Below are 57,671 nucleotides of genomic sequence, written 5' to 3'. Positions count from 1 at the left end.
GCACGAGATCCTCTCCGTCCAGGCTATAGTCGGTCCAGAGGGTGCAGCCGAAGAACGAGACGCCGTCGATCTCGACGGTGTCGTTTTCCAGGAAGTCGATGCCCAGGTTCCGGGCTGCGGCTCGGCCCAACCGAAGCTCGTCGTCATTGGCCGTGTGGTAGAATTCGTGGTTACCTGCCGTGAACACCACTCGCATGTGCGGGCGCACCACGGCAGCAAGCCACCCGATGCTGTCGACAAGTCCCTCTCCTACGTCGCCGGCCACGATGGCGACATCAGCAACCGGGATCGAGGACGGCGTCCAGGGTAGCCCGACATCACGGTGGAGGTCAGAAAAGATCCAGCACCTCATGGCGCCTCCAAGGTTCCAGGGATCGGCGTCTAGGGTGTCTTGAGCGAAGCCGGCCGTGGGCGAGCCGCAGGCATGCCCCAGCCCATTAGGGCTTGCCCACGCGAGGATTATGTATTGCGAGGTTCGGACGTCGGATCCATCAATGGATCTCGTGCCGCGAAGGGCCGTCTATTGCAGGCGGCCAGGACCACCGGCAGCAGCCGGGATGCGCAGCGCGTAAAAACGGCTCAGGGTTCGAGCCCAGGTGGCGTTATCTGTCATGATAACCTGGCTGGTGCGCACAGGCCGGCCCATCGGGATGTTCGGGTGTTCGGAGACCGAGCCTGTCAAGCAAGGCACGACCGTGATTTCGGAATTCCAGTTGTCGAGGATGGGAGCGCCGGCGAGGTCCGCCGGGGTCGGTCCGTGCCCGGCCTCGATCGCGTCGAGGTCATCGGCGAGTTCGCGCAGCCGCTCGGGGAATGAGCGCTCATCAACACACGCCGATACTCGTTCAGTCTCCGACAGTGCATCTGTCGCGGGGCCCGACACGCTGGTGGCGAACGGGTCCGCTGCAACCTTCCGCAACACAGCCAGAAGGTGGTGGCCGGTTCGCAGGGCGCGTGACCTCGGATGCCTTGTAGTGAGCGCGGTCGCTTCTGAGCGGCTGAGTGCTCCCTGTACGACAGGCAGGACGCGGGTTGTTTGGCCGCAGCGCGCCATCGCGGCAGCGAATGACGCGGCGGCTGGTCCGCCGCCGGAGCGGCGACACCCGAGGTACCATGCTGGCGCGGCCGGTACGAGGTGAGCATCATCCGCCCCAAGTGCCGCTGCGGCGCTCTCGTCCAGAGCATACGGACCGACGGTGATGACCCGAACGTCGATCCCGCACCGGATCGCGGGGGAACGGAAGTCAGCGGAGGCGAGGTCTAGCACGATGTGCCGCGCAGGTGCCTGAGCGCCTGAGACAGTGGCCGACAAGTCGACGAGGGTGGCCCCTTCGGCCACCTCTAGGCCGGAACCTTCGAGCTCGGTAACGGACAGCGGGCTCAGCTCGGCGGAACGGATCACGATGACAGGTTCGCCTGCCGCCGAGAGTGCATGGGCGAGGATCAGCGCGGCGTGAGTGGCATCGGTGTGAGTACCGGAACCGGTGAAGGCGATAATCAAGCGGGTCACCTCTCGCAGTCACGAACGGCCACTCGCCCCACCAGGAATGAACTGGTCAGGCGAGAGTAATTTGCCGAATTTTGGGTGAGCGTGAATTATATGCTGGAGATTGCAGCCTTGTCCAGCATGGATAGCCCCCTCAAGCTGGTGAGCGAACGTCGATGGTTAACAGCGTCGGCTATTTGTACTTAGGTACATCCCGCTAGTGGTCGAAATCTAACGGTTGGTACCGTCCGCTTCCGACCCTTAGCAGTCCCTGGGAAGGTTCGCTCTCAGGCTGCTTGTTGAAACAGAGACTACAACAGGTTCGGGCGGCTTTCCGCCCGTCCGCTTTCTGACGAGTCTTCTGCAAAGCGTATGCTGACAGTCGCGCGATCACAAATTCAAGCAGTCCCACACTTCGCGCCGAATGAATGATCGGTCGCGAGTGGTTTCCAGATATTAAATTATCATACAGCGTTTTCGGGCACCGGGGCTCCGAGCTAGCTCATCGAACGATACCCAGTCGATCTGTCAGGATTTCGGTCTTTTTCCGCTTCTGCGCACAGGCGTTTTGGCAACGGCATTGAAAGCTATTGAACATGAAAATATCGCCCGTGTCTTCCTGTGCCAGATATCAGCCAAGGTAGTTGAGCCAGCTTTTTATTCGCAAAAGGATGCGCCGAACAACCGCCACCGGCGCGAGGTGCTCTGTGTAGATGGCAACCTGTGCTGTAGATCCTGCAGGAAGTTGGTAGTCCGAGAGATTATCGGCGATATCGATCCGTCACTGGTCGCTCCTCGGTGCGGGCGGGAAGAGGGTCGTCCAATCCCGCTTCATATCGACCACGGTCCAACCGCGTTGCGCTGCCTCGTCCAGGGCCTCGTCGAGGCGTCCGACATGGGACTGGCGGTCGTACGCGTACTCGCGCTCGCCATCGGTGTGATGGACCAGCCCGAGGAAGCGCGGTCCCGCCCCGCCGGCCGTCCATTCCAGCATCTGCTGGTCGCCGTCCGAGTTGCCGAAGGCAAGGATCGGCCGGCGCCCGATGAAGCGGTTGATGCCGGCGGGCTTGCCGGGCCCGTCATCGACGAACTCGATCCTCGGCTCCTTGATGAGCTCCGGCGTACCGTCCTGCGCGAGCCGGAACCTGGTCAGCCCGGACGATCCGACGACCTGCTCCGGCGGTATGCCGTAGGCCCGTTCGGCGAAGACCCGCATGAACTCGACGCCGCCGCCGGAGACGATGAAGGTCTTGAAGCCGTTGGCGCGCAGATATGCCAGGAGCTCCAGCATGGGTTGGTAGACCAGGCTGTCGAAGGGGCGGTCGAAGCGCGGATGGCGTGCGGTTCGGAGCCAGTCCGCGACCGTCTGGTTGAACGCCTCGGTCGTCATGCCGGAATGGGTCGCCTCCACGATCTCGACGAGGCCCCTCTCCCCGGAGGCTGCGACCGCCTTCGGGTCGCCCTCAAGGATGCCCTTGAAGGGCTGCGTGTCCTTCCATTCGGGATGCCGGGGCGCGAGGGCCTTCACCCGGTCGAAGGCGAAGGCGCCCTGGAAGTAGAAGGGTTGCTCGACCCAGAGGGTGCCGTCGTTGTCGAAGGTCGCGATGCGCTCGGCGGGAGGGACGTGATCGGGGCCGCCCTGGTTGGTGACGCGTCCGACGAAATCCGTGATGGACCGCTTGGCGACTCCCTCGTTCCAGGAGGGCAGCGGATCGTCCTGCGCCTCGGCGCCCGAAGGGCGAAAGACAGCCAGGACGAGAACCGCCATGGCCCCTCCCATCAAAATGGTCCGGCGTCCGACGGTCCTTCCTCGACGTGGCATGGCATGCTCCATGAAGCGGGCACGATGGGCGGTACGGACGCGATGCGGCCCCTGGACCGTGCGTCACCGCCTCGACGGGGACGCGCTCGGCGACGGCGAGCTGGGCGAAGACACGACGTCTCAGCGGATGCCGGGTGATCCGCTAGACGGCTGCGCCCGCCCCCTGACGGAGCGAGCGAACCGCTATCCTCAGTTGGAGCCGGAAGACCTCAGTTGTTCCTCGATCTTGCTGAGGTTGAACGAGCCTGGGGATTGGCTGGGCGGGTAGTCCTTCATGGTCGCCAGAAACTTGGCAGCCAGCGCCTGGATTGGCACGGCGACGAAGGCGCGCTCCATGAACCAATCGTTGTAGGTGTTCGAGTTATGCTGCGACTTCTCGAACGGGTCGCGGCGAAGGTTGAACAGCAACGGGGCGCGGAGTTCGACGAAGGGCTCGCGCCAGACCTCGAAGGCGTGCCCGCGATTTTCCAGGAACACCACCTTCCAGTCCTGCCAGCGGGCGGCGACGATCTGGCCGTCGTCGTTGACGTACCAGAACTCATTGCGTGGGGATTCCTTCGCCTTCCCGCTGAGATAGTCGATCATGTTGTAGCCGTCGGGATGTGCCCGGTATCTCCGGCCTGCGAAGGTATCGCCCTTCATCAGCCGTTCCTTGACGTCCGGCATGCCGGCGAGTGTCAGGAACGTGACCATCCAATCCTCGTGCGCCACGATGCCGTTGAGCGTGCTGCCGGCGGGAAAGTGGCCCGGCCAGCGCACGAAGGCCGGGACGCGATAGGCGCCCTCCCAGTTGGAGTTCTTCTCGCTTCGAAACGGAGTGGTGCCGGCATCCGGCCAAGCATTGTAATGCGGACCGTTGTCGGTCGAATAATACACAATCGTATTGTCCGCGATCCCGAGATCGTCGAGCTTCTTGAGGAACAGCCCGACATGCGCGTCGTGCTCGACCATCCCGTCCGAGTATTCGTCCTGACCTGAGGTGCCGCGGTGCTCGGCCTTGACGTGCGTCCGATAATGCATGCGCGTCGAGTTGAACCAGCAGAAGAACGGGGCGGCCCCCTTCGCCTGCCGCTCGATGAATTCGAGCGCGGCGGCGGAGGTCTCGTCGTCGATGGTCTCCATGCGTTTCTTGGTCAGCGGACCGGTATCCTCGATGGTCTGCCCACCCTTCCCGTCAGCCTTGGTCCTGAGGACGCCGCGCGGACCGAATTTCTTCAGGAACTCGGGGTTCTTCGGGTAATCGAAATTCTCCGGCTCCTCGGATGCGTTCAAGTGGTAGAGGCTGCCGAAATACTCGTCGAAGCCGTGCATGGTCGGCAGGTGGGCGTCCTGGTCGCCGAAGTGGTTCTTGCCGAACTGACCGGTGGCGTAGCCCTTGTCCTTCAGCAGTGCGGCGATGGTCGGATCGCTCGCCTGCCAACCCTGCTTGGCACCGGGAAGGCCGACCTTGGTCATGCCGGTGCGCACCGGCACGGTGCCCCCGAGGAAGGCCGCCCGGCCGGCGGTGCAGCTCTGCTGGCCGTAATAATCGGTGAAGGACACGCCCTCCCTAGCGATGCGGTCGATGTTCGGCGTCCGGTAGCCCATCATGCCGCGGCTGTTGTGGCTGATGTTCCAGGTGCCGATGTCGTCGCCCCAGATCACCAGGATATTCGGCGGCCGGCCGGAGGAGGCCGTGGGTTGCTGCCCTTGCGCGACGGCCGGCACGGTCCTGGCAGCAGTGGCGGCGAGCGCGGTCCCGCCGAGAAGGATCATCCGCCGGCTGAGGTCCGAACAGCTCCCGCCACCCTGCTTCTCACCCGTCGGCACCGTGTGATTGCTCATATGATCCTCCTCGTCACGCATTGGGGTTCGAGAGGGTCGGTGAGGCGATGACCGGATGCCGGGCCGCCGGGCGGTCGCCTCGCCGCGGGCTTACTCCGCCGGGGCGGGTGGCGTCAGGCCGGTGACTTCGGCCGAGGGCGTCTCGCTGATCCAGCGATACAGGATGCCGCCCAGGGCCCCCCCGAGGACCGGGGCGACCCAGAACAGCCAGAGCTGCGCGATGGCCCATCCCCCCACGAACAGGGCGGGCCCCGTGCTGCGGGCCGGGTTGACCGAGAGGTTGGTGACCGGAATGCCGACGAGGTGGACCAGGGTCAGGCAGAGCCCGATGGCCAGCGGCGCGAAGCCGACCGGCGCCTTGCCGTGGGTCGCCCCCATGATGACGAACAGGAACATCATGGTCAGGACGACCTCGGCCAAGAGGCAGGAGACCAGCCCGTAGCTCCCGGGCGAGTGCTCTCCGTAGCCGTTGGCCGCGAAGCCCTTCGCCAGGTCGAAGCCCGGGGCCCCACTGGCGATGGTGTAGAGCACCGCCGCGCCGATGACGGCCCCGACGACCTGAGAGGCGATGTAGGGGCCGATGTCCTTGGAGGGGAACCGGCCGCCCGCCGCGAGCCCGACCGTGACCGCTGGGTTGAGGTGGCAGCCCGAGACGTGACCGATGGCGTAGGCCATGGTGACCACGGTCAGCCCGAAGGCGAGGGAAACACCGACGAGGCCGATGCCGACCTGTGGGAAGGCGGCCGCGATCACGGCGCTGCCGCAGCCCGCGAAGGTGAGCCAGAAGGTGCCGATGGCCTCGGCGGCGCACTTACGGATGTCCATGGAAGCCTCCTATGCCTAGGCAGGGCAGCGGTCCCAGAAGCCCTGCGTCCGCGAGGAATCGGTGTAGAACCAGCAGTAGCCAGGCGCCGGGGGGGCGCCGGCCCAGGCCGCAGCCGTCGCCGCGCCGACGAAGCCGATGGCGGCCCCCGCCGCGAGGGCGCCGCCTGCGGGCCACCAGGCACCGCGGGGCCGGTAGACGCCACCGACCACGACGTTCCGGCGCACCACGGCCCCGCCCCGCCGGGCATATCCGCCTGCCATGCCGCGGCGCTGCACGCCGCCCCCGGCGAAGCCGGGACGCTCGACGCGTCCGTAGCCGCCCATCCGACGGCCGGCGAAACCGCCCCGGACCCCGCCCCGAAACGCATGGCGCCGGGCAACGAGCTCGACCGTGCTGTCCGGGAGGGAGCCGAAGATAGCCCCTGAGCCAAGGGGAACCGCCTGGACCGGCTCTTGCACCCCCGGCAGAAGGAACACGACGGCCGCAAGGCACAGTGCACGGTACCGAACCCGCATCGCCACCTCCCTGGAGAATAGGCGCCCGGCGAAGTCAGTCCCGCCTGCCGCGAAAGCTTCGAACCTTAACTTGGCGCAACCCTAGAAGATGATTTGCGGCAGGACCATCGGGCGAAACCCTAAGCGGCTCTTGAAAATTACCTGAGACGGGCCGGGAATTACCCCTAGGGCTCCACCAGCTTGTTGCGCACGGCGTAGCGGACCAGGGCGGCCGTCGATTCCAGGCCGAGCTTGTGCATGGCGGAGGCCCGATGGCTCTCGACCGTCTTCAGGGTGACTTCGAGGGCGACGCTGACTTGCTTGCTTGAGTTGCCCTCGGCGATGAGCTGGACCACCTCGCGCTCCCGGCAGGTCAAGGTGTCGAGTTGAGAGCTCTCGCCCGGATGGGCGAGATAGTGGGCGAGCAGCGCCTCGTTTACGCGCTCCGTGAAGTAGGGCTGGTGGCGGGCAAGCGCGTCGACGGCGGCGATGAGGTGCTGGTCGGCATCCGACTTGAGGAGGTAGCCGCGCGCCCCGGCACCCAGCACGTCACGCACCAGGGCGTCGCTCTCGTGCATGGTGTACACGAGGACCTCGGTGTGCGGACTGGCTTCCCGGATCCGTCGGGCCAGTTGGGACCCGTTCATGGCCGGCATCGAGTAGTCGATGACCGCCACGTCTGGCTTGTGCGCTGCGGCGAGTTCGATGGCCTCGGCCCCGGTGCCCGCCTCGGCTAGGACCTCGAAGCCGTCGCGTCCTTCCAGGATGGCTCGGACGCCGCGTCGGACGGCACTATGGTCGTCGACGATCAGGATGCTCACAGTCACGAGATGACGACCTCCCGCGTGGCTCCCGGGCATGCCGAACGCCCGTCGCCCCGGGATGGGCGGCGGGCCTGTGTCCTTGCGCCATCGGGCGCCTTCCGCTCGCGATCCGCAAGCCTTGGTGCCCCAGCTACGATCACCCACCTGAAGGGTCGCAGGTTCCCTTCAGGACTTCGTTACCAGCGACCTGGGCTCCGCTGCCGCCTTCGGCGGTGCAACCCAGAGCGGAAACGAGACCTCGAAGAAGCCGATGGTGCCCTGGAAGCGGTTCTCCACCTCAACTTCGCGCAAGACCTTCAGGCGGGCGGTAACCGGGATCTTGCCGAGCTCACCCGTGACGGCGATGGTCCCGCCCACCGCCGTCACCCGGCCCTTGAACGGGCCGAGCCGGGCGCCAGGTCCGCTATCGCCGGTGAACTGCTGGTAGTGCGAGGCGATGACGCCGACCGAGACTTCCTTGGATAGGTACTTCGAGGCCGACACGTCGACGTGGAACTCGTCGCCCGTGTTGTAGCGCGTCGCCGGGTTGGTGCCGTTGAGTGTGAACCCGGCCGCGGCGGAGAGCTCGATGCCGAGGGCCGGATCGAGGTAGGTGGCGCCGGCCGAGATGTCGCCGATGTAGCGGTTCAGCGCGACGTTGGAGAGCTGCCCCGGCTCGTAGCCGCCGGCCGGGATGCTGAGCACCCCGGCCAGCTTCCAGTGCCAGTTGCCGGAATGCCATCCGAGGCTGGCCGACACGATGGGATCACCCGGATTGAAGGTGCTGTCACCCACCGATGCTCCAATCGGGCGGCCGAACGCCTGGTTGATGAGGGGGCCGTTGAGGAGGACGCCCGCACGGACGGCAGGCTCGCCGAAGGGCATGACGAAGGCGAAGGCGAGGTCACCGCCAAGGATCTGGACCGGAGTGACCCACAGCGCCGTCGCGAAGTCGGCCACGAGGTTCACATTGACGTTGGCGACCACGTTGCCGCCGATCTGGGTCTGCCGGTTCGCCCCGACCTTGCCGCTGTAGAAGTAGGTCGTGCTGTCGAAGTAGAGGCCAGGCGGGGGAACGATGCCGCCGAGCGGCACAGCCTGCCCCTCGATGTAGAAGCTGAGCCCGCCCTCCGCCGCTTGCGCCGCGGGAGCGAGCGAGGCCGCGGTCGCCAGGACCATGCCGCCGACGAGGTGACGCGTGAGGGGCCACATGTCTGCCTCCGGGTTGTGGCTCGGGCTCCAGGGTCTCCGACCGGCCTGTGGGCGGCAATTGGGGGAAACCCTCAGTCGCCACAGTAAAAACCCTGAGAAGCTGTTATTGTGTGGGTCGATGTATTCCGGAGACAGTGTCAGCAAGGGCTATTGGTGACTGCCATCGATGGCGGCTCACAACCGCGCGTTTAGGCGCAAGTTTATGAATGCCGAAGACGTTTTGGTGCTCCTGCTTCGATAGGGAACTTACGGACGACTGACAGAGGCCAGCCGGCATACCGGGGCGAGGGTCACCAGGACGGGGCGTGGCGGTGCCGGCGCGGAGGGAAATCCTTGGAACCGAATCCGGGCGGACAGGATGGTGGCGCCGCCTCGGCTAAGCGGATCGGGCATGCAAGCGGCTGGCTGCGTAAGGCGGGGTGGTCGCGCCAGGCGACCACGGTCGCATTCCTCTGGACGGGGTGGGCAGCCTGCGCGACGGCCCTCGTCGCCCCCGACAATCCTGTGGGCTCATGGGGGCCGCGACGCCGCGCTTTCCGCGGCGCGTGACGACGCCTCAAGTGCGGCGGCGTTCGCAGCCAACTCGGTCGGCAGCCGCCTCCGCGGTGCTGACCCCGATCCTACCCTGGTCGAGAGATCCTGCCGCCAGCCAGGCACCGAGCGCCAGGACAGCGAGCATCGTGCCTGCCCTTCGCCGTTTGGAAAGCCTTCCCAGATGCAAGGCGTCGAGTGGGACCGGTGTTCCGGCCGGCGGGGCCACGATGCCGCCTTCCTCCGACGGTGCGCGGATCGTCTCGGCCGGTGCCTACGTGCCAGTGCATGGGGCCGATCCCGTGAACTCTCGCGGCTTCGGCGTCCTGGGCGCTAGGCTGGTCGGCGCCCTCTCGGACGGCACCACTTGGCCGATTGGGTGGGTCATCGCCCTTGGAGGGCTCGGTCGTGCCGCCCGTGCGTTTGCCGTCGGACGGAGCCGCATCCCCATGAGTGGAGGATAGCAGTGATGTTTCGCTTTCCTGCCGGAGGGACCTCAAGGGATGCATCCCATGTCGCGACTGAGAGCGTCGCTCCGAGCGGCATATGCGTGCAGGATCCAACCCTTCAGGTCACCGGACTGAGGTTGCCGTCGACGTTGATCGAGGTTCCGGTCACGTAGCCGGCGAGGTCGGACGCCAGGAAGCACGCCACGTTGGCAAACTCCTGGGGCGTGCCGACACGGCCGAGGGGGATGCTGCGCGCCATCTCGGCCAGGAAGGCCGCGTAGGGCTGGCCGTCGTCCGTGTCGGCGTGGCGGCGGACCCACTGGTCGCTGTCGATCAACCCGACATGCAGGGCGTTCACGAGGATGCCGTGCGGCGCGCCTTCACCCGCCAGCACCTTGGTGAGTGCCAGCCCGGCCGCGCGCGAGACCGACGTCGGGGCCGAGCCGGCCTTGGGCGCCTTGGCCGCGGTGTTGAGCACGTTGATGATCCGTCCCCAACGACGCTCCACCATCCCGGGCCAAGCCAGTCGCGCGAGGCGGATCGCGGCGAACAGCTTAAGATCAAGGTCTGCCTGCCAGACGGCGTCCGTGATCGATGTGAAGGCGCCAGTCTGGGAGACGCCCGCGTTGTTCACCAGGATATCCACCCGGCCGAGCGCCTGCAGCACGTCATCGTAGGCTCCCTCCAACTCCTCCGCCCGTGAGACGTCGCAGGCGACGGTATGGACCCGCCCACGTGCGGTGGGCTCCACGAGCCGCCGTGCGGCCGCGAGCCCGTCTGGGTTGCGCGCCAGCATCACGACATCCGCACCGCTGGCGGCCATCCGGGTCGCGATGGCGAGACCAAGCCCCTTGCTGCCGCCCGTGACCACGGCAACGCGGCCGTCCAGCCTCACATCCATCGAACCTCTCCAGTGGTCCCCGCAGCCTACGTCGGGATAGCGTTATCGAGGATAGGGCTTGAAGTGCCAGGACGTGAAACGGCTGAGGGCCGCGCACGTCACGAAGCCGCAGGAAGTCAAGGTCGCTGCCGCGCGGGTCGCTGTCATTTGGTCCCGGAGGCCGCTTTCGGCCGTTCAGACGGTCACCACGATCTTTCCGACCTGCTCGTTGCTCTCCATGAAGCGGGTCGCCTCCACGATCTCGTCGAGCTTGAAGGTCTTGGCGATGACGGGCTTCAGCGCACCGGATGCCAGGCCACCGACGATGAACGCCTTGGCTTGCTCAAGCCGCGCCGGGTCCGTCGTGACCTCGAACAGCTGATAGCCCCGAAGGGTCAGGTTCTTGCCAAGCAGCGACAGGACCGGCACCGGCACGGCGCTGAAGTCGAGCGCACCGTACTGGAAAAAGATGCCGAGGAACGACAGCGCTTCGAGGATCTTCGGCACTTCCGGCCCACCCACGGGGTCGAAGGCGATGCGCGCGCCCTTGCCGCCGGTGATCGACTTAACCTCGGCAACGAGGTCCTGCTCCGCTGTCGCGATGACGTGCCGGGCGCCGGCCGCGAGCAGCGCGTCCCGCTTCGCGCCGCCCCGTGTCAACGCGACGGAGGCGCCGCCCAACATGTTGACGATCTGGATGGCGGCCAGGCCGACGCTGGACGAGGCGGCCCGGATCAGCACCACGTCGCCCGCCTGCATCTTGGCGATGTCGACCAGCGCTCCGTAGGCGGTGACGAACATCATCCAGGTGGCGGCTGCCTCTTCCCAGGACAGGTTGTCAGGGTGTCTCACCACGCCGAAGGCGGGTGCGTTCACCAGTTCGCCGTGCAGGCCGTACTCGCCGAGCATGAAGCACGGCACGACGCTGACCTTGTCGCTGACCGTGAGGCCCTCAACGCCGGGGCCGACCGTCTCGATGGTCCCGGCGGCCTCGTAGCCGGTGATGGCGGGAAAGGTCGGCTGGGTCACGTACTGGCCGGTCCGGAACATGACCTCGGCACGGTTTAGGCCCATCGCCTTTACGCGGATCTGGACCTCTCCGGCCTTGGGCGCCGGTACCTGGATGTCCTCGACCTTGAGGACTTCGGGGCTGCCGATCTCATGGAATCGTACGACACGCGACATGGATGTTCCTCGCTCTGTCATTGGGGGAACGACCCTTCAGGCGGCCTTGATCCAGGCCGGTGCCGCGGAGGTGCCCCAGCCGAGGAAGAACCCGAAGTGGATGTTGATCTCGCCGACCGGCTCCAGGTACCGGGCGTTGCTCAGCGGGCCGGCATCGACAGGCGCGAACCCGGCGGAGGAGACCACCCCCGAGACGGCCTCCTTCGCGGCCTCGTCGTCACCTGCGAGGAAAACCTGAACCTCCCGACCCCCGCGGGCCTCCGACGGCAGCAGTTGGGAGAAGATGGTGTTGAACGCCTTCACGACCCTCGCGCCCGGGACGAGCTTCTGGATCTCCTCGGCGGCGGAGGTGGTGTGCCCGACGGTGAGTGCCTTGTAGTCCGGCGTGATCGGGTTCGAGATGTCGACGACGATCTTGCCGGTGAGATCGCCTGCGCCCTTCAGGGCCTCCTCTGCCGAGCCGTAGTTCACCGCCAGGATGACGATGTCGGCGAGCTTCGCGGCCGCTTCGGAGCCGCCTCCCTGGGCACGGGGGCCGATCTCGGCGGCCAACGCGGCGGCCTTGGCCGGGTCGCGGTGGCCGATGGCCACGTCGATGCCCTTCGAAGCGAGAAGCCTGGCGAGGCCGCTTCCCATGTTGCCGGTACCGATGATCGCGATGGTCATGGTCGTAACTCCCCGGATGCCTTGCCCTGCGGCGTGGTGGGAGTTGTGGGCCTTCACTGATGAGGGATAAATCGCAATCGAGCGCACACACCTGAAACAACGGGTTTCAAATCATGGACCGTATCGCGAGCATGGCCGTCTTCGCCAAGGCCGTGGAAGCAGGGTCTTTCTCGGCCGCCGCCGACGCGCTCTCGATGTCGTCGCAGATGGTCGGCAAGCACGTGCGGACCCTTGAGGATCACCTCGGGGTCAAGCTCATCAATCGCACCACCCGTCGCCAGAGCGTCACCGAGTTGGGGCGTGCCTTCCACGACCGGGTCCGGACCATCCTGGCCGAGGTCGAGGCGGCGGAGGCATTGGCGGCTGAGAGCCGTGCGGTCCCGCGCGGGCGGATACGGGTGAACGCCCCGGTCACGTTCGGCGCCCACGAGCTCGCCCGGGTGCTGCCCGGGTACCTGGAGGCCAACCCCGAGGTCGACGTCGAACTGACGCTGGCGGACCGAACTGTCGACCTTGTCGACGAGGGTTACGACGCGGTTTTCCGCGTCGGCTCACTCAGCGACAGCGGCCTGATCGCCCGGGCACTGAGACCTTTGGAAATGCTTCTCTGCGCGGCCCCCGCTTACGTTGAGGCGCACGGCGCGCCAGCGACGCCCGACGAACTGCGCGCGCATGAGTGCCTCGGCTTCGCCTATGGCACGACGCGCAACCGATGGTCCTTCTCCGGGCCGGGGGGGCCGGTCACCGTCGACGTCCCCTGCCGGCACGTCGCCAACAACGGGCAGGCATTGCTGACTTTGGCATTGGCAGGAATGGGCATCTTCCTTCAGCCGGTGGCGTTGGTGCGGGACGACCTCGCGTCTGGACGGCTGGTGCACCTGCTTCCGGACTTCGTGCCCCCGACCCATCCCATGCACGTCCTCTACGCGCCAGACCGCCGGATCACGCCGAAGCTGCGCTCCTTCGTCGATTTTGCGGTCGCCCAATTCGGATGACGGTCCGTCATGGGTATTGCTCCGATGGACCACCCGACGTGGGTTTGATGGCTCATGGCGCCATGAGCCATGAGCCATGCGCCATGAGCCGGGTCGACGCCTTCGATGGCCCGTTGAACCCGCAGCCGTGCTCGGTGCCGCCTAAGGGCTTTCCCCCGGGTGCCCTCAGGGTTTTCCCAACAGGCCGGAAGGCCATCGTGACTTAGCCTTGCCGGAATTCAATCCGAGAGGTCATCGCCATGAGGCTATAGGGTTCGGCGTGGTGATCCGAACGGGAGCCCGACCAGCCGCCAACTCTCGCCTAAGATCCGCACCTTCGTGGACTTCCTGGCGGAGCACCTCGACGTCGAAGGCAGGTGTCCGGTGCCCGCTGGCGCCCACGGCTCGGTCCCGCCAGCTTCGGCTGCATAACCGAGCCTTGGGCGCCGGGCCTTGTCACATATGAACCCAGACTGCCAGCATTGCTCCTCAGGCCTCGGCGTTGCGCACCCACGTCACACTGCCTGCCGCGACCACCGAGTATTTCCAATTTTCTTGTGATGACAGGCTTCCTTCGGTAGCGCCTGCCTGCGGGTGGTTTCGCTTGCCAGCTCCTTGGCCGTGAGGCACCGAATCCGTCCATATGAAATATTTTCATCCGGGCTCGACAGCCCTTAGGGCGACGGCGTGAACAGCATCTCCCCACCAGATACGACGCCTTCGGCCAGGGCGGACACCGTTCGACGCGATACCCATCGCATCCTCTCGGAGGTCGCCGGTGGAGACGGGCTCACCGATCCGTTCGCGGCGGCCGTGCGTGCCACGCGCATGCCGATGATCATCACGGACCCCCGGCAGGACGACAATCCGATCATCTTCGCCAACGGCGCATTCTGCCGCCTGACCGGCTATGTCTTGGAGGAGATCCTCGGCCACAACTGCCGCTTCCTGCAGGGACCGGAGACCGATCCGCGAGACGTAGCGCGCATCCGGGCCGCCGTCACTGAGCAACGCGGCATAGAGCTGCCGATCCTGAACTATCGCAAGGACGGAACCACTTTCTGGAACCAGCTGCTGCTGGCGCCTGTCGAGGACGCCCGGGGCGAGGTCGCGTACTTCTTCGCGAGCCAGTACGATGTCACCGCCGACACGAGGCAGTTGACCGCCCTGAGGGGCGAGAACGATCTCCTGACGGCGGAACAGGCCGCCAGCGCCGACCGCCTGCAATTCAGCGAGACGGTCCTGCGCCTCGCCACCGAGGCGGCCGAGATCGGGACCTGGGACCTCGATGTCACGACCGGCACCTTGATCTGGTCGCCGCGGACGAAGCCGATGTTCGGCCTCTCGCCGGATGCCGCCTATAACCTCGCCACCTTCGTGGAAACGCTACACCCCGAGGATCGGGAGGCGACGATGGCTGCGCTCGCCGCCATGATCGACCCTGTACTGAGGGCTCCCCTGGACGTCGAGTATCGCATCGTCGGTCATGAAGACGAGGTCGTGCGCTGGCTCGCCTCCAAGGGGCGGGGCCTCTTCGACGAGGCGGGGCGATGCGTTCGGGCCATCGGCGTCGTGCGCGAGGTGACTAAACGGGCCGAGACCGATCTCGCCCGTCGCGAGGAGGAGAAGCGGCGCACGACGCTCCTCGAACTCAACGACCGGTTGCGCGACATCCAGGACCCCGACGAACTCGCCTACACGGCCTGCGAGGTTCTCGGAACGGTTCTCGGCGTCAGCCGGGTGGGATACGGCGTCATCGACAAGGTGGCCGAGACCATCACCATCCAGCGCGACTGGAACGCCCCAGGCATCGAGAGCCTCGCGGGCGTGCTGCATTTTCGCGATTACGGCTCCTACGTCGAGGACTTGAAGCGAGGCGAGACCGCCATCGTTTCCGATGCGACGCTCGACCCGCGCACCCGGGACAACGCTATTGCCTTGGAAGGCATCAGCGCCCTGTCGTTCGTGAACATGCCCTTGGTCGAGCACGGCTCGTCGGTCGCGCTCCTGTACGTGAACCATGCGGTCGCTCGTTCATGGGGCGAGACAGAGGTCGCGCTGATGCGCGAGGTCGCCGAGCGGGTCCGGCTGGCGACGGAGCGCCTGCGTTCGGAGCGGGCCCTTCGCGCCAGCGAGGAGCAGTTCCGCGTCCTGACCCAGGCCATCCCGAACCAGGTCTGGGCGGCCCGGCCCGACGGCTATCTCTACTGGTTCAACGAGCAGGCCTATGCCTACGCGGGGACCCAGCCCGGTTCGATGGACGGCACCACGGAATGGGGCCGCATCGTCCATCCCGACGACCTTCCTTCGGCCGGAGGGGCCTGGGCCCGTTCGCTGGCGACCGGCGCGGTCTACGAGACCGAGTTCCGCATCCGCCGCAGCGACGGCGTTTTCCGCTGGTTCCTGGTTCGGGCCGAGCCCGTCAGGTCGCCGGACGGCGCTATCCTCCAATGGGTCGGTACCAACACCGACATCGACGAGCGCCGGTCGCAAGCCGCTGAACTCGCGGAACTGAACGCCTCGCTGGAGCGCCGCGTCGAGGAACGAACCCGCGAGCGCGACCGCACCTGGAGCGTCTCCCAGGACCTGATGGTCGTCATCGACGCTACCGGAGCCTTCCAGGCGTTGAGCCTGGCGGCGACGCGCATCCTAGGCTGGCAGCCGGACGAGATGATCGGCCGGACCGTCTTCGAGTTCATCCATCCCGACGATGTCGCCCTGACCGTCGCCGCCCTCAATGAGGCCATCGGGGCCGAACTTGCGCGGGTCGAGAACCGGTACCGCCACAGGGACGGAAGCTATCGCTGGCTGTCCTGGACGGCAGCACCGGAAGGCGACCTCATCTACGCCACGGGACGCAACGTCACCGCAGAGAAGGAGCAGGCCGAGGCCCTGCTCCGGGCAGAGGAGCAACTCCGGCAATCGCAGAAGATGGAGGCGGTCGGTCAGTTGACCGGGGGCCTTGCCCACGACTTCAACAACCTGCTGGCCGGCATCTCGGGCTCCTTGGAGCTGATGCAGACGCGCATGAGCCAGGGCCGGCTCAAGGACATCGACCGCTACATGTCGGCCGCCCAGGGCGCCTCGAAGCGCGCCGCCGCCCTGACACACCGCCTGCTCGCCTTCTCGCGCCGGCAGACGCTCGATCCCAAGCCTACCGACGTGAACGCACTCGTGAACGGCATCGAGGATCTGATCCGGCGCACGGTCGGGCCGGCCGTCGAGGTCGAGGTGGTCGGCGCGTCGGGACTTTGGCCGGCGCTGGTTGACCCGCCGCAGCTTGAGAACGCGCTTCTGAACCTGTGCATCAATGCCCGGGACGCCATGCCGGACGGCGGGCGCATCACCATCGAGACCGGGAACAAGTGGCTCGACCGCTGGGCCTCCCAGAAGCACGACATCCCGGAGGGCCAGTACCTTTCGCTCTGCGTGACGGATACCGGCACGGGCATGAGCCCGGACATCATCGCCAAGGCGTTCGACCCGTTCTTCACGACGAAGCCCATCGGCCAGGGTACCGGCCTCGGCCTCTCCATGATCTACGGCTTCGCCAAGCAGTCCGGCGGGCAGGTGCGGATCTACTCTGAGGTCGGCGACGGCACGACGGTGTGCCTCTATTTGCCCCGTCACTACGGCCGGGCAACCGAGACCGACCCGCTAGCCGGCCTGTCGGAGGCGCCGCGCGCCGAGCAGGGCGAGACGGTGCTGGTCGTCGACGACGAGCCCACGGTGCGTATGCTAGTCACCGAGGTCCTGGAGGATCTCGGCTACACCGCCATCGAGGCGGCCGACAGCGCCTCGGGCCTGAAGGTGCTGCAATCGGACGTGCGCATCGACCTGCTGGTCACCGACGTCGGCCTGCCCGGCGGCATGAACGGACGCCAGATGGCGGACGCCGCACGTGTGAACCGCCCCGACCTGAAGGTGCTGTTCATCACCGGCTACGCAGAGAACGCGGTGGTCGGCAACGGGCATCTCGAACCCGGCATGGCGGTGCTGACCAAGCCGTTTGTGGTCGAGACGCTCGGCGTGCGCATCCGCGAGATGATCGCGCAGGGCTAGGCGATGGGGTTGGTTTCCGCCGGGCTGGTGACGACCGAACGACCGAAGGACTGGGTGACGATGGACGAACACGCGGCGGGATCTCATAGGACGGTCCGGAATGGCTGAGCCCGTCCGGACCGTCCTCCCCAGCGCGACGACGTCCAAGCCGAAACGAGCCGCCGCCAGGGCCCGATGGATTTCGCGGGCGTTCGCCCTTCTCGGAACCGGCACGTCCCTGACGGTTCTCGTCGGTTGGCGGCTCGACGTGCCGGCCATGCGGAGACTCCTTCCAGGTCAGCCGCCGATGGTCGCTCTGACCGCGTTCGCCTGCCTCCTGCTCGGGACGGCGCTGCTGCTCGCCACGCGGATGAGAAGGTCGAAGACGAGCCGCTGCGCGAGCCGGTGGCTTGCCGTTGCCGCCGCGGCCCTCGCCCTCGGCGGAGGGCTGCAATACCTCATCCCCGGCAGCTTCCGCCTCGACGATTGGGTCCAACGACTGGTGTTCCGCCAGCTGGAGGCCGGCAGTGGCATGGCCCTCGCCACCGCGGCCGGCATCCTCGGAACCGCTGCGGCCCTACTTCTTCAGGATACCGGCAATCGCCGCCTGCGCCACCTCGGGAGCCTCGCAGCCCTGGGCGCCTTTGTCATCGCGGCGGTGGGCGGGCTCGGCTACGCCTACGGCCTCGGCGCCTTCCACCAGGGCGGACCGTTCTCCCGCATGGCGCTTATCACCGCCGTGACCTTGGGTGCCTTGTCGCTCGGCGTGCTGCTCAGCCGACCCAACCTGCCTTGGATCGCGACCGCGCTCGGCGGCGGCGAGGCCGGGGCGCTGACGCGGCACCTGCTACCCGCGGCCGTGCTCGCGCCGCTTCTTCTCGGCCTGCTCGAACTTCATGCCGTCCGTGCCGGCCTGCTGGAGGCCGAGACCGGGACGGCGTTCCTCGTCATCGTCCTGGCGCTCTGGCTCGCGGGCCTGACCACCCGCCTGGCGCGCAACGTCGACCGGCGGGCCGTCACCGACCGGCATCTCCACGACGTGCTGCGGGGCATGAACGATACGCTGGAGCAGCGGGTCACCGAGCGGACCCGCGACCTTGCTCTGGCCCAAGACGCGCTCGTGCAGGCCCAGAAGATGGAGGCCATCGGGCAATTGACCGGCGGCGTCGCGCATGACTTCAACAACCTGCTGACGATCATCCGCTCGTCGGTCGACTTCCTGCGCAGGCCCGACCTGCCGGAGGAGCGGCGCACCCGCTACATGGACGCGGTCTCCGACACCGTGGATCGGGCCGCGAAGCTGACGGCGCAACTGCTCGCCTTCGCCCGTCGACAGGCCCTCAAGCCGGAGGTGTTCGACGCCGGCGAGCGTCTCTCGGGCGTGGCGAGCATGCTCGATTCCCTGACCGGCGCACGCATCCGCATCCTGACGCAGTTGCCCGAGAGCTCATGCTTTGTGCGGGCCGACGCTAGCCAGTTCGAGACGGCGCTGGTGAACCTTGCGGTGAACGCGCGCGACGCCATGGAGGGCGAAGGCACGCTCACGATCGCCCTCGCCTGCAACAGGTCCAAGCCGGCCATCCGCGGCCATGCGGGCGCTTCGCACCATTTCGTGACGGTGGCGGTCACCGACACCGGCTCCGGCATCGCTGCGGAGCAGATCGAGCGGATCTTCGAGCCGTTCTTCACCACGAAGGAGGTCGGCAAGGGAACCGGCTTGGGCTTGAGCCAGGTCATCGGCTTCGCCAAGCAGTCGGGCGGCGACGTCGACGTGGCGAGCGTCGTCGGGCGAGGCACCACCTTCACGCTGTACCTGCCCCGGGTGGATGCGGAAGCGAACGCGGCGAGAAAGGAGGAGGCGCCGGAAGGTCCTCAGGTCGAGGGCGCGGACCAGTGCATCCTGGTGGTGGAGGACAACATCGAGGTCGGTCGCTTCTGCACCCAGATCCTGCTCGACCTCGGCTACGGCACCGTGCTGGCGCAGTCGGCCGAGGCGGCGCTCGCGGAGATCGAGGCGGTGCCTTTCCGCTTCGACGCGGTGTTCTCGGACGTGGTCATGCCCGGCATGGGCGGGATCGAGCTTGCCAAGCGGCTACGGGAACTCCATCCCGAGCTACCGGTGATCCTTACCTCCGGCTACAGCCACGTGCTGGCCCGGGACGACAGTCACGGCTTCGAGCTCGTGCGCAAGCCGTACTCGGCCGAGCAAGTCGCACGCGCCATGAAGGCAATATCAGGACGCAAGAAGTCACGCCTTTCGGCCTAAGCAGTCGGGGGCGCTATTTGGAGGCCGGATCTTGACCGGACCGCCGGCACTGCGAATGTGCCGTCGATGAACGTCGAACTCGCCGCCAAGCAATTCGAGGCCCTCGGCAGCCCGACACGTCTGGAGGTCTACCTCATCCTCGTTCGTGCAGGGGCGTCGGGGATGCCGGTCCGATCCCTCCAAGATGAGGCTGGGATCCGGAGTGCCTCGACCTTATCCCATCATCTGCATCGCCTCATGGAGGCGGGCCTCGCTTCGCAGGAGCGGCGGGGTACTACTTTGATTTGCCGCGCCATCCATCCCGCGCTGCAGGCGCTCGTGAGCTACTTGGCCGCAACTCACGGCGGTGTCGGTCAAGGCGTCGACGCCTGAATTCGCGCGTTCCGTCGGGAAGGAAGTGCATCTACCAACGCGATGACCGCCTTCGCCGCCGCGCCCAACGAGATTAATTGCTCTCGCAACGAGTTTTTGAAGTGAGGCGCAAGTCTTGGTGCCTTGCGACGGCTCACCCTCTGCTCCCTATGCTGCGAGGCGGAAGGGTACTAGTACCGCGAATTGCGCGACATCAGACCCTTAGAACGAGAACACCAGGGATTTCGTAACCAAGTCTGTCCTTTCCAGCGCTTTGCCAGCAAGCCCGGATCGACAAGGTCTTAGACCCGCCATATAATTCGATAGTTCTCGAAATACGGAATCAACCGCGGGAAGGGCTGAGACGATGATGCGGCTGGGTGTTTTCTCGGATGACGTCGGGGGCATGGAAAGCGCCCTCATGATTGCGAGCGGCCTCGCGGAACTTGGCGCGCCGGTGGCCGTCGGGTCGACGCTGCCGCCCCACCAACTGGGCGCTCGGGACGGCCTCGCTGTCGATGTTGCCTGGACCGACGTGGCGGGTCTGTGCAGGCTGCTCGACGACGCCCGGGGAGGCGCCGATACCGTCGCGGTCCTACCCCTGGCGTCCTTGCGCGACGGCACGGTGACGGCCAGGCTTGATGTCGCCATCGTGGTCGGGCGCGATCACCCCGCTGCGGCCCGTGCCCTGCGTTCCGCCCGCTTCGAGCCCGAACCGGCGAAGTCCCACGGGCTCGCGCTGGACTTGAACGCACGGGACGCACCAGCCGCGACCGCGGTCCCGTGGTTCCTGGCCTACTCCTCCCAGACGGTCCTCCGAACGCAAGCGATGCTGATGTCCTCCCAAGGGCCCGCGCTCCCGTTTGCCGCCCGGGCCTTGCCGGTCATGATGCCGCGTTTCGACAGGAGGCACGAGGGTTCCCAATGCACGGGCTCGCCGAATGCCGAGCACCGGCGCATCGGCATCCTCCTCGCCGCACTCGCCCTGGCGGCCGCCGCAGAGCCAAGCGCCCGGCGCATCGAGGCCGCGACCCTCACCCAACTGATGAGTTCCCGCATCCTGCCGCGCGACCGGGAAATCAGTGACCGCCTCATCGGGCTCGCCAGCGTCTTCGAGAGCCTGGAGCATGGTGACGTCGAGCCGGACCGGCCGACCCGGCTGCCGTCGGCGCAACGGCGCGAGATCCGTCCCTCATGCCCGCCCCGGGACCGGGCGCGCCAGCTGGTTCACCGGACCGCCACCGTCCGCAGAAGCAACCCCGCCTGATTGCCGCGGCGCCGCATAGTGGCGGCGAAAACGACCGTCTTCAGCAAGATCCAAGGAGTGATGTCAGATGGCAATCCGCAAGTCTACGCTCGCTTTGACCGCCGCCGACAAGCCCGGACGGGCGCCCCTCGCCACGAGGCGTGCCCGCGGTGCATCCGGGGACCACCGGCGGCGCATCCGCCCGCGCGACCACCGGGAACTCGAAGCGCTCCTCCGCGGGATCGACGACGCGGACGACGCCCTGGGAGCGGAGGAGGCCTTCGCGTCGGCGAGCCTGATTGACTGCGGGTTCGATGATCTCGATGGAGACGGCGACCTGAGCCGTCTCGCGTCCGGCCTCAATCCGGCGCGAGCATACCACGACGAAGACGGCGTCGACCGCTGGTGAGGCGTCCGGTGACCGTTTCCATCATCGGGAGCCGGGACGACAGCCCCGCTTCGCCGGCGACGAGACTTCCGGGCAGGAACGCGCCCTTGCGGACGGGGTCGGATGTTCAAGGCGGCCGGGATGCCTCGACCTCGACGGGCCACGGCTGATCCGGTTTCGCCCCAACCGTTCGGGGTCCGCCGCCAACCCCGTCACTAGCTCCCGCCGATAGAAGCTGGCGTGGAAACGGTCCGGCGCCAGTTCAGGATGAACGCCCCGTTCCGCCAATGCCCGCTTGAGCTTGAGGTGGTGGACGCCGAGCTCCTCGGCGAAGGCCACCAGCGAGACGTAGGTATCCTGGAACCGTCGGAGTTCCTCGTGCGAGACGACCGCCAGCGGCGCCCGGTTCACAGGGTGACGCTGGATCGACGTGGCGATAATGCCGTTGTCCACCAAGGCATTCAGAACCCTCCAATTCGTTCGGAGCACTTTATAGGCCGCGCTCAGCGGTATGCCGTCGAGGTCACGGCCGCGGACGTGCCTGCGCACTTCGCCGACCTGAACGAGGATTGCGTCGTATCCGCGTTCTGCCCGTTGACGGCCGACCCAGGCGAGCTGGCCGCCCAGGATCAAGCTCACGATCTCCCGGGAATGGCAGCAGGCCCGCTTGGCGGCGTCCAGGATGCATGCGGCCCCTTCGGGTATGAGCTCGACACTTTCCGCCTTCGCGTTCAGGGCGTCGAGGAACGCGTCGGCATCTTCCCGCGCGTAACATCGCCAGCCGACCTCCTCGTCCGCCCCGTCGACGACAGGTTTGATGAAGCCGGCTTCCACGAGCAGCTTCGCCTGAACGCGGTTGGTGTTGAGATAGGGTCCGAGCTCAAGGAAGGTCAGCGCCGTCGACAACCGCCCCAGAAGCCCGGCGGTCGCGGCCGCGTCGAAGACGACCGCATGGTCTGAGAGGGCGGAGTGGTCGGGCGCGATGTGCCCGGTGAAACTCAGCACCTTCCGCAATCGGGTGGGGTGAAGGCCCGTCTCCAGGTAGGCCGTGCGCAGGGAATGGAGCTTCCGCACGGTGACCGCTTTGCCGAACAGCCGCTCACCCGGGGCCAGCGGCACGTTCCCGATCAAATTGTCGGAGACCACTTGGCGGAGTCCGTCGTAAGCAGGGTTCTCGTTGTAGTGCGCCAGCCACTGATAAAGGCGACCGAACCAGGCGGTCGGACCATTCGCGACCAGCCAGCCCTCCTTGTGCGAGAGCCGCAGGTCGGTCAGGAACCTGTCGACCACGGACGGGCCGCCTGAGGCGATGGCGTAACCGCGCGCCCCGGCGACGTGCCAATCGTCCTCGCCGAGCCGGTTCAGGTTCGCTCGGCGGCCGTAGGTCGCCACCGCCCCGATCATCTCGCAGACCTTTGCCGCAGCGTGGAACGGCATCTCGTCGAGCCAGGGCGCCGACGTCGCCTCGCCGTTGAGGCGCGCCAACAGGTACCTCTCCAGGCCGGAGACCTCCCGCCGCTGGGCAGCGTCCGCCATGGCTCCAAGGCCATCGATATGGCGGGCGGCGACCGCCGCGAAATCGTTGGCCGTCGCCCGACCGAGGGGCGGATCGAGTTCGAGAAGCGCAACCGCGTGAACGTCGCAGGTGCGGAGATGCGCTACGCACCAAGTGGCGCGACCGTAAGCCGAGGACGCGGGAGGATGGGAGGACCGTTGGATGTCCTCCGCCAGGCAGAGCGGGCATATGCGGACGCGGGTGCGCGCGAGCGAGTGACGGGCGAGGTCTTGGCCGCGTAGCCGGTATCCCGGTTCCGCCGCCACGATGGCTTGGTCGCGGAGGAGGCGCACGTCCATCTCCACCAGCCTCGCGAGCGAAGCCAGCGCTGGTTCGCGGCCCGCCACGATACCCGCGAAACCAATTCCCATTTCCGAGCAGAACACGCGGGCGTTTGGGACGCCGCTGCGGCACGCGAGACGCGAAGCGAAGCTCGGGGGTGTCTCGCCAGCCCCGAATTCGACGGCTGGGTGCAGGCTCAACGCGACGTCCCTCCCGGCGAAGCCGCGGCAACCCCGACGGGGTCCGCCCCTGTCCGTACGATGCTGGTATCCGCATCGCGCATCAGGACTTTCGAGCAATCGAGGCTGGACCAATTGCCTACGAGGAACGGGTTGGCGGCTGCGTGGCATGCCGTTCGGGCGGCGTAGGCGTTCGCAAAGGCGATGGCGTCGAGTTCGCGCTTACCCTTGCGCAGGACTCCGTCGATGGCCTCGTGCATCAGCTCCATGCACGTACCGAGGGCGTACAGGGCTGCGTGCATCAACCGAGGTACGATGAAGTCGACCGTCTCCTTGGACAAGGTGAGATTAGCGACGGTGGCCAATGCCCGGAGCACCGCCTTGATCTTCGCGTTGTCGTCCGGGGACGCCAGCCGTGCGAAATGGACCACCCTCAGGCGTCGCCGGTCCTCGCATGCCTCTTCCACGAACTCCTTCAGCATCGGCAGCCCCGACACAACGACGAAGACCGGCCAATCGGTCATGTTCATCAGCGTCTTGATGATGTTCTGGACCTCCTGGCGGTCGTTCTTGTTGGCCGTGCGGACGAAATTGTGCAACTCGTCGAAATGCACGCCGAAGATCCCGCGGAACTGCAGCCTTTGATAAACGCGGTCCCAGATCGCGTGCGCCTCAAGCTTTCCTTCGATGGGATAACCTGTACGGGCAGCGACCTGGCGCCCGAGGGCGAGAAAGGTACAGGGCGGCTTCACGGACACAGTGATCAGCGGGCAGTCGCTCTTCAGCCGCCCGTAGCCTGGGAAAGACGGATGCTCGGCGAAGAAGCGTCGCAGCGTCCAGCTCTTCCCCGCACCGGTCTCCCCGAGAACGAGCAGGGCCCGGGCCTCGATCCGGTTATCGGCATCCCCGGCCAACTCCGGATCGAAGCGGGTGACGAGCCCTTCGAGCAGTTCGCCTGTTCGGTCGCGCAGATCCTCGTCCCTGCTTGTTTTCAAGCGCTTCCGCTTGATCAACTCCATCGTCCTGACTCGGTCGAGGGCGGCGCTCCCCAGGCTGTCGCGGAGTCTGGAAAGGTTCGCCGCGGCAAGGCTTTCATTCTGGGTCGTCATGTCACCTCACTCGATCTCGAAGTCGTCGCTGGCATCCTCGTCGACGGGTGGATCGGGCGGCAGCGGACTTACTGGCCGCGGGTTACTCGTCCTTGGGCGGGATGTCGGTGCTGGTTCCGACATGTCCGGCGCCTGCCCGCCCACGGGAATGACCCCGGCGAACAGGTCGGCAGGCGCGCCGTGCTGCGACGACGGTTCCTCGTCATCGTCGTCTGGCAACACGAACCCGAGGGTAAGGTCGGCCTCGGCCCGTTCCACCGTCTCCGTGGACGGGATGATCGCCCCGATGCCGGCCCGCGCAATCGCCGCCTTGTTCATCTGCTCGATGGCCCTGATCGACGCCAGCACGACCGGCTCGCTCATACGGGCCGCGTTGGCGTAACGGCGGCGCAGGTCCATTGCTGTCGCAATCCAAGTCTCAAGGCTCACGCCGACGAGACCTCGCCGGCGGCACTTCGCCTCGCGCCAAGCGCCGTTGACCCAAACCGAGGCGCGCCCGAGGTCCAGCGGGTTGATGCGCAGCTTGATCTCCTCGACCCCGTCCCGCAGGGCCTGCTGTATTTCCTCGCTCTGGTAGTGAACTCCGAGCACCCGCAGACCTTCGGACGTGACCTTGCGTGTCAGCGGGATACCGAAGCTGCACCTGAGCGTGTGAGGGTCAGGCACCGGGATAGTCCCGTAAGCGCCGGCCATCTCCGCCCACGCATTGCGGGGCGTCCGCCCGCCTAGTCCCTCGTGGCGCCGGTTATGGTACTCGTCGACGACGTACCGGACCACCGCCCAGGCGAACTCTTCAGGGTTGAGGCTGGCCCTCAACTCGGGTTCGTAGTCGCCCTTGGCCACGACGTTCTCGAAGGTCCGGCCCGTGAACCGCGACACGAGCCGCGTGTGTACCGAGCCGAACAACCGCTCAACGAACGGGCGCAGCCAAGGTAGCCCCGTCGGCGGGTTGTTGAAGGTTGCGCCCGTGTCCGACACGGCGGCACGGAAGACGTCGGAGTAGTAGCTTGCCCCTGTGTCCGTCGCGAGCTCAAGGATGCCCGTCCGCATGTCCCAGGGGGTGAGCGCACCCACGGCGTCCGCGAACGGCTTCTTGTCGACGAAGCACATGTGCAAAGTCGTCAAGGCGCCATCGGCGTGCGGTGATTGCGTCAGCCGCATCCCGAGGATGACGCGGCTCGCGCAGTCGACCGCGATGCTCAGCCACCAACGGCTCCGCTCGATCTTCTTGCGGAGTTTCTTCGACAACGTTTCCCAGATACTCGCTTTCACGAGCAGCTTCATCAGCGGGACTTCCCATTCATCGAGCTCGACCCGCAGGCCGATCCTATCGACGACAAAGCCCTCACCGACCATGACCGCCTTGCGCCTGGCGCTCTCCAGAGTCTTTCGGCCGATGTCGACGAGGAATGGGTCGAGTGCATCGACCTCCTCGTCGAACCGGACGCGCGACGGACAGGCGACAACCGGCAGGTCCTTGGACGCCCGACCAGTGTTCAGGGCCTCGATGTCAGCCTTGAGCAGGTCGTACAGGCTGGACTTGGGTGGGGCGTTCTCGCCAGCATATTCGACCGCCCTCTTGACCATCAGGTCATACGCCTCGACCGCGAGCTTCAGCCCGAAGTTGCCGGACCAGCGGTACCCGTCCCGCAGTATCGTAGGGTCGTGCTCGCCTTCCTCGAATTTTAAGACCCAACGCAGGAGCTGCCGCCCGCACGGCGGATTACGGATGAACTCGCCCATCCCCGCCCGCGGCTTTCGCGGCTTAGCGTCGGGCTTTGGCGGCAGGGCCTTGGGCGACTTACGCTGCGGGGCAACCCGCGCGCAGTCGAGCTTCGACACCGTCTTGTTGATCTCGACAGCGGCATCGTCCATGTCGGTCGGACTGCGCGTAAAACACCCGTGCTTCTCAAGCTGCAGGAACAGTTTGCAGAACTCCCATTTCCACATCACCTTCGGACGTTCGCGATCCGGGATGTCGAACAGGCGCACCACATCGCTGTGTAAGAGCGCCTTCGCCTTAGACTGCGAGAACCAGAGTCGGTCGTAACGGTAATCGGGTTCGTCCTGGGCAACGGCGATCTGTTGGTGCGTGAAGGCTTCCTTCAGTCGCGCATCCTCGACCCGCGCGAAGATGTGACCGGTGTCGTCAGACTCGATGCAGCGATACTGGACGCGACGGATGCCGATCCTGTCGCGGGGGTCGAACAGGACCTTGGTGCAGGCGGTGACGGCCTGCATTACGCGACCGCTCCCGCTGGCATGAGCCAACTGTCGTATTCCACGGAGCGCCGGCCTACGAGGCTAAGGAGACCGTCGCCCAATGCCCGGAGGATCGCACGGTAGCCTTCACCGCCAAGGCCGAGCACTTCGACAAGGGTACCAACTTTTACGCGACCGTTCAGCGTGCGGACCAGCGCTGCGACCTGGGCGTCGTGCTTCTCACAGCGCCCGCGCCGAGCCCCATGGATCATCATGGCGTTGCGCACGAGGGGGCCCGGAAGCTGCTCCTCGGTCAGCAGAAGAACGGCGTCGGCGAAGTCCGGGGACATCTGGGCAGCGATCCGCCTTAGAAGGCGCAGAAGCCCCCGGCGGGTGGCGGTCTTCGCCGGCTTCACCGCGATGGCAATGCGAGTGCCGTCCGCGCGAGTGACCAGGAAGTCGAAGGTGTGCAGGCGCCTGCGATCCTGCTCGTCAAGGTACGCAACCGCCTCGGGTTGTTCCGTCACGTCAACGACGTCCGGCCGCGCCAAGAGCATGTAGGCGGCTTTCGCCTCCAGGTTGCTTTCGCAACGGATCAGGCGCGGGTTCGTCGTGGTGACGATTGTTACGCGCGCGGACCGGTTCGAACGCCGGCTGATCTTGCGCGTCGCGCGAGAGGGCGCGGGCGGACGCCAGCACGGCGTCGGCTCCGGAGAGGGGAGGGGGGGCGGCGTGGACAAGCCTTGTTTGCCTTTCTGGGCGGCAACCGGCGGCAAAGCGACCGGCGATCCTTGGGGTGAGGCTTGCGGCGCATGCCGCAGGCGTGCAGGATCAGCCCGTCGCTGACGCTGCTCATTTCTTGGGATGCGTTGGGGTGGTCATCCGGTTAGCTTCGTGGGCAAGGCGGATGGCCGACGGACAAGGGGACGCTTTGAGCTGGCCGGCTCGGGGCGTCCTTTCCGTATCAGCGGCAGGATTGGTTCATCGGTCCTTCCGAACTTCGGGTTCGCCTAAACCGACCAAATTAGCGCGCCCCGCACAAGCTATATTCGCTAGCGCCTCGAACCACTTGCGCCTGAACGCTCAGCGCGCCCAGGAAGTGTAAGGATTACAGCTGTTTGGCTGGTCTGGGTTGATTTTGCTGCATCGCAGCGAATCGGGCGAATATCGCGTTCTCGGACTTAACAAGGAGCCCACGCTCCTGCGTCCAGTCGTCGCGGAAGCTTCGAAAACGGCTCAGCCCATCACGATGCGGGGTCTGCTTGCGCTGCGCGAGGCAGCGACACGGCCGGAGTCAGCTTGTTTGTGAGAGCGGCTATTTTATCGAACTCAGCTGGTGCGGGCTACCAGGGAGGTTAAACATCGTTAACGAGTGCGGCGCGCAGAGACATTTAACCTCAGTGCGCCGCCTGCACCCCGATATGGCGCAGCGTCAGCACCCCCTGCTCCGCGCTCGGTCTCTGTCCTCGACTTCATCCCCAACTTCTCTCGTCCAGGCTGATCCTCTCAATCAGCCCGGTCCGATGCCAATCGGTCAGGCAAAGCGGTCAGGCTCCTGACTTCAGATTAGCAACCGGTAACGTAAGAGCTGGAATGTAGGATCTGTCGCGACCTCCCTCGAAGTCGAACTCGTAAAAGCAGACACGTCCCATGGCGGATTGACGCTGGCCCAGGAAGAACGTGAATGCGTTTGGGGCCGCCACGAAGAGGTGAGCAGTCGAGGATGCAGCCTCGCCGCGCTCCGCCCTGATCAGTGCCGTAAGGGCCATCACAAGTTCGCTCGCATGCCGTCCGCAAGCGACGGACTGCCAGCCCGGGCCTGAACTTGGCCCTACGGCGAGTATGCATCCAATGCTCGGAACTGCACGTTCAATGTAGCGCTGCACGTCGCGGAGAATGTCGTGGGTCAGCCCGATTGCCACGGCTAGGTCGGGCTGATCCGGAGCGATCTCAACCACTCTCGACTTCAAGCTGGGCCAAGTCGGGTCTGGAGGCAGATCCTCCGCCGACCAAATCCGTTTGTTGGCTGTTCTCTGCTCTAACTCCACTCGTCGCCCGGACTTGACGTTCAGGACGGACCCGGCTGCGAAGGCCAAGGTGGCATGCGCGTCGAGCGCTAGCCTCAGCGCCGATTGGCCGTACGCGACCGTCAGCAGAAACGCTTTCAGTTGAGGGTAGAGGACGTTGTTCCAATCTGCATTGCTGCGGATGAAGCGCTCGTCGAATGCAGGAACGAGATTGAGCACACTGACGCAGCGATCTTCGAGCCGGTCGATCGCATGCTCGAAGGACTTCACGCCGTACACTAGTGGCCGCTCCGTGCCATCGACGAGCAATCCCTCCCTGGCACAAGCGGTCCGGAAACTCTCTTTGTCGAACTCCAGCCGACCTTGCGCCATCCACTGGTAAATGAGGTCATCATACAGGAACGCGCTTTCATTTGCTGGGACCCGACGCAAGCCTACGAACGCGAAAAGCGTATCGAGGTACTCACGCAAGTCTTCGAGGTTATCGGTTGCCTCGCTGAAGGCCAAAGTTCGGGCCAACATACGAAGCTCGTCCTCGGTGACGTCGAGGTGCTCACGCCAAGTCTTGCGTATCGCGCCGGCCTTGCTGTTGTCCGTCGCAGTCCCATAGAGGCGGTCGATCCGAATAGCCCCGGATCTGTTACTCACCATCTCTCGTAATGCGTCAGCACGATCAAGGCGCCAGTTAGTCAGAAGCTTGAACCGGACGCCGTTACCATCAGGAGCATAAATCCTCTGAGCTTCGAGCGCGCGCTGCAATAACGACCGAGCGTTCGCGTTGATGAATTCCGGATCGATGAGATTGCTGTAGCCGTAGTTGTCGGGCGTCACGTGCCACTTGCACTGAATGTGGTCGCGGCGTCTGGCCCCTCCATAAGGATCAAAGGCGCTTCTAGTCGGATCGTACTCAACCCAGATGTCGTCGAAGCTCTTCGGCCCATTCTCGAAACCCACCTTTATGATGGGGCTTTCCGGATCGAGCAGCCGTGCGGCTTGTCGCCAGAACAGTCGGGCTTGGAAGGTGTCGCCGTCACGGCGAACGGTAACAGCCTGCGTCATCTGACACCCCGCCTGTTAGGCTGCGCTGTCGCGGAACGGTGGGGTCGCTGTCAAAGAACGAGCGATTTCAACCGCGCGCGAGCCGCTGACGGCCTTGGACGGGTAAGCGTCCAGGACAATCGAGGGCAGCAGCCTCTGCGTGAGGTCCGAGAAGGTGAACCCGAACTCATTACCGTTACGCGGACCGGTGGCTGCGACCAGTGCTTCCAAGTGGGTCCGGCCGAGGCCGAATGGTTCCAATCGCGTCGAGAGGACATGGCGACGCTGCTCGACGCTCGGACGTGCGAAGCTCAGGACTTCTGCAGCCCGACGCCGGACGGCGGGATCGAGCGCGCTCAATCGATTGGTACACATGATCACCGCGGCCGGGAGGCGAGCGTTCGCGAGACGGTCAATCCCGCGGATGAATGCGTTCACGCCGGCACGATCCTCGTGATGCATCTGGGCGGCCTCGCGCGACTGGGCGAGGGCGTCGGCTTCGTCGACGAGTAGGATCACAGCACCGCGCGCACGTCCGCTAGCGGCTTTCATGCGAGAGGCTTCTGCGACCGTGTGGTCGAACGCGGACGAGAGGAGTTGGGTCATCTCACCGACGCGGCCTTGACCACGTGTCGACAGGCTGAGAGGAAGCAGCGTGATTTCAATGTCTTCCTGCCGCGCGACTGCGTCGCCGATGGTTTCAGCAAGTTCGGTCTTCCCCGAGCCGACGTCGCCGGCCAGCACTACGAGAGGAGGGCGGCGCAGCACGGCGTCGAGCAGGTGCCGGGCCCCGGGATGGTGCCGTTCGGCCCAGGAATTCAGGCCATCTGGGTTTACGAGGAGCGCAAGAACTTTCGTGAGGCGAGTCTTATGCTCGTCGAGGCCGACCAACCGCGCCAAGCGCTCTTGAGGCTCGAAATCCGGATAAGTGATACGGCGCTCGAAAAGTTCGTCGAGCGAAGTCTTGGTACTCATCAAAAGCTCCTAACACTGGCACGGTCGAGGGCCCGGCCGCCCGAGGAGTAGGTTCGGTCGTTGGTGAGATAGCCGTCGATGTTGGGTTCCGGAGCGCCACCGCGATAGAAGGGCATCCGTTTCTTGAATGCTTCCTGTTCTGATGCGGAAAGCCGATCCCAGGCGGAGCTGTATGTTAGGTAGTTGTAGAATGTCGCGCCGGACACGTTGGCGGACGCCCGGATTTTCCCGGGATCGTCGTCACCGGACGGCATCCCGGCGAGATCTTTGGCGGTATACCGCAGGGTCGGCTCGATCCATTTGCCATCGCGACGGAACCCGAAGGTGACGGTTCCAAGATACCCGGCTTTCAGCAACTCGATCACCTCGGTTTCGTAGTCAGCGATGGTCGAGTCCGTCGGAATGCCCCCATAGAGGCGCTGAATCCGCTTGAGATCCGTAGCGACCTTGGCGGCCATATGGCGTGCATGCGTTACCGTGAAGGTCTCGCTCGCGGACTCGGTCAGGGCGAAGCTGTAGGACATGCGCTGACCTCACGCCTGGAAGGAGGGGCCGAAGACCTTCTGCCAATAGGCAAGGGTCTGTTGCTTCGTGGGCGCGCCAAGCGCGGCATCGACCGCATCGCCGGCATCTAAGGCCGCCTCGACGATCTCGTCGGCGTTGGCGTCCGTGTAGAGGCGTGCGACGTTGTTCTGCGGGTTAACCGGGTCGATGATCTGCACGACGTCAGAGAACGCGCCGACCGAGTTCGCGGGATAGTAGTCACTAAACACGATCCGCTGGCGGAAGTCGCTGCGGGCGATGTACGTGAAGAAGTGCTGCAGGGCCTCGGGGTAGTCGGAGAAATCAAGGCCGTCATCGCAGAGCTTAGCGAGGACCATTTCGATCATGAACGATTTGAAGCGGAACCGATCCCGCTCCTGCTTCATGCGACGGGACCAGAACTTCGCAAGCCGCACAACTTGGGCGAAGTGCTTTTCCTGGCACCGCTTCCGTTTGCCAGCAAACTCCAAGTGCCGCGGGATGCTCGTCTTAAGGAACGACCCGTCGTCCTGGCTGACGAGGTTGCCGTACCAATTCGGATCACCGTCGTAGAGGATCGGCACGACGTCAACGTCGAGACCGGTGCCTCGGAACGAAACCGTGACGGAGTAGGTTTGCGGCTTCACCTGCTCCGGGCTGAAGTTCGGGAAGGCTTTACGCAAGCGCTCAGCCAAATAATTCAGGAGGGCCTGAACGTCGTGGGGTGCGTTGGCGCCGCTGATGTAGCAGGCAACATCGATGTCATTTAGCGAGCGAAGGGCCGTTCCTTTTGCGAGGCTGCCAGACAGCATCATCTTCTTGAGCGTGAAGTCTGGGTGCTCATGCAGATATCCTTCGAGGCGCTCTCGGAGCCGCCGCGCCTGGGCTCGGTATTCATCGGCCTTGTCTTTCGGAAGATTAACCCTGTCTTGGGCAAAGGCCACGATCTCACCGTGGCCGACGTGCTGTCGTCCCATCGTCTTTGTCTCTCGGATCGGTGTTTCCGTTCAGCTTGGCTGTGAGCCTTCTGCTCACGTCGGCATGTAGAAGGCGCAACCAGGGCCGCACCTCAGCAAGCTGGGCTGTGGATTCATGGTTTGTTCGATTAGGGAGTTGGGCGCCCCACAATGGGACGCCCTTTGAAGGTCTAGGTCCGGTCAGGCCTGTTTACGGAAGGCGTAGCTAAGCGCGGAAGTATTTCGCCCTTCGTTTGAGTGAAGCGCGATTGCCTATTCAGCGTTGCTGAACAGGCGTTTGACAAACTGTCCCCCCGCCAAGTGACAAACTATGCTCGGCTACGGACAAACTGTGCCCCTTCGGATACCAATCGTCGACTTTCACGAGCACCCGGTCGTGGATCCGCAGGTGTCGCACTTCATGCAGGTTCCGTTGCGGACGAGCGTGAAGTTCGCGCATTCGGGACAGGCCTCCCCGACGTAACCTTTGAGCTTCGCCTCGGCGCGCCGGTAGGCGTCCGTGGAGGCGGGCTCCGTGGTGGGTGGAGAGAAGCCCAGGCTCATCGGGCTGTCATGCTCCTCGGCCTTCAGGGCGGTCGCGCCCCGCATGGCGTGCACCACCGCGCTGGCGGGCATGGTCTGACCGGTCGCCACGGACCCGACGCCCGTCGTCGCACTGCCCGGGCCGCCCTGGATCAGGGTGAGGCGGTCGGCCGAGCCGCGTAGGAGACCGCGGGAGACCACGTTCGCCACGACCGGGCTCGTCTTGTCGTCGTCGCGCTTGTCCTGCCCGACGCCGCCGCCCAGCACCGTGTTGCCGATCTCGGAGGGATCGACATGGGCGAGGTCCATGCGGGCGAGATACGAGATCGCCAGCTCGCGGAAGACGTAGTCGAGGATCGAGGTCGCGTTCTTGATCGCGTCGTTGCCCTGCACGAAGCCCGCCGGCTCGAAGCGGGTGAAGGTGAAGGCCTCGACATATTCCTCGAGCGGCACGCCGTATTGCAGGCCGAGCGAGATTGCGATGGCGAAGTTGTTCATCAGGCTCCGGAAGGCCGCGCCCTCCTTGTGCATGTCGATGAAGATCTCGCCGAGGCGCCCGTCATCGTATTCGCCGGTGCGCAGATAGACCTTGTGCCCGCCGACGACCGCCTTCTGGGTGTAGCCCTTCCGGCGATGGGGCAGCTTCTCGCGCGAGCGGATGCGCTCGACGCGCTCGATCACCCGCTCCACGATCTTCTCGGCCATCTGCGTGGCCCGGGCCGCGGCGGGCGCCTGGATCAGGGCCTCGACCGCATCCTCGGCCTCGTCGTCCTCGTCGGCGATCAGGGCCGAGTTGAGCGGCTGCGACAGCTTCGATCCGTCCCGGTAGAGGGCATTCGCCTTGAGCGCGAGGGTCCAGGACAGCTTGTAGGCGTCCTTGCAATCCTCGACGGTAGCGTCGTTCGGCATGTTGATGGTCTTCGAGATGGCGCCCGAGACGAAGGGCTGGGCTGCTGCCATCATGCGGATGTGGCTCTCGACCGAGAGGTAGCGCTTGCCGATGCGCCCGCACGGATTGGCGCAGTCGAACACCGCATAATGCTCGGTCTTGAGGAACGGCGCGCCCTCGAGGGTCATCGCCCCGCAGATATGGGTGTTGGCCGCCTCGACCTCCTTGCGGCTGAAGCCGAGGAAGCTCAGCAGGTCGAAGGCCGGATCGGCAATCTTTTCGGGCGTGACCTTGAGAACGTCGCGCAGGAAGTCGTCGCCGAGCGTCCAGCGGTTGAACACGAATTTGATGTCGAAGGCCGATTTCAGCCCGGCCTCCACCACCGCGATCTTCTCGTCGGTGAAGCCTTTGGCCCGGAGCGTGCCGGGATTCACCGCCGGTGCCTGGCCCATCGAGCCGTGGCCCACCGCGTAGGCCTCGATCTCCGCGATCTCGGAAGGGCGATAGCCGAGGGCGTGCAGCGCGTCCGGCACGGCCCGGTTGATGATCTTGAAGTAGCCGCCGCCGGCGAGCTTCTTGAACTTCACCAAGGCGAAATCCGGCTCGATGCCGGTCGTGTCGCAATCCATCACGAGACCGATCGTGCCGGTCGGCGCGATCACGGTCGCCTGCGCGTTGCGGAAGCCGTGCTCCTCTCCGAGCGCCAGCGCCCGGTCCCAGGCGTGCTTGGCGCGCTCGGCGATGTCGGCCTGGGGGATGTTGGCGTGATCGAGCGGCACGGGGTTGATGCTGAGGAACTCGTAATCCTCCGCGACGCCGTGGGCGGCCCGGCGGTGATTGCGGATGACCCGGAGCATCGCGTCGGCATTCTCCGGATATTCCGGGAAGGTGCCGAGTTCCGAGGCCATCTCGGCAGAGGTCGCGTAGGCGACGCCGGTCATGATCGCCGTCAGCGCGCCCGCCAAGGCGCGGCCCTGAACCGAGTCGTAGGGCAGGCCCATGGTCATCAGCAGGCCGCCGATATTGGCATAGCCGAGACCGAGCGTCCGATAGCGGTAGGAGAGCTCGGCGATCTCCTTCGAGGGAAACTGCGCCATCATCACGGAGATCTCGAGCACCACCGTCCAGAGACGGTTCAGGTGCTCGAAGGCCGCGACGTCGAAGTGCTTGGCCTCGCGGTCATACATCGTCAGCAGGTTGGCCGAGGCCAGGTTGCAGGCGGTGTCGTCGAGGAACATGTACTCGGAGCACGGGTTCGATGCCCGGATCCGGCCGCCCGCCGGGCAGGTGTGCCAATCGTTCATCGTGGTGTTGAAGTGCAGGCCCGGATCGGCCGAGGCCCAGGCCGCCTCGCCGATCTTCTCCCAGAGGTCGCGGGCTTTCAGGGTCTTCGTCACCTTGCCGGTGGTGCGGGCCGTGAGGCTCCAATCTTCATCCGCCTCGACGGCGCGCAGAAAATCGTCCGTGAGCGAGACCGAGTTGTTGGAGTTCTGGCCCGAGACCGTGAGGTAGGCCTCCGAATCCCAGTCGGTGTCGTAGATCGGGAACTCGATCTTGGTGAAGCCCTGGCGGGCGAACTGCATCACGCGCTTGATATAGGCGTCCGGCACCATCGCCTTGCGGGCAGCCTTCACCTCGCGCTTGAGGGCGGGGTTGCGCTCGGGGTCGAAGCAGGCGTCGCCCTCGGCCTCGCACTGGGTGCAGGCCCTCATGACGGCCTGGAGGTGCCGGGAGACCACCTTGGACCCGGTCACCAGGGCGGCGACCTTCTGCTCCTCCTTCACCTTCCAGTCGATGTACTGCTCGATATCGGGGTGGTCGATGTCGACGATGACCATCTTGGCGGCGCGGCGCGTGGTGCCGCCGGACTTGATGGCGCCGGCCGCCCGGTCGCCGATGCGCAGGAAGCTCATCAGGCCCGACGACTTGCCGCCGCCGCCGAGCTTCTCATTCTCGCCGCGTAGCAGCGAGAAGTTCGAGCCGGTGCCCGAGCCGTACTTGAACAGGCGGGCTTCCCGCACCCACAGGTCCATGATGCCGCCCTCGTTGACGAGGTCGTCCTGCACGGACTGGATGAAGCAGGCATGGGGCTGCGGGTGCTCGTAGGCGGTGGCCGACTTCGTGAGCTCGCCCGTGCGGTAATCGCAGTAATAATGGCCCTGGCTCGGGCCATCGATGCCGTAGGCCCAGTGCAGACCGGTGTTGAACCATTGCGGCGAATTCGGCGCCACCATCTGGCGGGCCAGCATGAAGCGCAACTCGTCCAGGAACGCGCTCGCATCCTCCTCGGAGGTGAAGTAGCCGCCCTTCCAGCCCCAATAGGTCCAGCAGCCGGCGAGCCGATCGAAGACCTGGGTCGCCGAGGTCTCGGATCCGGTGCGCTCATCCTCGGGAAGCTCGGCGAGCGCCGCCTCGTCGGCGACCGAACGCCAGAGGAAGCTCGGAACGTCGTTCTCCTCGACCTTCCGGAGGCGCGCCGGCACGCCCGCCTTGCGGAAATACTTCTGGGCCAGCACGTCGCTCGCCACCTGGCTCCAGCTCTCGGGCACGTTGATGCCTTCGAGCCTGAACACCACGGAACCGTCGGGATTGCGGATCTCGCTCAACGCTTTGCGGAACGGGATGGTCGCGTAGGGGGATTGCCCGGCTGTGGTGTAACGCCGCTCGAACCGCATGAAACCGACCTCTTCCGACGAGACACGGGGGCTCGGCCTGCGACGCGGCACAGGAGACGGGCCCAGATTTGGGTGTCGACTCCGACCGCATCCGCGATGCGTGGCAGGCCGACGGAACATTACGATGAGACGTGAGCGAGGGGGCCGGCCAGACCGGCAGCCCATCCCGAACCATGACCTGAACCTTAATGCTCAGGGCGTCCCTACGTCAACAACTGGTAGCTGGCGGGCATGTTCCGCGCTACATGTTGTGTCGGCGAACTGAAAGTTGTGGATAGTTCGGGCCGGGCGCTAAGTGCGCTTTCGGCCACGCGGAATCCGGGCGGATATTTTTTGCATCCACATGCGCAAGCCCGGCTCGCGCGCAGCTCCGCAGGGCGGCCTCGCATCGGGCGTCGGCCGTGCCGGAAATGCGACACCCCGAGGCCTGACACCGATCGCGGATGCTCCGACTTCCGGCTGGACTTGCGCGGACCCGCTCCGCATAACGCGGGCGCGCGCCGAGCCGTGATCCAGGCTCCGCGCGAGACGAGAGGAAGCCGATGGCTCTCAAGGACACGCTGCTTCGCATCTTCACCTGGTGGAACGGGCAGACCATGTCGCTCGCCCTGCTCACGGCGCGGCGCGGCCAGTTCGTCGGGACCGACGAGCTCGGGAACAAGTACTATCGGGCCCAGGGGCCGCTGATCGACCGCTCGGTGGGTTCCGAGCGGCGCTGGGTGATCTACAACGGCTACGCCGACGCCTCGAAGGTGCCGCCGGGCTGGCGCGGCTGGCTCTGCCATGCCGTCGAGGTGCCTCCGAGCGAGGAGAGCTACACGCCGCGCGAGTGGCAGAAGCCCCATGTCGAGAACCTGACCGGAACCGCGGCCGCCTACCGGCCGAAGGGATCGCAGCTCTCCTGGGGCCAGCGCCCGGCCGCGACCGGCGACTACGTGCCCTGGACGCCCGGCGAGTAGCGCGCGGGCACACCCCAGGCGTCGCCGATCGCCCTTATTCCACCACCGTTCGGGTATTGAAGGCCGGATGCGCCGGTTCACCCGCGCGCCGTCCAACCGAGAGGGGCGAGCCTTGAGCCGCATCACCGCACGAGTCTCGCGCGCCGCGCTCGGCCTTGCCGCGCTGGGTTTCTGCGCACTCCCCGCCTCGGCCGACAAGATCAAGAACCCGACGGCGGTCTTCTCGGGCCTCGACAAGATCACCGGCCGCATCGTCTCCTTCGAGGTGGCGGTGGACGAGACGGTGCAGTTCGGTGCCCTGCAGCTGACGCCCCGCGTCTGCTACACCCGCCCCCCGACCGAGAGTGCCAAGACCACGGCCTTCCTCGAAGTCGACGAGGTGACGCTCGAGAACAAGTACCGCCGCATCTTCACGGGCTGGATGTTCGCGTCGAGCCCGGGGCTCCACGCCATCGAGCACCCGATCTACGATGTCTGGCTCGTCGATTGTAAGGGCGGCACCGACGTGACGGTCGAGGCCAAGGAGCAGGAGGACGTGCCCGCCATGGCCTCCAAGCCCGAGAAGTCGAGGCGCGCCGGTCGCGACAAGGATGCGACGCGCACCGCCCAGCAGGTCAATTCGGCCGGACAGGTCGACGTCGAGGCGCCGCGCGGCGTTCCGGTTCAGCCCCGTCAGAAGCCCTCGCGGAAATTCTTTCCGTCGAATGAGGGGCCGGCCCCGGCCCCCCCGCCGCAGCAGCCGCAATCGATCTTCGACGCGCTCTTCCGCTGAGGAGCCATGGCGTTGCAGCGGAGGCTCAGCGAGCCTCCGCGCCTGTGACCCCGAGAGCCGCCAACACCTCGGCCCCATCGACCTCCGCCCGGTCCGGCCAAGCATCCCATTGCGCATGCGCCGTGAGCGCATCCGCGAGGCGCCGCTTGTAGACGTGACGCGGCAATTCCTCGGCTCCGAACTGGGCCAGGTGGTCGGTGACGAATTGCGTGTCCGCGAGGCGGTAGCCGCCGCGCCGCAGGCGGCCCATCAGATGGACCAGGGCAACCTTCGAGGCGTCTCGCGCCAGGTGGAACATGCTCTCCCCGAAGAAGGCCGCCCCCAGGGAAACCCCGTAGAGACCGCCGACGAGGTGACGGGTTCCGGCCTCGTAGACCTCGATCGTGTGTACGTAGCCCTGGTCGAAGAGGGCGCCATAGAGTTCGCGGATGCGCGTGTTGATCCAGGTTCGCTCGCTGTCCCGGCGCGGGGCGGCGCAACCGGCGATGACGCCCTCGAAGTCGGTGTCGCTGCGAACCTCGAAAACGTCGGAGCGCACCGTGCGGGCGAGCCGCTTCGGAATGCGGAAGCCGTCGAGCGGAAGGACGCCGCGGGCCCGGGGCTCGACCCAATAGAGGGTCGGGTCGCTCGCGTCCTCCGCCATCGGAAAGATGCCGGCCGCGTAGGCTTTAAGCAGGATCTCGGGGGTGATCTCTACGCGGGCGCCGTCGTGCATCCGCTGAGTCTGGCGCGGCAGCGGACGGAACGCCAGAGCCTTCTGACAACGAAAACGGCGGAGCCGAAACCCCGCCGCCGATCGTCGCTTCGTGAGCGCCCGCATCGTGGTCCTGCGGTTCTCCGCCCTCAGGCGTCGAGCCCGCTGGTCGCCAGGAAGCTTTCCAGCCAATGGATGTCGTAGGAGCCGTTCTGGACGTCGGGATTGCGAACGAGGGTGCGGAACAGCGGCAGCGTGGTGTCGACGCCGTCCACGACGAACTCATCCAGGGCGCGCCGCAGGCGCATCAGGCACTCGTTGCGGGTCCGCCCGTGCACGATCAGCTTGCCGATCAGCGAATCGTAGTTCGGCGGAATGCGATAGCCCTGGAACGCTGCCGAATCGACCCGAACCCCGAGGCCGCCCGGCGGGTGGAAATAGGTGATCAGGCCGGGGGAGGGGCGGAAGGTCGCCGGATGCTCGGCGTTGATCCGGCACTCGATCGCGTGGCCTTCGACCTTGATGTCCTCTTGGGAGACGGAGAGCGGGCCACCGGCCGCGACCCGGATCTGCTCGTTCACGAGATCGATCCCGGTGATCATCTCCGTGACGGGATGCTCCACCTGGATGCGGGTGTTCATCTCGATGAAGTAGAACTTGCCATCCTCGTACAGGAACTCGATCGTGCCGGCACCGAGATAGCTCAGCTCTTTCATGGCGTTGGCGCAGATGGCGCCGATCTCGGCCCGCATCGTCTCGTTGAGAGCGGGCGAACCGCCTTCCTCCCAGACCTTCTGGTGACGGCGCTGAAGCGAGCAGTCGCGCTCGGCGAGATGCACCGCGTTGCCTCGCCCGTCGCCGAGGATCTGGACCTCGATATGGCGCGGCTTCTCGAGATATTTCTCGAGATAGACCGCATCGTCACCGAAGGCGGCCTTGGCCTCGCTGCGCGCCATGCCGATGGCCTGCTCCAGATCCGCTTCGGTGCGCGCCACCTTCATCCCGCGGCCACCCCCGCCGGAGGCGGCCTTGACGAGCACCGGATAGCCGATCTCAGCGGCGATGCGCTTGGCCTCGTCCGGATCCTCGACGCCACCCTCCGAGCCCGGCACGCAGGGAATGCCGAGGCGCTTGGCCGTGCGCTTCGCCTCGATCTTGTCGCCCATGGTGCGGATATGCTCGGCTTTGGGGCCGATGAAGCCGATCTCGTGATGGGCCAACACCTCCGCGAAACGGGCATTCTCGGAGAGGAAGCCGTAACCCGGATGCACCGCATCCGCTCCGGTGATCTCGCAAGCCGCGATGATCGACGGAATGTTCAGATAGCTGTCGCGGGCCGCCGGCGGCCCGATGCAGACGCTCTCGTCAGCGAGGCGCACATGCATCGCGTCGGCGTCGGCCGTCGAATGGACGGCCACGGTCGCGATGCCGAGTTCCTTGGCCGCGCGCAGGATGCGCAGCGCGATCTCACCGCGATTGGCGATCAGGATCTTGTCGAACATGCGCCGGCGCTCACTCGATCACCAGGAGGGGCTCGCCGAACTCGACCGGCTGCCCATCCTCGATGAAGATCGCCGTCACCGTTCCGGCACGGGGCGCCACGATCTCGTTGAAGGTCTTCATCGCCTCGACAAGCAGCACCTTCTCGCCGTTTTCGACCCGCGAGCCCACCTCGACGAACATCTTGGCGTCCGGCGAGGGGCGGCGATAGGCGGTACCCACCATCGGCGAGAGCACGGCGCCGGGATGCGCCGCGCCGGCCTTGCCGCGGTCGAGCGCCGTGCCGGGCCCGGGCATCGCCGCGGGAGCCGGCGCCGCGACGGCCGCGATCGGGGCCGGCCCAGCCACCTGCACCTGGACGGGCTCCAGGCGGCGGACGACGCGGATGCGCAAGTCGCCCTTCTCGACCTCGATCTCGGTCAGGCCGGTCTCGGTGACGAGGTTGGCGAGCTCGCGCACGAGCTCGGGGTCGATGGAATCGTGCTTGGGCATCGGCTCAGTCTTTGGAGGCGGAGTTCGGGGTGCGGGCGGCCATCAGATGCGCCAACGCATCGAGGCCGAGGCGATAGCTGTGCGGGCCGAAGCCGCAGATCACGCCCGCGCAGACGGGAGCGATCAGGGAGACGTGGCGAAAGGATTCGCGGGCATGCACGTTCGACAGGTGCACCTCGACCGCGAGCGCGCCGCTGCCGCTGATCGCGTCGCGCAAGGCCACGGAGGTATGGGTGTAGGCGGCGGCGTTGATGAGGATCCCGGCACCGGCAAGGCCCGCCTCCTGCACGAAGCCGACGAGTTCGCCCTCGAGATTGGTCTGCCGGAAGGTGAGGGCGATCCCGAGGGGCTCGGCCTGCCTGCGCAGGTCGCGCTCGATGTCGGCGAGCGTCGCGGTGCCGTAAATGCCGGGCTCGCGCCGTCCGAGGAGGTTGAGGTTCGGCCCGTTGAGGACGTGGATCGGGATCATGGAACCGCGTGGTCAGGCGTGCCCGCGCGGCGCGCGAGCACGGGAGGGGGCGGTCTTAGAGCATTTCCGGCCGCAGGTGCACCGGCTTCCCGCAAGAAAACCGCCGGGGAACGCAGGCCGCATCGGGCTCGGGAACCGTGGTCCCGCCGCGCTCAGCAACTCGCGTGGCCGCACTGGCGCACGTCCGTGATGGTCTTCCGGATCGGCTCGACGCCGACGGCGCCCGGGATGATCTCGTCGCCGATGATGAAGGCCGGGGTGCCCGAAAGACCGAGCTTGTCGCCGAGGCCCCGATTCTCGGTGAGCGCCGCCTTGACCTCGGGACCCTGCGCATCCTTCTGCAGCTTGGCCGTGTCGAGTCCCATCTCCTTGGCAACCTGAAGGGCCTTGGCGCCGTTGATCCGCCCCTTCGATTCCAGAAGCTTCTGGTGGAACTCGAAGAGCTTGTCGCCCTTGAGCTGCTGCTTCGCCGCGAGCGCGATCTGGCTGGCCTCGAGGGATTCGGGTCCCAGGACCGGGAAATCCTTGATAATGACGCGCAGCTTCGGATCACTTTTGATCAGCGCCTGCACGTCGGCGAGTGCCTTGCGGCAATAGCCGCAATTGTAATCGAAGAACTCCACCATCGTGACATCGCCCTGCGGGTTGCCGGCCACGACGTCGTGCGGGCTGTTCAGGAGCGCGCCCTGGGATTCCTTGAGGGCGGCCGATTGGGCGAGGCGCTGCGTCTCGAGCTGGCGCTTCTCGCCCTCGGCAATCGCCTCCTGCAGCACGTCCGGGTTCTTGACGAGGTAATCCTTGATGATCGCCTCGATGGCTTGGCGCTGCGCATCCGTGAAGGGAGAGGCCTCGGGCGCCGCCTGCGCGTGGGCCGGCACTGTGCCGAGCGCGAGCGTGAGGGCCAGGATCGAAATGGAGCGGGAGAGGGGCATACGTCCTCGCGAATCGCGACGGGCCAAGCGCGACCGCCGCGCGTGAAGGTCCGGTAGCGCTCGGGTTAGGCGTTTTCACGGCGGCAGGTCAAATGCTGCGCCCGCCCCGACGCTCGGGGATGCGCCCCCGGGGCTCGACCCGTGTTGAGGCCGGCCCGGCAAGCGGTTAACACACGCTCACCCCAATCGCCCATCCCGTCCCGCTGGCCTTCGCGGCCTGCCGACACGCGGTATCTTGATGTCCCTCGCCACGTCCCGCCGCGCCGCTGCGGTCTCGCCCTTCCTCGCCATGGACGTGATGTCGGCCGCAGCCCTGCGCGAGCGGCGGGGGGAGGGCGTCGTGCACATGGAGGTTGGCCAACCCTCGGCGCCGGCGCCGCGCCCGGTGATCGAGGCGGCGCGCCGGGCCTTGGACACCGGCCGCGTTCCCTACACGGAGGCGCTCGGGATGCCGGCCCTGCGCGAGCGCATCGCCCGACATTACCGCGATGCCTACGGGGTCTCGGTGGGGCCCGAGCGCATCGTCGTCACGACGGGCTCGTCCGCGGGCTTCATCCTCGCCTTCATGAGCTTGTTCGATGCCGGTCAGCGCGTGGCGGTGCCGCAGCCCGGCTACCCGGCCTATCGCAGCATCCTGGCCGCCCTCGACCTCGTGCCCGCCCCGATGGTGCTCACGCCCGAGGATCGCTTCGCGCCCACGGCCCAGTCCCTGCGGGCGACCCATGCCGAGCAGGGCCTCTCCGGGGTCCTCGTGATGAGCCCGGCCAATCCCTCCGGGACCGTGATCACGCCCGGGCGGCTCGGCGAGCTCTGCTCGGCCGCCCGCGATCTCGGTCTGCCCTTCATCTCGGACGAGATCTACCACGGCCTGAGCTACGGCGTGCCGACCGCCACAGCGCTTCAGTTCGAGCCGGACGCGATCGTCATCAACTCGTTCTCCAAATACCATTGCATGACGGGATGGCGCGTCGGCTGGATGGTGGTGCCAGAATCCCTGACCCGCGCTATCGAGCGCCTGGCCCAGAACCTCTACATCTCGGCGCCCTATCTCTCGCAGATCGGGGCGCTCGCGGCCTTCGAGGCCGGTGAGGAGCTCGACGCGGTGCGGGACGGATACGCCCGCAACCGTGCGATCCTGCTCGAGGCCTTTCCGGCCCTGGGGCTCGGGCGCACGCACCCCGCCGACGGGGCCTTCTACCTCTATGCCGATGTCTCGGCTCTGACGAACGATGCGGCGGATTTCTCCCGCCGCATGCTCGCCGAGGCCGGCGTGGCGGCGACCCCGGGTCTCGATTTCGATCGCCTGGAGGGCAACCACCACATGCGCTTCTCCTTCGCGGGGTCGGAGAGCGATTGCCGCGATGCCGTGGCCCGCCTGCGCGGCTGGCTGAAGCGCTGACGCCGCGGCGCGGAAGCGCAGCAGGTTTGCGGCGGCGCCCTCAGGCCGCCTGGGCGCCTATCTCGGCCGATTTCGCTGCGGCGACCGTCTCCCCGAGCTTGGCCTCGAAATCCCGGAAGTTCTGGGTCGCCGCGTCCCAATCCGCCGTGCGGATGCCGGCGACGACGGCGCCGGCATGGCGGCGCGCCGCATCGAGGCTGCGCTGGACGTTGGCGGGGAGCGGGGCTTCCTGGCCGATGCAGGTCGCGGCCTCGTCGGTCACCGGGTTGAGGCCGACCAGGACGGAAGCGAGCCGTCGACGCCAGGCCGCGCAATCGGCCGGGAGGCGGACGAGGCGCTCGGCCATGGCAGAATCGCCGTTCCCGTCCAGGAGCTGACGGCTCATGGCCTCGAGATTGAGCAGGCTGCCGATCGCGTCCGCGATCTCGCCGCGGGCTTTCTCGGTGCCGTTGGCGATGCGGGTGACGCTCGAGGAGATCTCGCTCGTCGCCAGGATCTGCTGATCCATGATCTCGGCCATCGCCCGCATCTCGGCGGCGGCCGTCGCCACGGAGATGCTCTCGGCCTCGACGCGGGCATTGGCGCGCGCCATGACCTCGGATCCCGCGGTGACGGCGGCCCGGCTCTGGTCGACCGCTTCGTGCATTGCCGAGAGCTCGCCCTTGAGCGTTGCGAGGCGTGCGCGGATCTCCTCGGTCGCCTTGGCCGTCTGGGCCGAGAGCGCCTTGACCTCCCCGGCCACCACCGCGAAGCCTCGGCCGGCCTCTCCCGCGCGCGCCGCCTCGATTGTGGCGTTGAGCGCCAGGAGATTGGTCTGGGCCGAGATCGCCGCGATGGCGCTCGCCATTTCCTCGATCCGGCGTGCCGCCGAGGCGAACCCGTCGAGGCAGCCCCCGATCTCGGCGGTGCGGGACTCGATGACCTGCATGCGATCACCGGCGAGGCGCATGTCGTGCGCGCATTCGGCGATCCCGGACCGCGCGCGCTCGGCGGTCTCGGCCGAGGTCTGCGAGCGGGCCGCGATCTCGCTCGTGGAGGCCGCGACCTCTTCGCTGGCGGCCGCGATCAGGCGAGCCTGATCTGCGACCTGAGCGGCATCGTGCGTGATCCAGCCGATGGAGGTTCCGGCCTCGGAGGCCGCCGCCGACACGCTCGCCTGCTGACGCAGGGCACCGAGATCCACCGCGAGGGGCGCCGCAGCCGCGACGGCCGTGATGACGGGGGGCGGAACAGCCGGAGCGCTCGGGACGATGGCTTGTTCCACCACCGCTGATCTGCGGAAAAAGCTCACCATGGTGTCGCGCGCCCTCAGTATTCGACGACGCAATCTGCCCGGAAAATGTTCAAGCGACGGTTAAGACCGGCGCATGAGAATGCCGATCCGCGCCGCGCGATTTCTGCTGACGTCGCGAAGATGCGAGCGACCTCAAGGACGTGACGGGGAGGGCCGAGCCCTCTCGGCGGCGCGTTGCAACGCAAATCGCCAAAAAATGAGCAAAGCCTTGTGGCACATTTTATTGCTCCCTCCCGAATACCGGGAGGGAGCCAGGGTGTTGGTCGAGCGAATTGGATAACTTATTCGCCGGTCAGGGCGGCCTTGGTCCGGGACCACCAGCCGGCTCGCTTCGGACGATCCGGGTCCGAGGGCGGCGTCAGCACGACGGCAACCGGCTCAGGGGCCGGAACGGCGGGTGCTTCGGCAGGCTCGGAAGCAGGTTGCTCCGCGACGGGCTGCTCGGGCGGCGTATCGGCCACCGGCAGGTCGACGGCCGCCTCGCGCGGGGTCTCCTCGATGGCCGCGATGGCTTGCGCGCTCACGGGCTCTTCCGCCGAGAACATCGCAGGTTCGGAGGATTCTCCGGCCTCGGATTCCCCGGCCTCAACCTCCGCTTCGGACAAAGCGCCATCCTCGCGGTTGCGCCCTTCGGAGCGGCCACGCCCGCCGCGACGTCCGCGGCGGCGGCGCCGCCCGCCTTCGTCCTCGGCCTCCCGCGGAGCTTCGGAGGAGGCCTCGCTCACGCTCTCGTCAGCGGCAGCCTCGGCCGGCACGGCATCCTCGGATTCCTCGTCCGCCTCACCCGATTCCGCCTGACGCTCGTCCTCCGTGCCCTCGGCGCGTCCGCCCCGACGGCGGCGGCGACGGCGGCGACGGCGCTGGCCCTCTCCCTCGCCCTCGCCCTCTTCGCGCGCCTCGGTACGGGTCTCGCCGTCCTCCGCCTCGACCTCTTCGACCGTCCCCTCGATGAGATCCTCTTCCTCGATCTCGTCCTCGACCTCCATGGCGGGTGAGATCGCGACGGCGCGCACGCCCGTGACCGGGCCTTCCGCGCGCTGCGCTGGCTCGCCGCGGTCGAGCTGGTAGGCGGCGGTGGCGGACAGGCGCTCGTCGGCCGCGATGGTCACGGTGACGCCGAAGCGGATTTCGAGCTCGTGCAGATGCGCGCGCTTCTGGTTGAGGATGTAGAGTGCAACCTCCGTGCGCGTGCGCAGGATGAGGTTGTGGCTCGACGACTTGAGCAGAGCTTCCTCGATCGAGCGAAGGATGTGCAGCGCCACCGAGGCGGTGGCGCGCACGAAGCCCGAGCCGCCGCAATGGGCGCACGGGATCGAGGAGGATTCGAGCACGCCGGTGCGGATGCGCTGGCGGCTCATCTCGAGCAGGCCGAAGGGGGAGATGCGACCGACCTGGATCCGGGCGCGGTCGTTCTTCAGGCACTCATTGAGCTTCTTCTCGACGGCGCGGTTGTTGCGCTTCTCCTCCATGTCGATGAAGTCGATCACGATGAGGCCGGCGAGATCGCGCAGCCGCAATTGGCGGGCGACCTCCTCGGCGGCCTCGAGGTTCGTCTTGAGCGCCGTGTCCTCGATGTCGTGCTCGCGGGTCGCGCGGCCCGAGTTCACGTCGATCGAGACCAGCGCCTCGGTCGGATTGATCACGAGGTAGCCGCCCGAGCGCAGGGAGACGTGGGTCGAGAACATCGCGTCGAGCTGTTGCTCGATCCCGTAGCGCGCGAAGATCGGCGTCGAATCCCGGTAGGGCTTCACGACCTTGGACTGCGCCGGCATCAGCATCCGCATGAAGTCCTTGGCCTCGTGATAGGCGTCCTCGCCCGAGACGAGCACCTCCTCGAGATCCTTGTTGTAGAGGTCGCGGATGGCGCGCTTGATCAGCGATCCCTCCTCGTAGACCAGGGCGGGCGCGGTCGAGGACAGCGTCAGCGCGCGCACGCTCTCCCACAGGCGCATCAGATACTCGAAGTCGCGCTTGATCTCGGGCTTCGTGCGCGAGGCGCCGGCCGTGCGCAGGATGACGCCCATTCCCTCCGGCACCTCCAGATCCTGCGCGACTTCCTTCAGCCGCTTGCGGTCGGCCGCGCTCGTGATCTTGCGGGAGATGCCGCCGCCACGGCCCGTGTTGGGCATCAGCACGGAGTAGCGCCCGGCGAGCGACAGGTAGGTGGTGAGCGCCGCGCCCTTGGTGCCGCGCTCCTCCTTGACCACCTGCACGAGGATGATCTGGCGGCGCTTGATCACCTCTTGGATCTTGTAGTGACGCCGATAGGTCCGGGGCCGCTCGGGGATCTCCGCGAGCGCGTCGCCGTTGCCGCCGACCTGCTCGATCTTCTCCTCGTCGTCCTCGTCCGAATCCTCATCGGATTCGTCGTCCGAATCATGGTCCTCGTTCGCGTCGTCGTCCTCGTCCGCGTCGTCGTCCTCATCCAAATCTTCGGAAGGCGCGTTCCGGGCCGCGGTGGCGTCCTCGGAATCCGCCGCCTGCACGGTTTCCGGATGCCCCTCGGCAACGGGTTCCGGAGTGTCGCTCAGGGGAGCGGCCTCGGCCTCGGGCTCGTTCCGAGCGGGGGCCGCATCCTCGGCCGGCGATTCCGGCGCATCGGCTGCGGGCCCGGCCTCCAGCACGGCGTCGGGAAGGTCGGCGGAGGCATCGCTGCCCGGCGCGAGGACGCCCTCGTCCTCCACGCCCTCGGGAGCCTCCGCGCCATCCTCGGCGCTGACCGTCTCGGCGTTGCGCGCCGAGGCGGCTTCGGCCCGGCGCCCGCGCGAGCGGCGGGAAGAGCGGCGGCGCTCCTCGCGCTCGCGGTGCTCTTCCGCGTCGCGCGCCTCATCCTCGAGCAGCGCCTGCCGATCGGCGAGCGGGATCTGATAATAGTCCGGATGAATCTCGCTGAAGGCCAGGAAGCCGTGGCGGTTTCCGCCATACTCGACGAAGGCCGCCTGCAGCGACGGCTCCACGCGCGTGACCTTGGCGAGGTAAATGTTGCCGCGAAGCTGGCGCCTGTTGGCGGCCTCGAAGTCGAATTCCTCGACCCTAGACCCGTGAACCGTGACGACCCGGGTTTCTTCCGGGTGCATCGCGTCGATGAGCATCTTGTTGTTGGCCATGACGAACTTTCGACATGGCGGCCGACGTCGCTCTCCTCGGGCCGAGCTGTCCCGGTGGAGCATCTCCCGGCCCGCGGGCCATCCTGGGAAACGCTCGCGCCGGCCTCGTCACCGAGACCGTGGGGGCTGTTGGGAAGGGATTGCCGTCAACCGCCGTTCGGCGCCGGTCTTCGGCGCGCTTGGGGTTGAACCTGGTCGGGAGGAAGGGCGAACCGGCGCGACGCAAAACGCGCGCGCTTGCGGCACGAGCAACGGCAACCGATGCTGTGCGTCCGCCCATCCCTTTCCTGACCTCACGAAGACATCTCGACCGGACACGCCGGCCGCGAATTCCAAAACGGGTGTGGCGAGGACAATTCCGCCACGCTTGCCGACACCCACCCGGCCCTGAAGGGAATCCGACGATCGCTGCGGAAAACCGACTGCGACGGCGCGTCAGGGCCATGCGGGCTCCGGCGCGCCCGCGGGCCGCGACGTGGACCGGCGGACCGGGAAGGGGTCCGTATCATTACAGATCGTCGCAGGGATTTGGCAAGGGCAGTGATGCGCGCGGGGGCCGGCCGCTTCGCATCAGCGCCGCATCGAGGAGCCGGAGCTCACTCGACAGTGCCGCTCCTCGTGCCCGGCCGCCGCGACGCGGCCGGGAACGGGGCGCGTCGTGCCGACGATCTGAGGCCGAAGGGGGGAGACCGCGTTGGACGCGTCCCAGGTCCCGGGCGCGGCGGTGTAGCCACCGGATGCCGCCGCACCCGCCGCCCCGGCGCGCTCACGGGGAGCCTGCGCAAGGGCCGGCCACGACACCAGACCCAGAACGAGAACCGAACCGGCCGCGATAAGGCGCTTGGTCATGAGCCAACCTCCGTGCAGGGCGCGGATCCCGCTGGTCGGTGTGGCGAGCCAGGACCAAGCCTGCATAAACTTGGATGTGGGCAGGCATCCAGTGCATCGCCGTGCCGTTCGGCACCGCTCCGATCCGGGAGATTCTCGCCGGGCAACCGGGGCGTTCTGCGGGATCGCCATCGCGGATCGGCGTCGTCCGCGTTCCCCGGATGCTGGTCTCGGTACGTTTCCGGGCCGCCGCGGGGGCAGCCTCAGAAATGCCCCGAAATGCGGTGCAGCCCTGGAACCAGATTGATCGACGGAAAGGGCTCCGTCGTCGTGCGGGTCAGGCCGTGCCGGACGGCCCTTTCCCTGAAGCAGCGCCGGCCATGCATCCGCTCGCCCATGTTCTGGTCTGGTCCGGCGTCCTCGGCTTCATCGGGATGGTGGGCTATGCCTCGAAAGGGGGCGCGGTCTGGATGATCATCGCCCTGATGCTCGCCGGTATCGCGATGCTGATCCGCTGGCGTTGATGGCAGGCCGGACTGATCAGCGCCCAGGTGCAGCCAACCTACACGTGAGCGTTGTAAAATTTTCGTGATCGCGTGCAACGTGACGCTAAACTAAGCATTCCGGCTCCAGGCTCACCTGCGAGGAGCGGTGTTGCTCGATGAGTACGAACTTTTCCGTCAGAAAAACACAGAAAGCGGAACAACCGCTCGGCGGAATCGACGAGCTTACCGTGCGGATGCGACAACTGATCCACCATCGTGGATACGATCGTGGCAAGATCGTCAGCGCGATCCTGTGCCGTTACTTGCCGAATGCCGGAGGAATGGTGAGACTGTTCTGAGACAGAATTTGACTCAAGCGATGCTCGACCGGAAATTGATCGATCACCTCACCGCCAATGTGTCGGGTGAACTGCACATGGCCCGCGAGCGCTTGGCGGGCTGAAGCCCGTGCCCAGGCGATCGCGCCGGTGCCGGGTGAACGGGCACCGGCGCAGGGCCGCGGTCAGGCCAGGGCGCGCGAGACGGCGCGTTCGACGAAATGGGCGGCGGCAAGCGCCCGACCGTCTTCGCTGAACGGTGCGATCACCTGGACTCCGAGCGGAGCCTCGTCACCCGGCATCGGAATCGTCACGCAGGGCACACCCATCAGCGTCCAGAGCCGGTTGAAGCGGGAATCGCCCGTCGAGGCGAAGCCCTGCGGCGCCTGGCCCGGCGCGGACAAGGTGAGAATGACGTCGAACGCGCCCTCGCGGAACGTCGTCTTCAAGGCGCGCCGCGCCGCATGGGTCACCCGCCGCGCGGCGTCGTAGGCCGCAGCATCGATGTCCTGCGCCGCGTCGAGATGGGCGCGCAGGAGCGGCGGCAGAGCCTCGCGGTGATGGTCGAACTCCCAGGCCAGCGCTTGGGCCGCCTCGAAATCCTGGATCGTGCCGTGCTGCGCGAAGGCTGCGGTCACGGCGCGCGGGAGTGCGGCGTCCCGAACCGTCGCGCCGGCCGCCTCCAACGCCAGCACGGCCCGACGCAGGGCCTCGAGGGGTTGCGCTTCGGCCGCCTCGCAGAAATCGGGGATCAGCAGACCGAACCGCGGGGTGCCGGGCGCGCTCTCCGACAGGTCGATCTCGGGGCGGCCCGTCATCAGCGCGAGGGCATGGGCCGCGTCGGGCACGCTGGCGGTGAAGAGGCCCAGGGTGTCGAGGGTCCAGGAGAAGCACTTCACGCCGGTTGTCGGGATGAGGCGGAAGGAGGGCTTCACGCCGACGACGCCGCAATAGGCCGCCGGGCGGATCACCGATCCGCCGGTCTGGGTGCCGAGGGCGAGCGGGAACATCCCGGCTGCGACCGCCGCGGCGGAGCCGGCCGAGGAGCCGCCCGGCGTGCGCCCCGGCGCGCGGGGATTGCGGGTCTCGGTCGGATCGAGGAACGCGAAGGCCGTCGTGGTGGTCTTCGCGAGCGCCACGGCCCCGAGGCGCCGCAGCCGCGCCACGGCGGCCGCATCCGCCTTGGGGCGCCAGCCGGCATAGATCGACGCGCCGAGTTGCGTCGGAAGATCCGCCGTGTCGATGACGTCCTTCACGCCGACCGCGATCCCCGCGAGGGGTCCCTGTGTCGGCACGACCGGTGCGGGATCGAGGCTGACGAGAGCGGCGATATCCGGCTCGTGCGCCGCGACGGCCTCGCGCGCCAGTGCGATGGCGCCCGCGGGCGTGAGGGTGCCGGCTTCGATGCGGCGACGGAGGGACAGGAGTGAGAGCATGCGCTTGGTGATCTGTAACGGGTGAGGGGAGGGCGGGCCCGGATTCAGGGGTCGTTCGGGTCGGGGTCTCGTCAGGCCGGATCCTGCGGGAATCGTGGCGACCGCGCCAGGGCCGCCTCGCACCAGAGCCCGATCCGCAGGAGCCGCAGGTCGGCGCGGTAGGGGCCGACGAGTTGGATGCCGAGGGGCAGGCCGTCGGGGCTCTCGCCCGCCGGCAGGGTCAGGGCGGGAACCCCGAGGCAGGTCCACGGCACGCAGAAGGCGGGGTCACCCGTGAAGGCCAGGCCCTCCGGGGCCGGCCCGGACGCCGGCAAAGTCAGGATGGCGTCGAAGCCCTGCAGCACCGAATCCAGGTCCGCGCGCAGGCGTGCCTGCAGGCGAAGAGCCTCGACATAGGCGACGGCCGCGAGGGCGGACCCTTCCCGAACGAGGTCCTTCAGGGGTTCGCTGGTCTTGTCGGGAAACCGCGCGACGAGGGTCCCGAAGGTGGTGCCCGCTTCCGCCGCCAGGATGGTGCGCGCGGCGCTCCACAAGGCCTCGAACCCTTCGGGCAAGACAATGTCCTCAACGAAGCCGCCCTCCGCCCGGAACTTGCGGGCGGTGGCCTCGATCAGCGCCCGCTGCCCAGGATCGGCCTGATCCCAGATCGCCGTACGCACGAGGGCGAGGCGCGGCGCCGGCAGGGGATCGAGGCCGGTCTCGGGATCGACCGCGAAGGGCACGAGCGGCCGGCCGTGCCGATCGCCGTCGTCCGAGGCCGCGAGCCAGGACAGGGCGTAGGCCGCGTCCAGAACGGAACGGGTGAAGAGACCGACATGGTCGAGGGAACCGGCCAGGGGGTGGATGCCGACCCGCGGGATCGCCCCGAAACTCGGCTTGAAGCCGACCACGCCGCAATAGGCCGCCGGACGGATGACCGAGCCGAAGGTCTGGCTGCCGAGCGCCAGGGGCACGAGGCCGGCCGCGACCGCCGCGGCTGATCCGCTCGACGAGCCGCCCGGCGTGTGACCCCGCCGCCAGGGATTGTGGGTTGGGCCGGGATGGCGCCACGCGAACTCGGTCGTGACGGTCTTGCCGAGGATGGAGGCGCCGAGGGAGCGGAGCCGAGCCGTCACCCAGGCATCGCTGGCCGGCACCTCCCCGTCATAGACCGCGGAGCCGTTGGCAGTCGGCATGTCGGCGGTCGCGATGATATCCTTGATCCCGACGGGGATGCCGCCGAGGGGGCCATCGCCAGCCTTCAGGGTCGAGGTCAGGTGCGTGAAGGCGCGCAGGCTCGGGTTGCGGGCGCGGGACGCGTCGAGGCAGGCGCTCAGATAGGCGTCGGGCGTCGTCGCGCCGGTGCGGAAGGCGCGCAGGGCCTCGACGAGGCCGAGTTGATGCAGCATCGCTGGGATCTTGTCCGTGAAGAGACTGGGCGCGCGGGGGCGCGGGCCGCGCGGTCGATCCGCGCCACCCGCGCGTGGGACGCGTCAGTTCGCCGAGAGCGTCTTCTCGATGAAGTCGCGCCGCACGAAGGTCGCGTAATCGGGCTGCGCCGCGAGATTGCCGAGCGCGACCTGGGTTTCCATGCCGGCCCGGAGGGCCTCCGGCGAGATGTCGACGCTGTCGGGATAGACCTTCTCGCTCATCATCCGCTTGACGGCCGCTTCGACGACGGCGGGATCGAGGCTCGGGAACTCCCGCTTGGCGATCGCGACGGTCTGGTCCGGGTTGGCCTGCATGAAGCGGATGGCCTTCTGCAGGCCGTTCACCACCTTCTGGGCGACCGCCGGATCGACGTCCTTGCGAGCGCTCACCGAGGAGAAGGCATAGGGACCGTAGAGCTTGGGAAAGCCGACGGCGACCTTCATGCCCTTCGCGATGACCTGATCGAGGCCGGGCTCGTACATCACCGCTATCTTGGCCTGACCGGCCAGGAAGGGGCCGGGCTCCGAGCCGATCTGGACCTGCGTGATGTCGACGTCGCTCTGCTTCAGCCCGTTCTCCTTGAGAAGCTTGAGGAAGAGCGAGGTGCTCGTCGTCGGCATCAGGCCGGAGACGATCTTCTGGCCCTTGAGGCTCTGCACGTCCTTGTAGTCGAAGTCCGGCGCCGTCGCGATCCAGACCGCGGCGCCGTTGACGACGTTCGCCACGATGTTGACGGGCGCGCCCTTCGAGGCCGCGATCGCGGTCCATTCCGGGCCGTGAATCGAGAATTGCGCGCTCTTCGAGATCACGGCCGAGAGCGCCACGTTCGGGGCGCCCGCCGTCTCCTTCGTGACGTCGAGGCCCTCCTTCTCGAACATCCCTTCGTCGATCGCGACGTAGAAGGGCAGGTAGAGCATCGACTGGAAGGCCTGGGAGATCGTGACCTTCTGGGCGGCTTGCGCGGGCAGGGTCAGCAACCCGGCGAGGGTGAGAGCCGCGAGGGGCCGGAGGCGCTTGGCGAGATTCGGTCGGGTGAACGGCATGGGCTTAGACGACATGGGCTTAGGCAAGTCCTTGTGACACGGAGGGATGATCGAGCCGGCGCGGGTCCTAGACCTGCACCTGGCCGGCGGTGTTGACCTGCCGCCAGGGCAGGATGCGGCGCTCGGCGAAATCGATCAGGTGGTAGAGGACGAAGCCCACGAACATCAGCACGAACAGGCCGACCCAGACCGTGTTGAGGTCGTAGAGGGAGGAGGCCGTGTAGATGAGATGGCCGAGGCCGCGCTGGGACGAGATGAACTCGCCGACCACCGCGCCGACGAGCGCGAAGCCGATATTGATGCGGAACATCCCGATGATCGCCGGCAGCGTCGAGGGCACGATCACGCTGCGGAAGATCCGGTTCTTCGTCGCCCCCATCGAGGCCAGGAGCGCCTGGAGGTCGGAATCGGCATCGCGCGCCGCCTGATAGGCGGCGATCAGCGCCACCAGAGCGGTCAGCGAGACGGCAAGCGCGACCTTCGAGACGAACCCGGTGCCGAACCACAGGATGATGATCGGCGCCAGCGCGATCTTCGGCACCGAGTTGATGGCGACGATGAACGGCTCGACGAGGCGCGCGACGAAGACCGAGTACCAGAGCCCGAGCCCGGCGAGCGACCCGAGGGCCGTGCCGATGACGAAGCCGAGGATCGCCTCGATCAGCGTGTACCACGTGTCCACCGGCAGCGACCCGTCACGCATCGAGCCGAGGAAGACGCGCCAGATCCCGGACGGCGCGCCGACCAGGAACTCGGTGAGCCAACCCGCCCGCACCGCGACCTCCCAGGCGGCGAAGAAGGCGGCGACGGCGATCATCTGGATAAGCCCGCGGCCGACCATGGTATCGGCCGCACGCGCGACCGCACCGGGCTTGCGGCGGAGCGAGCCCGCGGCGCGTTTGGCGGGAACGGAATTTTTCAAGACGTGCGACGTCATCAGGCGGCCCTCGTGCGGGTCTGGATGTCGAGTTCTCCGCAGAGCGTGTGGAAGTATTCGGCAAAGCGCGGGTCGCTGCGGGCACCCACGGGCGAGCGGGCGTCGAGCCCGATCTCGTGCACCGCCTTCACCTTGGTCGGCCGGTTGCCCAGAACCACGACGCGCTTCGAGAGGGCGACGGCCTCGTCGATGTCGTGGGTGACGAGGATGACGGTCTTGTTGAAGGTCTCGACCGCGTCGAGGAGCACCCCCTCCAGATAGAGCCGGGTCTGGTAGTCGAGGGCGGAGAAGGGCTCGTCGAGGAGCAGGATGTCCGGATCCATGATCAGGGTCCGGATCAGCGCCGTTCGCTGGCGCATGCCGCCGGAAAGCGTCCTCGGATAGGCGTTCTCGAAACCCGAGAGCCCGAAGGTCGAGAGGTACTCGCGGGCGGTGTCGAGGGCCTCGCCCTGCTGGACCCCCTTCATCTCAAGGCCGAGCATCACGTTCTGCAGGACCGTGCGCCAGGGAAACAGCAGGTCCTTCTGCATCATGTAGCCGACGCGCCCGCGCAGGCCCGGGACGACCTCGCCACGGAACATCATCGAGCCGCCGTCGGGCTCGAGCAGCCCCGCGATGACATTGAACACCGTCGTCTTGCCGCAACCGCTCGGGCCGATGATGCTGACGAAGTCGCGCTCGTAGATGTCGAAGTTGAGCCCATCGAGCACCGGCACCGGGCCGGCCTTTCCGGGGAAGGATTTTCGGATGCCGCGTAGGCTGAGTTGGACCTTGGGCGCCGTCATGTGCACTCCGTTGGTGGCGGAGAGGCCCTGGCAAGCTTCGGGCCAAAGTGCATACAAGATACGCCTGAGCTATGCTTGGCAGCGATTCCACGAGGCCGAACGCCGCTTGTTTCCGCGGTGGTTCCTCACGTGCATGCGCTCCCGGTATAGCTCTTGCCAGTCCGCGCAGGTCAGCGCGAGGCGACGACCTGCCGACCCGAACCGAGGATGAGAGGGACCCGATGAGAACCACGACGCACAACCTGCGGGTGGATGGATCGCGCTTGTGGTCGACGATCCTAGAGACGGCGACCTTCGGGGCGACGCCGGCGGGCGGCCTCAACCGCCTCACGCTCTCGCCCGAGGACGGGCAGGTGCGCGACTGGTTCCGCGAGGCCTGCGAGGCGGCGGGCCTGGAGGTCGGCGTCGATGCGCTGGGCACGCAGTTCGCGCTGCGGCGCGGCCGGGACATGAGTCGTCCGCCGGTCGCCTGCGGCTCACATCTCGATACGCAGCCGACGGGCGGGCGCTTCGACGGCATCCTGGGCACGCTGGCCGGGCTCGAGGTGATGCGCGCCCTGAACGATGCCGGGATCGAGACCGAGGCGCCGCTCCTCGTGATCAACTGGACGAACGAGGAAGGCTCCCGCTACGCCCCCGCCATGATGGCCTCGGCGGCTTACGCGGGCGAGTTCACCACCGAGGACATCCTGTCCCGACGCGACGCTGCCGGGATCAGCGTCGGCGAGGCCCTCGATGCCATCGGCTACCGGGGTACGGAGCCTGTCGGAGCCCGCAAGATCGGGCGCTTCGTCGAGCTGCATATCGAGCAGGGCCCGATTCTCGAGGCGGAGGGCAAGACCATCGGGGTGGTCGAGGGCGGCCAGGGCATCGCGTGGTTCGACGGGACCATCCAGGGTTTCGAGAGCCATGCCGGCACGACGCCGATGCCGCGCCGGCGCGACGCGCTCCTCGGGCTCGCCGAGATCGCGCTCGCGGTCGAGGACGTCGCCAAGGCCCACGGGCCGAGTGCGGTGGCGACGATCGGGGAGGCCGTGATCGGCGCGCCCTCGCGCAATGTCGTGCCGGGGCAGGTGCGCTTCACCCTGGACCTGCGCGATCCCCGATCCGCCATCCTCGATGCCGCCGAGGCCGCTTTGCGCGCGCGCATCGACGAGATCGCCGAGCGCCGGCGCCTCACGGTCGCGCTCACCCGGATCTGGCGCAAGGAGCCCGTGCCGTTCGATCCCGCGATCGTCGATTCGGTCGAGGCCGCGGCCGGAGCGCTCGGCCTCTCCCATCGGCGCATGGTCTCGGGCGCCGGCCACGATGCCTGCAATCTCGCCGGTCAGGTGCCCACCGCCATGATCTTCGTGCCCTGCCGCGACGGGGTCAGCCACAACGAATCGGAATCGGCGACGCAGAGCGATTGCACCGCGGGCGCCAACGTCCTGCTGCACACGCTGCTTGCTTTGGCCAACGCTCCGGCCTGAAAACCTGACGGCACGACGCGGCTGGCGGGACATGCCCTGCCTTCCGCCCGGATTGCATGCCATTCGGGCATTGCTGCCCAGAGGAGAGACGCCGCATGCCCACAGCCGCCAGTCTCGCCGCCTTCGCGCTGATCTCGCTCGGCATGGTGCTGACGCCCGGGCCGAACATGATCTATCTCGTCTCCCGCTCGATCGCGCAGGGGCGCCGGGCCGGGCTGATTTCTCTCGGCGGCGTGGCGCTCGGCTTCGTGTTCTACATGCTGTGCGCCGCCCTCGGGATCACGGCGCTCGTCCTGGCGGTGCCCTTCGCGTACGACACCCTGCGCTTTGCCGGTGCGCTCTATCTTCTGTACCTGGCGTGGCAGGCGGTCCGCCCCGGCGGGCACTCGCCCTTTCGCGTGCGCGCCCTGCCGCCCGACGGGCCCGGGCGGCTTTTCACGATGGGGTTCGTCACCAACCTGCTGAATCCGAAGATCGCGGTGATGTATCTCTCGCTGCTGCCCCAGTTCCTCGACCCCGAGCGAGGCAGCATCCTCGCTCAGTCGCTGATGCTCGGTTCGACCCAGATTCTCGTCAGCGTGAGCGTCAATGCCGTGATCGCGATCCTGGCGGGCTCGATCGCGTCGTTCCTCTCCGGGCGTCCGACATGGCTCGTCCTGCAGCGATGGCTGATGGGGACGGTGTTGGCCGGGCTCGCGCTGCGGATGGCCACGGAGGCGCGGCGCTGAAGGCGCTGAACGCTTTAACCGTCCTGCCTCGCCGAGGGCCGATCGTGCGCGGCCCGGTCAGGGTCGCGCCGCACTCACCGTGCGCGGCGCGCTGCCGGGCGCATTCGCGCGGGCCTGGCGCCATTTCAGGTAGGCCTGATAGACCTGCTCCCGGTCGGCGACGCGGCCCGGCGGCTGTTCGTCGAGGAAGCGATC

Annotated in this window: 46 protein-coding genes (1 of these 46 running past the window's edge); 13 read left to right on the top strand and 33 right to left on the bottom strand. The window is 66.9% G+C overall.

Going from position 1 to position 57,671, the window contains the following annotated elements:
• From F6X53_RS21960 to F6X53_RS21900, 11 genes are all read right to left on the bottom strand, one after another.
• Nucleotides 1-352: the beginning of a metallophosphoesterase gene (locus F6X53_RS21960; RefSeq protein WP_151002493.1), read on the bottom strand. The gene continues 437 nt to the left of window position 1, outside the view; 352 of the gene's 789 nt are visible here — the first part of the coding sequence; the start codon lies at nt 350-352; its stop codon lies beyond the left edge, outside the window.
• Nucleotides 353-520: 168 nt separating this feature from the next.
• A complete protein-coding gene (locus tag F6X53_RS21955) occupies nt 521-1,501 on the bottom strand; it encodes a DUF6634 family protein (RefSeq protein ID WP_151002492.1) in 981 nt (326 codons plus the stop codon).
• Between the two features lie 766 nt (nt 1,502-2,267).
• A complete protein-coding gene (locus tag F6X53_RS21945) occupies nt 2,268-3,254 on the bottom strand; it encodes an HAD family hydrolase (protein WP_238296803.1) in 987 nt (328 codons plus the stop codon).
• 243 nt (nt 3,255-3,497) lie between these two features.
• Nucleotides 3,498-5,132: an arylsulfatase gene (locus F6X53_RS21940; RefSeq protein WP_151002490.1), complete on the bottom strand. Its 1,635-nt coding sequence runs from the start codon at nt 5,130-5,132 to the stop codon at nt 3,498-3,500.
• A gap of 90 nt (nt 5,133-5,222) precedes the next feature.
• Nucleotides 5,223-5,957 carry an aquaporin Z gene (aqpZ, locus tag F6X53_RS21935; RefSeq protein ID WP_151002489.1) on the bottom strand — a complete coding sequence of 245 codons (735 nt, stop codon included), beginning with the start codon at nt 5,955-5,957 and terminating at the stop codon, nt 5,223-5,225.
• Between the two features lie 15 nt (nt 5,958-5,972).
• Complete coding sequence (locus F6X53_RS33280; protein WP_342354001.1) at nt 5,973-6,281, bottom strand: hypothetical protein; 309 nt, start codon at nt 6,279-6,281, stop codon at nt 5,973-5,975.
• Between the two features lie 356 nt (nt 6,282-6,637).
• Nucleotides 6,638-7,279, bottom strand: coding sequence for a response regulator transcription factor (locus F6X53_RS21925; RefSeq protein WP_238298490.1), 642 nt, complete (start codon nt 7,277-7,279; stop codon nt 6,638-6,640).
• A 162-nt stretch (nt 7,280-7,441) separates the two neighbouring features.
• Nucleotides 7,442-8,467: a SphA family protein gene (locus F6X53_RS21920; RefSeq protein ID WP_151002487.1), complete on the bottom strand. Its 1,026-nt coding sequence runs from the start codon at nt 8,465-8,467 to the stop codon at nt 7,442-7,444.
• A 1,098-nt stretch (nt 8,468-9,565) separates the two neighbouring features.
• Nucleotides 9,566-10,348 (bottom strand): SDR family NAD(P)-dependent oxidoreductase, encoded by a 783-nt coding sequence (locus F6X53_RS21910; protein ID WP_151002486.1) that lies wholly within the window; start codon nt 10,346-10,348, stop codon nt 9,566-9,568.
• A gap of 174 nt (nt 10,349-10,522) precedes the next feature.
• Complete coding sequence (locus F6X53_RS21905; RefSeq protein ID WP_151002485.1) at nt 10,523-11,512, bottom strand: zinc-dependent alcohol dehydrogenase family protein; 990 nt, start codon at nt 11,510-11,512, stop codon at nt 10,523-10,525.
• A 36-nt stretch (nt 11,513-11,548) separates the two neighbouring features.
• Nucleotides 11,549-12,265, bottom strand: a complete 717-nt coding sequence (locus F6X53_RS21900) for an NADPH-dependent F420 reductase (protein WP_151002484.1) — start codon at nt 12,263-12,265, stop codon at nt 11,549-11,551.
• A gap of 26 nt (nt 12,266-12,291) precedes the next feature.
• Between F6X53_RS21900 and F6X53_RS21895 the strand changes: the two genes are divergently transcribed.
• The 6 genes from F6X53_RS21895 to F6X53_RS21870 all read left to right on the top strand — a co-directional run bounded on the left by F6X53_RS21895 (nt 12,292) and on the right by F6X53_RS21870 (nt 21,465).
• A complete protein-coding gene (locus F6X53_RS21895; protein ID WP_151002483.1) occupies nt 12,292-13,173 on the top strand; it encodes a LysR family transcriptional regulator in 882 nt (293 codons plus the stop codon).
• 675 nt (nt 13,174-13,848) lie between these two features.
• A complete protein-coding gene (locus F6X53_RS21890; protein ID WP_280526053.1) occupies nt 13,849-17,214 on the top strand; it encodes a PAS domain-containing protein in 3,366 nt (1,121 codons plus the stop codon).
• Nucleotides 17,215-17,314: 100 nt separating this feature from the next.
• Nucleotides 17,315-19,459, top strand: coding sequence for an ATP-binding protein (locus F6X53_RS21885; RefSeq protein ID WP_151002481.1), 2,145 nt, complete (start codon nt 17,315-17,317; stop codon nt 19,457-19,459).
• Nucleotides 19,460-19,525: 66 nt separating this feature from the next.
• A complete protein-coding gene (locus F6X53_RS21880) occupies nt 19,526-19,831 on the top strand; it encodes an ArsR/SmtB family transcription factor (protein ID WP_151002480.1) in 306 nt (101 codons plus the stop codon).
• Nucleotides 19,832-20,177: 346 nt separating this feature from the next.
• Nucleotides 20,178-21,077, top strand: coding sequence for a hypothetical protein (locus F6X53_RS21875; protein ID WP_151002479.1), 900 nt, complete (start codon nt 20,178-20,180; stop codon nt 21,075-21,077).
• A gap of 67 nt (nt 21,078-21,144) precedes the next feature.
• Nucleotides 21,145-21,465 (top strand): hypothetical protein, encoded by a 321-nt coding sequence (locus F6X53_RS21870; RefSeq protein WP_151002478.1) that lies wholly within the window; start codon nt 21,145-21,147, stop codon nt 21,463-21,465.
• A 21-nt stretch (nt 21,466-21,486) separates the two neighbouring features.
• Here F6X53_RS21870 and F6X53_RS21865 read toward each other — a convergent pair whose 3' ends face one another.
• From F6X53_RS21865 to F6X53_RS21825, 9 genes are all read right to left on the bottom strand, one after another.
• On the bottom strand, nt 21,487-23,481 hold the full coding sequence (locus F6X53_RS21865; protein WP_191970938.1) for a TniQ family protein: 1,995 nt from the start codon (nt 23,479-23,481) through the stop codon (nt 21,487-21,489).
• Entirely contained in the window at nt 23,478-24,569 is a 1,092-nt protein-coding gene (locus F6X53_RS21860; protein ID WP_151002476.1) for an ATP-binding protein, read from the bottom strand. Before F6X53_RS21860 ends, F6X53_RS21865 begins: the two co-directional genes overlap by 4 nt.
• Before the next feature lie 6 nt (nt 24,570-24,575).
• Nucleotides 24,576-26,810 carry a DDE-type integrase/transposase/recombinase gene (locus tag F6X53_RS21855; protein ID WP_151002475.1) on the bottom strand — a complete coding sequence of 745 codons (2,235 nt, stop codon included), beginning with the start codon at nt 26,808-26,810 and terminating at the stop codon, nt 24,576-24,578.
• Nucleotides 26,810-27,547 (bottom strand): TnsA endonuclease N-terminal domain-containing protein, encoded by a 738-nt coding sequence (locus tag F6X53_RS21850; RefSeq protein WP_151002474.1) that lies wholly within the window; start codon nt 27,545-27,547, stop codon nt 26,810-26,812. The genes F6X53_RS21855 and F6X53_RS21850 overlap by 1 nt, the downstream gene beginning before the upstream one ends.
• 771 nt (nt 27,548-28,318) lie before the next feature.
• Nucleotides 28,319-29,857: an SAVED domain-containing protein gene (locus F6X53_RS21845; protein ID WP_151002473.1), complete on the bottom strand. Its 1,539-nt coding sequence runs from the start codon at nt 29,855-29,857 to the stop codon at nt 28,319-28,321.
• A gap of 15 nt (nt 29,858-29,872) precedes the next feature.
• Nucleotides 29,873-30,811 carry an AAA family ATPase gene (locus F6X53_RS21840; RefSeq protein WP_151002472.1) on the bottom strand — a complete coding sequence of 313 codons (939 nt, stop codon included), beginning with the start codon at nt 30,809-30,811 and terminating at the stop codon, nt 29,873-29,875.
• Nucleotides 30,811-31,335 (bottom strand): HORMA-1 domain-containing protein, encoded by a 525-nt coding sequence (locus F6X53_RS21835; protein ID WP_151002471.1) that lies wholly within the window; start codon nt 31,333-31,335, stop codon nt 30,811-30,813. The genes F6X53_RS21840 and F6X53_RS21835 overlap by 1 nt, the downstream gene beginning before the upstream one ends.
• Before the next feature lie 9 nt (nt 31,336-31,344).
• The gene (locus F6X53_RS21830) at nt 31,345-32,310 is read right to left on the bottom strand and encodes a CBASS oligonucleotide cyclase (RefSeq protein ID WP_151002470.1); all 966 of its coding nucleotides are present in this window, start codon (nt 32,308-32,310) and stop codon (nt 31,345-31,347) included.
• A 360-nt stretch (nt 32,311-32,670) separates the two neighbouring features.
• Nucleotides 32,671-36,396, bottom strand: coding sequence for a vitamin B12-dependent ribonucleotide reductase (locus F6X53_RS21825; protein ID WP_151002469.1), 3,726 nt, complete (start codon nt 36,394-36,396; stop codon nt 32,671-32,673).
• Between the two features lie 542 nt (nt 36,397-36,938).
• Here F6X53_RS21825 and F6X53_RS21820 point away from each other — a divergent pair.
• Together F6X53_RS21820 and F6X53_RS21815 are read left to right on the top strand one after the other, a co-directional pair.
• Nucleotides 36,939-37,355 (top strand): NADH:ubiquinone oxidoreductase subunit NDUFA12, encoded by a 417-nt coding sequence (locus F6X53_RS21820; RefSeq protein WP_151002468.1) that lies wholly within the window; start codon nt 36,939-36,941, stop codon nt 37,353-37,355.
• A gap of 112 nt (nt 37,356-37,467) precedes the next feature.
• A complete protein-coding gene (locus F6X53_RS21815; protein ID WP_151002467.1) occupies nt 37,468-38,127 on the top strand; it encodes a DUF2155 domain-containing protein in 660 nt (219 codons plus the stop codon).
• 25 nt (nt 38,128-38,152) lie between these two features.
• On the opposite strand, the gene aat is transcribed toward F6X53_RS21815, so the two are convergent.
• From aat to F6X53_RS21790, 5 genes are all read right to left on the bottom strand, one after another.
• Complete coding sequence (gene aat / locus F6X53_RS21810) at nt 38,153-38,842, bottom strand: leucyl/phenylalanyl-tRNA--protein transferase (RefSeq protein ID WP_151002466.1); 690 nt, start codon at nt 38,840-38,842, stop codon at nt 38,153-38,155.
• Between the two features lie 128 nt (nt 38,843-38,970).
• On the bottom strand, nt 38,971-40,323 hold the full coding sequence (accC, locus tag F6X53_RS21805) for an acetyl-CoA carboxylase biotin carboxylase subunit (RefSeq protein WP_151002465.1): 1,353 nt from the start codon (nt 40,321-40,323) through the stop codon (nt 38,971-38,973).
• Between the two features lie 10 nt (nt 40,324-40,333).
• Entirely contained in the window at nt 40,334-40,813 is a 480-nt protein-coding gene (gene accB / locus F6X53_RS21800) for an acetyl-CoA carboxylase biotin carboxyl carrier protein (RefSeq protein ID WP_151002464.1), read from the bottom strand.
• Between the two features lie 4 nt (nt 40,814-40,817).
• On the bottom strand, nt 40,818-41,282 hold the full coding sequence (aroQ, locus tag F6X53_RS21795) for a type II 3-dehydroquinate dehydratase (protein WP_151002463.1): 465 nt from the start codon (nt 41,280-41,282) through the stop codon (nt 40,818-40,820).
• A 152-nt stretch (nt 41,283-41,434) separates the two neighbouring features.
• The gene (locus tag F6X53_RS21790) at nt 41,435-42,214 is read right to left on the bottom strand and encodes a DsbA family protein (RefSeq protein WP_151002462.1); all 780 of its coding nucleotides are present in this window, start codon (nt 42,212-42,214) and stop codon (nt 41,435-41,437) included.
• Nucleotides 42,215-42,452: 238 nt separating this feature from the next.
• On the opposite strand from F6X53_RS21790, the gene F6X53_RS21785 reads away from it, so the two are divergent.
• A complete protein-coding gene (locus F6X53_RS21785; protein ID WP_151002461.1) occupies nt 42,453-43,613 on the top strand; it encodes a pyridoxal phosphate-dependent aminotransferase in 1,161 nt (386 codons plus the stop codon).
• 40 nt (nt 43,614-43,653) lie between these two features.
• Here F6X53_RS21785 and F6X53_RS21780 read toward each other — a convergent pair whose 3' ends face one another.
• The 3 genes from F6X53_RS21780 to F6X53_RS21770 all read right to left on the bottom strand — a co-directional run bounded on the left by F6X53_RS21780 (nt 43,654) and on the right by F6X53_RS21770 (nt 48,863).
• Nucleotides 43,654-44,907: a methyl-accepting chemotaxis protein gene (locus F6X53_RS21780; protein ID WP_151002460.1), complete on the bottom strand. Its 1,254-nt coding sequence runs from the start codon at nt 44,905-44,907 to the stop codon at nt 43,654-43,656.
• A 281-nt stretch (nt 44,908-45,188) separates the two neighbouring features.
• Nucleotides 45,189-48,014 carry an Rne/Rng family ribonuclease gene (locus F6X53_RS21775; protein ID WP_151002459.1) on the bottom strand — a complete coding sequence of 942 codons (2,826 nt, stop codon included), beginning with the start codon at nt 48,012-48,014 and terminating at the stop codon, nt 45,189-45,191.
• Between the two features lie 570 nt (nt 48,015-48,584).
• Entirely contained in the window at nt 48,585-48,863 is a 279-nt protein-coding gene (locus F6X53_RS21770; protein WP_151002458.1) for a hypothetical protein, read from the bottom strand.
• Nucleotides 48,864-48,937: 74 nt separating this feature from the next.
• On the opposite strand from F6X53_RS21770, the gene F6X53_RS21765 reads away from it, so the two are divergent.
• Together F6X53_RS21765 and F6X53_RS21760 are read left to right on the top strand one after the other, a co-directional pair.
• Entirely contained in the window at nt 48,938-49,366 is a 429-nt protein-coding gene (locus F6X53_RS21765; protein WP_151002457.1) for a hypothetical protein, read from the top strand.
• 137 nt (nt 49,367-49,503) lie between these two features.
• Nucleotides 49,504-49,686, top strand: a complete 183-nt coding sequence (locus tag F6X53_RS21760) for a hypothetical protein (protein WP_151002456.1) — start codon at nt 49,504-49,506, stop codon at nt 49,684-49,686.
• Between the two features lie 164 nt (nt 49,687-49,850).
• Here the strand turns inward: F6X53_RS21760 and F6X53_RS21755 are convergent, their stop codons facing one another.
• The 5 genes from F6X53_RS21755 to F6X53_RS21735 all read right to left on the bottom strand — a co-directional run bounded on the left by F6X53_RS21755 (nt 49,851) and on the right by F6X53_RS21735 (nt 55,276).
• A complete protein-coding gene (locus F6X53_RS21755) occupies nt 49,851-51,101 on the bottom strand; it encodes an amidase (protein ID WP_151002455.1) in 1,251 nt (416 codons plus the stop codon).
• A 71-nt stretch (nt 51,102-51,172) separates the two neighbouring features.
• Nucleotides 51,173-52,489 carry an amidase gene (locus F6X53_RS21750; RefSeq protein ID WP_151002454.1) on the bottom strand — a complete coding sequence of 439 codons (1,317 nt, stop codon included), beginning with the start codon at nt 52,487-52,489 and terminating at the stop codon, nt 51,173-51,175.
• Nucleotides 52,490-52,573: 84 nt separating this feature from the next.
• On the bottom strand, nt 52,574-53,569 hold the full coding sequence (locus F6X53_RS21745) for an ABC transporter substrate-binding protein (RefSeq protein ID WP_238298805.1): 996 nt from the start codon (nt 53,567-53,569) through the stop codon (nt 52,574-52,576).
• A 52-nt stretch (nt 53,570-53,621) separates the two neighbouring features.
• Nucleotides 53,622-54,491 (bottom strand): ABC transporter permease, encoded by an 870-nt coding sequence (locus F6X53_RS21740; RefSeq protein WP_151002453.1) that lies wholly within the window; start codon nt 54,489-54,491, stop codon nt 53,622-53,624.
• Nucleotides 54,491-55,276, bottom strand: coding sequence for an ABC transporter ATP-binding protein (locus F6X53_RS21735; RefSeq protein WP_151002452.1), 786 nt, complete (start codon nt 55,274-55,276; stop codon nt 54,491-54,493). The genes F6X53_RS21740 and F6X53_RS21735 overlap by 1 nt, the downstream gene beginning before the upstream one ends.
• Nucleotides 55,277-55,497: 221 nt before the next feature.
• Between F6X53_RS21735 and F6X53_RS21730 the strand changes: the two genes are divergently transcribed.
• Both F6X53_RS21730 and F6X53_RS21725 read left to right on the top strand, forming a co-directional pair.
• Entirely contained in the window at nt 55,498-56,748 is a 1,251-nt protein-coding gene (locus F6X53_RS21730) for a Zn-dependent hydrolase (protein WP_151002451.1), read from the top strand.
• Nucleotides 56,749-56,843: 95 nt separating this feature from the next.
• Nucleotides 56,844-57,476: a LysE family translocator gene (locus tag F6X53_RS21725; protein WP_151002450.1), complete on the top strand. Its 633-nt coding sequence runs from the start codon at nt 56,844-56,846 to the stop codon at nt 57,474-57,476.
• The last annotated feature ends 195 nt before the right edge of the window (nt 57,477-57,671 follow it).

This window comes from Methylobacterium soli, from assembly GCF_008806385.1.
Classification (GTDB): Bacteria; Pseudomonadota; Alphaproteobacteria; order Rhizobiales; family Beijerinckiaceae; genus Methylobacterium; species Methylobacterium soli.
This window is presented reverse-complemented; position numbering and strand designations above follow the sequence as displayed.

Excerpts from the sequence above, each read along its gene's own strand:
- F6X53_RS21730 (WP_151002451.1), top strand. The coding sequence starts at position 55,498 with ATGAGAACCACGACGCACAACCTGCGGGTGGATGGATCGCGCTTGTGG.
- F6X53_RS21855 (WP_151002475.1), bottom strand. The coding sequence starts at position 26,810 with ATGCAGGCCGTCACCGCCTGCACCAAGGTCCTGTTCGACCCCCGCGAC.
- F6X53_RS21780 (WP_151002460.1), bottom strand. The coding sequence starts at position 44,907 with ATGGTGAGCTTTTTCCGCAGATCAGCGGTGGTGGAACAAGCCATCGTC.
- F6X53_RS21770 (WP_151002458.1), bottom strand. The coding sequence starts at position 48,863 with ATGACCAAGCGCCTTATCGCGGCCGGTTCGGTTCTCGTTCTGGGTCTG.
- F6X53_RS21820 (WP_151002468.1), top strand. The coding sequence starts at position 36,939 with ATGGCTCTCAAGGACACGCTGCTTCGCATCTTCACCTGGTGGAACGGG.
- F6X53_RS21895 (WP_151002483.1), top strand. The coding sequence starts at position 12,292 with ATGGACCGTATCGCGAGCATGGCCGTCTTCGCCAAGGCCGTGGAAGCA.
- F6X53_RS21825 (WP_151002469.1), bottom strand. The coding sequence starts at position 36,396 with ATGCGGTTCGAGCGGCGTTACACCACAGCCGGGCAATCCCCCTACGCG.
- aat (WP_151002466.1), bottom strand. The coding sequence starts at position 38,842 with ATGCACGACGGCGCCCGCGTAGAGATCACCCCCGAGATCCTGCTTAAA.
- F6X53_RS21905 (WP_151002485.1), bottom strand. The coding sequence starts at position 11,512 with ATGTCGCGTGTCGTACGATTCCATGAGATCGGCAGCCCCGAAGTCCTC.
- F6X53_RS21745 (WP_238298805.1), bottom strand. The coding sequence starts at position 53,569 with ATGTCGTCTAAGCCCATGCCGTTCACCCGACCGAATCTCGCCAAGCGC.
- F6X53_RS21940 (WP_151002490.1), bottom strand. The coding sequence starts at position 5,132 with ATGAGCAATCACACGGTGCCGACGGGTGAGAAGCAGGGTGGCGGGAGC.
- F6X53_RS33280 (WP_342354001.1), bottom strand. The coding sequence starts at position 6,281 with ATGGGCGGCTACGGACGCGTCGAGCGTCCCGGCTTCGCCGGGGGCGGC.
- F6X53_RS21910 (WP_151002486.1), bottom strand. The coding sequence starts at position 10,348 with ATGGATGTGAGGCTGGACGGCCGCGTTGCCGTGGTCACGGGCGGCAGC.
- F6X53_RS21840 (WP_151002472.1), bottom strand. The coding sequence starts at position 30,811 with ATGAGTACCAAGACTTCGCTCGACGAACTTTTCGAGCGCCGTATCACT.
- F6X53_RS21785 (WP_151002461.1), top strand. The coding sequence starts at position 42,453 with ATGTCCCTCGCCACGTCCCGCCGCGCCGCTGCGGTCTCGCCCTTCCTC.
- F6X53_RS21775 (WP_151002459.1), bottom strand. The coding sequence starts at position 48,014 with ATGGCCAACAACAAGATGCTCATCGACGCGATGCACCCGGAAGAAACC.
- F6X53_RS21835 (WP_151002471.1), bottom strand. The coding sequence starts at position 31,335 with ATGTCCTACAGCTTCGCCCTGACCGAGTCCGCGAGCGAGACCTTCACG.
- F6X53_RS21750 (WP_151002454.1), bottom strand. The coding sequence starts at position 52,489 with ATGCTGCATCAACTCGGCCTCGTCGAGGCCCTGCGCGCCTTCCGCACC.
- F6X53_RS21725 (WP_151002450.1), top strand. The coding sequence starts at position 56,844 with ATGCCCACAGCCGCCAGTCTCGCCGCCTTCGCGCTGATCTCGCTCGGC.
- F6X53_RS21945 (WP_238296803.1), bottom strand. The coding sequence starts at position 3,254 with ATGGCGGTTCTCGTCCTGGCTGTCTTTCGCCCTTCGGGCGCCGAGGCG.
- F6X53_RS21920 (WP_151002487.1), bottom strand. The coding sequence starts at position 8,467 with ATGTGGCCCCTCACGCGTCACCTCGTCGGCGGCATGGTCCTGGCGACC.
- F6X53_RS21760 (WP_151002456.1), top strand. The coding sequence starts at position 49,504 with ATGAGTACGAACTTTTCCGTCAGAAAAACACAGAAAGCGGAACAACCG.
- F6X53_RS21875 (WP_151002479.1), top strand. The coding sequence starts at position 20,178 with ATGATGCGGCTGGGTGTTTTCTCGGATGACGTCGGGGGCATGGAAAGC.
- F6X53_RS21860 (WP_151002476.1), bottom strand. The coding sequence starts at position 24,569 with ATGACGACCCAGAATGAAAGCCTTGCCGCGGCGAACCTTTCCAGACTC.
- F6X53_RS21845 (WP_151002473.1), bottom strand. The coding sequence starts at position 29,857 with ATGACGCAGGCTGTTACCGTTCGCCGTGACGGCGACACCTTCCAAGCC.
- F6X53_RS21880 (WP_151002480.1), top strand. The coding sequence starts at position 19,526 with ATGAACGTCGAACTCGCCGCCAAGCAATTCGAGGCCCTCGGCAGCCCG.
- F6X53_RS21765 (WP_151002457.1), top strand. The coding sequence starts at position 48,938 with ATGTGGGCAGGCATCCAGTGCATCGCCGTGCCGTTCGGCACCGCTCCG.
- aroQ (WP_151002463.1), bottom strand. The coding sequence starts at position 41,282 with ATGATCCCGATCCACGTCCTCAACGGGCCGAACCTCAACCTCCTCGGA.
- accB (WP_151002464.1), bottom strand. The coding sequence starts at position 40,813 with ATGCCCAAGCACGATTCCATCGACCCCGAGCTCGTGCGCGAGCTCGCC.
- F6X53_RS21830 (WP_151002470.1), bottom strand. The coding sequence starts at position 32,310 with ATGGGACGACAGCACGTCGGCCACGGTGAGATCGTGGCCTTTGCCCAA.
- F6X53_RS21755 (WP_151002455.1), bottom strand. The coding sequence starts at position 51,101 with ATGCTCTCACTCCTGTCCCTCCGTCGCCGCATCGAAGCCGGCACCCTC.
- F6X53_RS21735 (WP_151002452.1), bottom strand. The coding sequence starts at position 55,276 with ATGACGGCGCCCAAGGTCCAACTCAGCCTACGCGGCATCCGAAAATCC.
- F6X53_RS21790 (WP_151002462.1), bottom strand. The coding sequence starts at position 42,214 with ATGCCCCTCTCCCGCTCCATTTCGATCCTGGCCCTCACGCTCGCGCTC.
- F6X53_RS21870 (WP_151002478.1), top strand. The coding sequence starts at position 21,145 with ATGGCAATCCGCAAGTCTACGCTCGCTTTGACCGCCGCCGACAAGCCC.
- F6X53_RS21740 (WP_151002453.1), bottom strand. The coding sequence starts at position 54,491 with ATGACGTCGCACGTCTTGAAAAATTCCGTTCCCGCCAAACGCGCCGCG.
- aqpZ (WP_151002489.1), bottom strand. The coding sequence starts at position 5,957 with ATGGACATCCGTAAGTGCGCCGCCGAGGCCATCGGCACCTTCTGGCTC.
- accC (WP_151002465.1), bottom strand. The coding sequence starts at position 40,323 with ATGTTCGACAAGATCCTGATCGCCAATCGCGGTGAGATCGCGCTGCGC.
- F6X53_RS21885 (WP_151002481.1), top strand. The coding sequence starts at position 17,315 with ATGGCTGAGCCCGTCCGGACCGTCCTCCCCAGCGCGACGACGTCCAAG.